General features: G+C 35.9%; 45 protein-coding genes and 3 pseudogenes (2 of these 48 running past the window's edge). 35 read left to right on the top strand and 13 right to left on the bottom strand.

Features of this window, described 5'->3' with window-relative positions; all coding sequences use genetic code 11:
* The 5 genes from NSQ61_RS12850 to NSQ61_RS12830 all read right to left on the bottom strand — a co-directional run.
* On the bottom strand, positions 1 to 822 hold the 5' portion of the coding sequence (locus NSQ61_RS12850; RefSeq protein WP_339194183.1) for a DUF1177 domain-containing protein. Its footprint begins 114 nt before the window's first position; only the first 822 of its 936 coding nucleotides appear in the window; it begins with the start codon at positions 820 to 822; its stop codon lies beyond the left edge, outside the window.
* Between the two features lie 12 nt (positions 823 to 834).
* Positions 835 to 1884 carry a DUF917 domain-containing protein gene (locus NSQ61_RS12845; protein WP_339194184.1) on the bottom strand — a complete coding sequence of 350 codons (1050 nt, stop codon included), beginning with the start codon at positions 1882 to 1884 and terminating at the stop codon, positions 835 to 837.
* A 12-nt stretch (positions 1885 to 1896) separates the two neighbouring features.
* Positions 1897 to 3462 carry an OPT/YSL family transporter gene (locus NSQ61_RS12840; RefSeq protein WP_339194185.1) on the bottom strand — a complete coding sequence of 522 codons (1566 nt, stop codon included), beginning with the start codon at positions 3460 to 3462 and terminating at the stop codon, positions 1897 to 1899.
* A 2-nt stretch (positions 3463 to 3464) separates the two neighbouring features.
* Positions 3465 to 4106 carry an aspartate/glutamate racemase family protein gene (locus tag NSQ61_RS12835; protein ID WP_339194187.1) on the bottom strand — a complete coding sequence of 214 codons (642 nt, stop codon included), beginning with the start codon at positions 4104 to 4106 and terminating at the stop codon, positions 3465 to 3467.
* Positions 4107 to 4440: 334 nt separating this feature from the next.
* On the bottom strand, positions 4441 to 5634 hold the full coding sequence (locus NSQ61_RS12830; protein WP_340807229.1) for an ISL3 family transposase: 1194 nt from the start codon (positions 5632 to 5634) through the stop codon (positions 4441 to 4443).
* A gap of 370 nt (positions 5635 to 6004) precedes the next feature.
* Between NSQ61_RS12830 and NSQ61_RS12825 the strand changes: the two genes are divergently transcribed.
* The 11 genes from NSQ61_RS12825 (at position 6005) to NSQ61_RS12770 (ending at position 15139) form a co-directional block, all read left to right on the top strand.
* Positions 6005 to 6976 carry a helix-turn-helix transcriptional regulator gene (locus tag NSQ61_RS12825; RefSeq protein WP_340732789.1) on the top strand — a complete coding sequence of 324 codons (972 nt, stop codon included), beginning with the start codon at positions 6005 to 6007 and terminating at the stop codon, positions 6974 to 6976.
* Positions 6977 to 7177: 201 nt separating this feature from the next.
* Positions 7178 to 8116, top strand: coding sequence for a hypothetical protein (locus NSQ61_RS12820; RefSeq protein WP_094245846.1), 939 nt, complete (start codon positions 7178 to 7180; stop codon positions 8114 to 8116).
* Complete coding sequence (locus tag NSQ61_RS12815) at positions 8106 to 9479, top strand: hypothetical protein (protein WP_094245847.1); 1374 nt, start codon at positions 8106 to 8108, stop codon at positions 9477 to 9479. The genes NSQ61_RS12820 and NSQ61_RS12815 overlap by 11 nt, the downstream gene beginning before the upstream one ends.
* A 209-nt stretch (positions 9480 to 9688) precedes the next feature.
* Positions 9689 to 10006, top strand: coding sequence for a transposase (locus tag NSQ61_RS12810; RefSeq protein WP_232515537.1), 318 nt, complete (start codon positions 9689 to 9691; stop codon positions 10004 to 10006).
* A 224-nt stretch (positions 10007 to 10230) separates the two neighbouring features.
* Positions 10231 to 10557, top strand: coding sequence for an IS66 family insertion sequence element accessory protein TnpA (tnpA, locus tag NSQ61_RS12805; protein WP_327848417.1), 327 nt, complete (start codon positions 10231 to 10233; stop codon positions 10555 to 10557).
* Positions 10551 to 10907 carry an IS66 family insertion sequence element accessory protein TnpB gene (gene tnpB / locus NSQ61_RS12800; RefSeq protein ID WP_048622526.1) on the top strand — a complete coding sequence of 119 codons (357 nt, stop codon included), beginning with the start codon at positions 10551 to 10553 and terminating at the stop codon, positions 10905 to 10907. Before tnpA ends, tnpB begins: the two co-directional genes overlap by 7 nt.
* 64 nt (positions 10908 to 10971) lie before the next feature.
* Entirely contained in the window at positions 10972 to 12549 is a 1578-nt protein-coding gene (gene tnpC, locus NSQ61_RS12795) for an IS66 family transposase (RefSeq protein WP_445659444.1), read from the top strand.
* Between the two features lie 153 nt (positions 12550 to 12702).
* Positions 12703 to 12993, top strand: coding sequence for a hypothetical protein (locus tag NSQ61_RS12790; RefSeq protein WP_339200065.1), 291 nt, complete (start codon positions 12703 to 12705; stop codon positions 12991 to 12993).
* A gap of 258 nt (positions 12994 to 13251) precedes the next feature.
* Positions 13252 to 13632 (top strand): GntR family transcriptional regulator, encoded by a 381-nt coding sequence (locus NSQ61_RS12780; protein WP_066251550.1) that lies wholly within the window; start codon positions 13252 to 13254, stop codon positions 13630 to 13632.
* Positions 13632 to 14486 carry an ABC transporter ATP-binding protein gene (locus NSQ61_RS12775; protein ID WP_066251558.1) on the top strand — a complete coding sequence of 285 codons (855 nt, stop codon included), beginning with the start codon at positions 13632 to 13634 and terminating at the stop codon, positions 14484 to 14486. The genes NSQ61_RS12780 and NSQ61_RS12775 overlap by 1 nt, the downstream gene beginning before the upstream one ends.
* A gap of 2 nt (positions 14487 to 14488) precedes the next feature.
* Positions 14489 to 15139: an ABC-2 transporter permease gene (locus NSQ61_RS12770; RefSeq protein WP_339192839.1), complete on the top strand. Its 651-nt coding sequence runs from the start codon at positions 14489 to 14491 to the stop codon at positions 15137 to 15139.
* 235 nt (positions 15140 to 15374) lie between these two features.
* On the opposite strand, the gene NSQ61_RS12765 is transcribed toward NSQ61_RS12770, so the two are convergent.
* From NSQ61_RS12765 to NSQ61_RS12750, 4 genes and pseudogenes are all read right to left on the bottom strand, one after another.
* Positions 15375 to 16568 carry an ISL3 family transposase gene (locus NSQ61_RS12765; protein ID WP_340807228.1) on the bottom strand — a complete coding sequence of 398 codons (1194 nt, stop codon included), beginning with the start codon at positions 16566 to 16568 and terminating at the stop codon, positions 15375 to 15377.
* Positions 16569 to 16705: 137 nt separating this feature from the next.
* Entirely contained in the window at positions 16706 to 18310 is a 1605-nt protein-coding gene (locus tag NSQ61_RS12760; RefSeq protein WP_340732797.1) for a PucR family transcriptional regulator, read from the bottom strand.
* 404 nt (positions 18311 to 18714) lie between these two features.
* Positions 18715 to 19308 (bottom strand): annotated as a pseudogene (locus tag NSQ61_RS12755) (beta-galactosidase trimerization domain-containing protein); the annotation flags it as partial.
* A 153-nt stretch (positions 19309 to 19461) separates the two neighbouring features.
* Positions 19462 to 19848, bottom strand: a pseudogene (locus NSQ61_RS12750) (IS1634 family transposase); the annotation flags it as partial.
* An 808-nt stretch (positions 19849 to 20656) separates the two neighbouring features.
* Between NSQ61_RS12750 and NSQ61_RS12745 the strand changes: the two are divergent.
* Positions 20657 to 21943 (top strand): dicarboxylate/amino acid:cation symporter, encoded by a 1287-nt coding sequence (locus NSQ61_RS12745; RefSeq protein WP_063386324.1) that lies wholly within the window; start codon positions 20657 to 20659, stop codon positions 21941 to 21943.
* Between the two features lie 185 nt (positions 21944 to 22128).
* A complete protein-coding gene (manA, locus tag NSQ61_RS12740) occupies positions 22129 to 23079 on the top strand; it encodes a mannose-6-phosphate isomerase, class I (RefSeq protein ID WP_340808116.1) in 951 nt (316 codons plus the stop codon).
* Positions 23080 to 23179: 100 nt separating this feature from the next.
* On the opposite strand, the gene NSQ61_RS12735 is transcribed toward manA, so the two are convergent.
* Entirely contained in the window at positions 23180 to 24040 is an 861-nt protein-coding gene (locus NSQ61_RS12735) for an alpha/beta hydrolase (protein ID WP_082829352.1), read from the bottom strand.
* A gap of 207 nt (positions 24041 to 24247) precedes the next feature.
* Here NSQ61_RS12735 and NSQ61_RS12730 point away from each other — a divergent pair, with 207 nt between their 5' ends.
* Positions 24248 to 24778, top strand: coding sequence for a competence protein ComK (locus tag NSQ61_RS12730; protein WP_340807227.1), 531 nt, complete (start codon positions 24248 to 24250; stop codon positions 24776 to 24778).
* A gap of 100 nt (positions 24779 to 24878) precedes the next feature.
* Here the strand turns inward: NSQ61_RS12730 and tagU are convergent, their stop codons facing one another.
* Positions 24879 to 25829, bottom strand: a complete 951-nt coding sequence (tagU, locus tag NSQ61_RS12725) for a polyisoprenyl-teichoic acid--peptidoglycan teichoic acid transferase TagU (RefSeq protein WP_144597217.1) — start codon at positions 25827 to 25829, stop codon at positions 24879 to 24881.
* 193 nt (positions 25830 to 26022) lie between these two features.
* Between tagU and NSQ61_RS12720 the strand changes: the two genes are divergently transcribed.
* From NSQ61_RS12720 to NSQ61_RS12640, 17 genes and pseudogenes are all read left to right on the top strand, one after another.
* Positions 26023 to 26811, top strand: a complete 789-nt coding sequence (locus tag NSQ61_RS12720) for an SGNH/GDSL hydrolase family protein (protein ID WP_339194199.1) — start codon at positions 26023 to 26025, stop codon at positions 26809 to 26811.
* A 749-nt stretch (positions 26812 to 27560) separates the two neighbouring features.
* Positions 27561 to 28688 carry a non-hydrolyzing UDP-N-acetylglucosamine 2-epimerase gene (gene wecB / locus NSQ61_RS12715; RefSeq protein WP_375338798.1) on the top strand — a complete coding sequence of 376 codons (1128 nt, stop codon included), beginning with the start codon at positions 27561 to 27563 and terminating at the stop codon, positions 28686 to 28688.
* Positions 28689 to 29017: 329 nt separating this feature from the next.
* Positions 29018 to 29413, top strand: coding sequence for a glycerol-3-phosphate cytidylyltransferase (tagD, locus tag NSQ61_RS12710; protein ID WP_066246898.1), 396 nt, complete (start codon positions 29018 to 29020; stop codon positions 29411 to 29413).
* On the top strand, positions 29406 to 30635 hold the full coding sequence (locus NSQ61_RS12705) for a CDP-glycerol glycerophosphotransferase family protein (RefSeq protein ID WP_340807226.1): 1230 nt from the start codon (positions 29406 to 29408) through the stop codon (positions 30633 to 30635). Before tagD ends, NSQ61_RS12705 begins: the two co-directional genes overlap by 8 nt.
* A pseudogene (locus tag NSQ61_RS12700) lies at positions 30622 to 31791 on the top strand (CDP-glycerol glycerophosphotransferase family protein); the annotation flags it as partial. The gene NSQ61_RS12705 and the pseudogene NSQ61_RS12700, both read left to right, overlap by 14 nt.
* A 202-nt stretch (positions 31792 to 31993) precedes the next feature.
* Positions 31994 to 32818 carry an ABC transporter permease gene (locus NSQ61_RS12695; protein ID WP_340807225.1) on the top strand — a complete coding sequence of 275 codons (825 nt, stop codon included), beginning with the start codon at positions 31994 to 31996 and terminating at the stop codon, positions 32816 to 32818.
* A gap of 14 nt (positions 32819 to 32832) precedes the next feature.
* Positions 32833 to 33630, top strand: coding sequence for a teichoic acids export ABC transporter ATP-binding subunit TagH (gene tagH, locus NSQ61_RS12690; protein WP_340807222.1), 798 nt, complete (start codon positions 32833 to 32835; stop codon positions 33628 to 33630).
* A gap of 418 nt (positions 33631 to 34048) precedes the next feature.
* Positions 34049 to 37306: an N-acetylglucosaminidase gene (locus NSQ61_RS12685; protein WP_340807220.1), complete on the top strand. Its 3258-nt coding sequence runs from the start codon at positions 34049 to 34051 to the stop codon at positions 37304 to 37306.
* A gap of 118 nt (positions 37307 to 37424) precedes the next feature.
* Positions 37425 to 39935 carry a GW dipeptide domain-containing protein gene (locus NSQ61_RS12680; protein ID WP_340807218.1) on the top strand — a complete coding sequence of 837 codons (2511 nt, stop codon included), beginning with the start codon at positions 37425 to 37427 and terminating at the stop codon, positions 39933 to 39935.
* A 192-nt stretch (positions 39936 to 40127) separates the two neighbouring features.
* The gene (locus NSQ61_RS12675) at positions 40128 to 42758 is read left to right on the top strand and encodes a CDP-glycerol glycerophosphotransferase family protein (RefSeq protein ID WP_340807216.1); all 2631 of its coding nucleotides are present in this window, start codon (positions 40128 to 40130) and stop codon (positions 42756 to 42758) included.
* Between the two features lie 496 nt (positions 42759 to 43254).
* Complete coding sequence (gene csaB, locus NSQ61_RS12670; protein WP_340807214.1) at positions 43255 to 44361, top strand: polysaccharide pyruvyl transferase CsaB; 1107 nt, start codon at positions 43255 to 43257, stop codon at positions 44359 to 44361.
* A gap of 26 nt (positions 44362 to 44387) precedes the next feature.
* Entirely contained in the window at positions 44388 to 45896 is a 1509-nt protein-coding gene (murJ, locus tag NSQ61_RS12665) for a murein biosynthesis integral membrane protein MurJ (protein ID WP_130158272.1), read from the top strand.
* A 156-nt stretch (positions 45897 to 46052) separates the two neighbouring features.
* Complete coding sequence (locus tag NSQ61_RS12660; RefSeq protein ID WP_186439257.1) at positions 46053 to 47462, top strand: O-antigen ligase family protein; 1410 nt, start codon at positions 46053 to 46055, stop codon at positions 47460 to 47462.
* 10 nt (positions 47463 to 47472) lie between these two features.
* Positions 47473 to 48636 carry a glycosyltransferase family 4 protein gene (locus NSQ61_RS12655; protein WP_340807210.1) on the top strand — a complete coding sequence of 388 codons (1164 nt, stop codon included), beginning with the start codon at positions 47473 to 47475 and terminating at the stop codon, positions 48634 to 48636.
* Positions 48637 to 48711: 75 nt separating this feature from the next.
* Positions 48712 to 49464: a WecB/TagA/CpsF family glycosyltransferase gene (locus NSQ61_RS12650; RefSeq protein ID WP_066246877.1), complete on the top strand. Its 753-nt coding sequence runs from the start codon at positions 48712 to 48714 to the stop codon at positions 49462 to 49464.
* Complete coding sequence (locus tag NSQ61_RS12645; protein ID WP_340807207.1) at positions 49461 to 50570, top strand: glycosyltransferase family 4 protein; 1110 nt, start codon at positions 49461 to 49463, stop codon at positions 50568 to 50570. Before NSQ61_RS12650 ends, NSQ61_RS12645 begins: the two co-directional genes overlap by 4 nt.
* Positions 50571 to 50710: 140 nt before the next feature.
* Positions 50711 to 51769, top strand: coding sequence for a glycosyltransferase family 4 protein (locus tag NSQ61_RS12640; RefSeq protein WP_066246873.1), 1059 nt, complete (start codon positions 50711 to 50713; stop codon positions 51767 to 51769).
* Positions 51770 to 51884: 115 nt separating this feature from the next.
* Here NSQ61_RS12640 and NSQ61_RS12635 read toward each other — a convergent pair whose 3' ends face one another.
* Together NSQ61_RS12635 and NSQ61_RS12630 are read right to left on the bottom strand one after the other, a co-directional pair.
* Entirely contained in the window at positions 51885 to 52862 is a 978-nt protein-coding gene (locus tag NSQ61_RS12635) for an LCP family protein (RefSeq protein WP_066246871.1), read from the bottom strand.
* Positions 52863 to 52885: 23 nt separating this feature from the next.
* Positions 52886 to 53524, bottom strand: coding sequence for a YigZ family protein (locus tag NSQ61_RS12630; protein ID WP_340807205.1), 639 nt, complete (start codon positions 53522 to 53524; stop codon positions 52886 to 52888).
* A gap of 171 nt (positions 53525 to 53695) precedes the next feature.
* On the opposite strand from NSQ61_RS12630, the gene NSQ61_RS12625 reads away from it, so the two are divergent.
* The 4 genes from NSQ61_RS12625 to NSQ61_RS12610 form a co-directional block, all read left to right on the top strand.
* Positions 53696 to 54853: a sensor histidine kinase gene (locus NSQ61_RS12625; protein WP_340807203.1), complete on the top strand. Its 1158-nt coding sequence runs from the start codon at positions 53696 to 53698 to the stop codon at positions 54851 to 54853.
* A 68-nt stretch (positions 54854 to 54921) separates the two neighbouring features.
* The gene (locus NSQ61_RS12620; protein ID WP_063386301.1) at positions 54922 to 55599 is read left to right on the top strand and encodes a response regulator; all 678 of its coding nucleotides are present in this window, start codon (positions 54922 to 54924) and stop codon (positions 55597 to 55599) included.
* Positions 55600 to 56301: 702 nt separating this feature from the next.
* Positions 56302 to 57141 carry a DegV family protein gene (locus NSQ61_RS12615; protein WP_340808112.1) on the top strand — a complete coding sequence of 280 codons (840 nt, stop codon included), beginning with the start codon at positions 56302 to 56304 and terminating at the stop codon, positions 57139 to 57141.
* 301 nt (positions 57142 to 57442) lie between these two features.
* A protein-coding gene (locus NSQ61_RS12610; RefSeq protein ID WP_340807201.1) for a DEAD/DEAH box helicase crosses the window boundary here: on the top strand, positions 57443 to 57671 show its start. It continues 1148 nt past the right edge of the window; 229 of the gene's 1377 nt are visible here — the first part of the coding sequence; the start codon lies at positions 57443 to 57445; the stop codon falls past the right edge of the window.

The following is a 57671-nucleotide window of genomic DNA, read 5'->3' as shown; positions in this document are numbered from 1 at the left end:
TTCAATGCAAAATCTTACAGCTTGGGCAATATCGACTTCATGGCTAGCACCAGTACCGCATCCCGGCACAGCTGTTTTGGCAGTGATAGCGACGCCGACAACCGGTGCATCTGTTGCAACGGCAGGCTGAAGAATGCTATTTAAGTGGTAGACGCCATTGCCGTATGGCGTAATATCTTGCGTTGTGACAGCAAACGTGACTGGTAAATCCCCCGTTGTCATTTCCATAATTCGCAGTAAATCATCATTGAATTTTAAAATATATCCTGATTTGACTGTTGGAGAAATCGCAATACCACGGTGGTTTATCACTTTATTTCCTTTCGTTGTATCAATCGATAAAACGGCGTCCATTTCCGGGACTACTTCATATCGATTCATTGTTAATATATCAACAGGAGAATCCATAAAATCTACAGGTTCATGCGGCCGTGTAGGCGCATCCGGACAAATATGTGTCGTTACATAAACATCACCGGGCAACCGGTCCCCTTTTTCGGACATGATTGCAAGTTTTAAAGCTATTGTTACAGCCGCGGCTGCTCCATCACCGTCGGAAACAAATCCAATCCGATTTGGACGTGCGCCCAAACCGCCAAGTCTTCCGACAACACCCAATGTCGGAGCATGTCCGCCGCTCGATTTCCCATTTGTCCCTTTAATTAATATTTTGACAAAATCTGTTGACCCATTTTCACCAGTTACTGTTGTGTAGCTTGCTTCCACATATTTTTTTCCTTCAAATAAGCGGACAACCGCTTCTCCATTAACTGAAGCATCATCTAGTAATTCCAAAACTTCCATTGTATATTTTAAAGACATCCTACTCTCTCCTTATACAATTTTTTTGTTAATAACAGGTTCAATGGTTTTTAACAAATTGTAGTTATACATGGTTGAGCTTAATTTCAAATTCTCTTTTGGAACGGAAATGACGGCTACTTTCAGTCCCTCTTTCACCTCAGCACTGACAACCGGCATTCCTGTTTCGGCATTGAAAGTCATAATTAAATCAGGAAATGTCCCTTTTCTCTGGCCATTGACTTCGACTGTCATGTACTCATTCCAAAATGTTAATTCCAAGTCATCAACTTTTACAAACCCTACATCAAAACCGCCTTTTTCTTCAAGCTCGCAATAACTAACCGTTCCGGAATGAATAACACGCCCTTTTAAATGGGACGCAACGGCTTCAATTCTTTCCGGTCCCTCCGGTGCTGACAAAAAGACTTCGCCGAGTTCAATTGCTTGAGTAATGCCGCCTACTGCTGCATTTTCTTTTACATAATCAACAGTTACCGGATTTCGGCAAACGGCAACCATTCCGCCCGCTTCTACTGAAATACTTCTGACAATTTTACCGGCTGATTCCAGGGATGATTTTACGACACCTTCCACTTGTCTTTTCCCTTTTCCGCCGGCAAATGACTGGATCGAAACATAACCGTCAACTTCAGACAAATTCATGGAGCCCATCGCCCCTGTTGGATGGGCGCGTCCGTTGCTTGGCGCATCAATAACCGGCAGCCCGGTTGCCGCTGCCTGCAGCCAGCCATTTATCGTTGTTGCTGCCCCATTTTCATTTGTCATAAGCGCTTTAATAGGATGGTGAAACTCCTTTAGCATCCGGTTTACAGTCTCAACAAACTGGTCGGAACTAACAGAAGCTTCCTTAGAAGATGGAGCCCCTACTAATGAAACATTGACTACATAATCGCCGCCCTGTAATTCATCAATTGAAACTAATTCCGGCTGGCCAATGGAAAAAGTAGACTCGGCTTTTTGGAGACCGTCATGAATCCAGCCTCCGCCTCCCCCGCCGAGAATACAGCCGCCGTAAACGGCTTTTTTCGCATCTTCCATCGTTAATGTTTTTCTAGCCATTCTATCACCTCATTATTTCGCTTTAAACACGGATGAGAAGAAACTATATAATGCATCGCCGGCAATAAATCCAGCTGCGGTCGTATACATCTTATTTTCAGCTTCAGATCCTATAAATTTGATAACAAGAACGCGAATTATTAAACCGACAATAACAGCCCATCCTGCTAAAGGATTCATAATAAGCAACCCAGTAGCCAGCATAATGCCCAATTGTCTTTCCGTACCGCCAATCAGCTGAATAATCACCCCGGGAATGGCCCATAAGAGCAACATAAGACCAACATTCCCGCTTAATCCAGACTTAATGGTGGATGCATATACATGATCAACCGGCGGAACTAAGCCTTGTCCAAAAAAGTTCTTGGAAAATAGGGCAACCATCACAATTGCGATAATGAACCCGATAAATGCACTTTTCAATTGTATTTTCCGTCCATATAATTCTTGTTCAACGGAAACGCCAGTCCGAATGATGTTGCCGGATTTCAAATCATATCCAAAATCTGCAAAAGCAGGTCCTGTTGCTGCTGTAAAACCGGTCAGCAATGCTAATGCAACTGGCGGGAAGCCGAGTATCATGCCGATTAACAATGAAATAAGTGTTACCGCAAATGCCGGGAACCAACCGGAGTGCATAGCCGCAATCCCGACTATAATTTCATGCACTAATGCAGCAAAAGCAGCAAATATAATGAAAAGAATCAATTGACCAAATGGCATTTCAGTAATGAGCCCGCCCATGACGGCAATTAGAATAGCGATTCCTAAGTAAAGCAGGAATCCAAAACCAAAACCTTTTTTAATATCGTCAGCACCGCGGGTATATTCGTATCCGCTTGTGTCTGTAACTTTTCCACCTTGTTTTCTCGTTTTCGTAAAAGTAATGATAAACTGAATAAGAGCAACGAGACCTGCGCCGATCATCATGCCATGTGGGATATAATAGTCTCCTAAATTCAAGCCAAACAACGGTTGCGAGTATCCGTTAAGTAATAAACCAATACCGAACATGCTCAAAGCCCAAAAATTCCCGATGAATGCAACACCAAAGGCCGACATGGAAATGCCGAAGTGGGATCCAACTAATCCGCCAAGAATCCCCAATCCAAGATATTTTGCCTTTTTGCCGCCTTCATCACCGGCTTTTAAAGCTTCGGCCGTGGCAACACCTGGAGGCCATACTTCGTTTGCCCCGAAAAGTTTCGTATCGAAAACTTTATAAAGGATAAGGGCATCGGTTAAAAGCGCCAATCCGGCTCCGATTAACATTGGGATAATAAGGTCCGGCAAGCCCATTACAAATGGAAGTCCAATTGGTATTAATAAACTATTGGCAGCCCCAAAAGTGGCAGCTGAAATGGATGTCTGAACTAAATTTTGATTTTCCAACGACTTAAATTGTTCAAAGATTTTAATTGGAATTCTCGCAAATAACATGGCGATTAATGCGCCAATAATGGATGTATTTGGCGTAATACCGAGCGTTGTAATTAGTTGCATCCCGATAATGGCGCCAAAAATAGAAATAAGAACAGAAAAAATAAAAAAGGTTAAATTGAATGTCCTATTTTGCATCTTTATGACCCCTTTTTAATTAATTGATAACCAATCCCTTGCGCCTCCACTAAATCGATAACAGGTACAGAAATTTTTCCGTTTAAATAATCTTTAAGTCCAATAGTGGAAAAACCTGTACAAGCAAACAGGATACAATCGGCGCCAGAGTTGATGACATCCTTTACTACTTCTAATAATTCATCTTTTGCCGTGGAAGCGAATAAATCGGTTGTTTTTCTAAGAGAAGGATGATAGGAGTAGGAATGGAATTTCCTTCCCAATTCCTCTTTCATTCGTGCTGGAGGTGCGTCGGTAATGCCAATGATGCCAATACGGTTTCCTACCATACTTGCAGCATGCGCCCCACAACCCCCAGCACCTAAAACCGGCAAATCAATTTCATTTCTTGCTTCATCCAAGCCTGGATCTGCAGCACAACTAATGGTAATGGCATCAATGTTCGGTTTTTCCGCCAATTCTTTAGCTAACTCAACGATTTTGGGTATGGCTTTTTTCTCCGATTCATCATCGTATATTCCATTAGGTTGCGATGGAATACAGCGTGTGACCGATTCTATGGAAAAATATTCTTTCAATTTCTTCCCGTGTTCATTTAAAATTTTTTCATCATCAGTTGTTAAAACACGAATAATCCCTAACAATTGAACCACCTCTATCGGATTTTTCACCATTATAAATTTTTCAACTATTTCTATAAATGCAAAAAGAGTGAAATCATTTTCTTTCTGAATTATCCATATTGTGCATTGTTGATCTTTACGCAAATGATCTATTTGATAAAAAAAGAGTCTCATCACCATATTCTGTGATGTTCACACAATTCCGGCAATAAGTTAGCAAGATTGATACTCAATCTAGAGTAGCTCCTTCGTCAGCTTGCAGACCACTAAGTGGGTAGAATGGAAGCGGTCAAGTGCTTTCCTTGACGGCTTCCATTCTACCAACTACAATGCGGAAAGCTGATGAAGGGCATGGTTAAGCAACCTGATTTTTATAAGTTTTACCTGTACATTCCAAAAATACACGTAGCCGAAATCTTTCAAGGTTTCTGAAGCCAAAAGCACGTCTTTTGATATTCTTACTCTTATGGTTTGTCCCTTCAATCCGGCCATTCGTAAAAGGGGTAAGAAAATATTGTAAAATTTGTGCCTTCCAATTTTCTATCGTCTTGGCTACTTGATGAAATGAAGGAAATGGGCTGCTCCATGCGAGTTGAATCCATTCTTCTAAGAGTGAATCAGCTGTATCATAGTCATTCACTTGGTATATTTTTCTAAAGAGTTCTTTTAGAAAATAGGCATATGACAATTCTGAATGCTCTTTGAGCATCTCGTCTAATTGTTGTTTTTCATTAGCCGTTAACTTTTCAGAACCTTTCAAGAGTTTAAACCGTCCCTTTTTTAGTCCAGGAGTTTTCTTTCTAACTTGGTCAAGTGCATGTGTCACCTTTTGCACCACATGATATTTATCAATGACGATACAGGCCTCTGGGAATATAGATTTAACAGCTTTATGGAAGGGATCCCACATATCCATAACAACGGTATGAACACATTTATTAGACAGAATCTTCTTGGCAAGTAAGATCTGAGTTGAATGATAACTCCGTTGATGTTCCATACCAAGCACACTCCCGGTTTGGGTATCCATAAGAACTGTTTCATATCGGTGACCCTTTCGGACAGCGATCTCATCAAGGCTAAGGATTAATGCATCGTTTTCTAAAACACTTTCAAGAGTTTCTAAATGCTCCTTCTCTTTTTCTTTAGCAACGGAATAAAATATTCTTTCAACGGTTGTATAAGGTATTTTTTCCTTTCGACTCACTTCTTGGATAGTAGAGCCAATGCACATTTCGTACAGATATTCTCTGTACCGATTGGTCTGATGCTTATTAGGACAGATAGATTCAAATGTTTGTGAAAATACCTCATTACAGTTGTGACAACGGTATCTATACACTCTGACAAACAAGAAAAGGGGCTTACCTAATACGGACAAGTCACGAACCTTTCTTGTCCGCCAGTCATGGGCATGACTAGAAAAAAAACCGCAGTAAGAACAGCGTTCTTCTGTAGTATTTTTCTCAACATGTAACAAACTGCAATCTTCAAGAAACACTTGTTTAACAACTTCAAATTCTGGCAAATCTAGTGATACGGAAAACACTTTAGAACCTCCTGTTATGTTAAGTCACGCTAACATTATTGCCAGGAATTCGTGAGTGTTTTCCTTATTTTTTGGGTTAAATCACAAAATGTGGTGATGAATCTTTTTTTCTTAAAGTACAAATACTGTCCATGTCTTGATGATAATGTAATAGTGTTATCACTCAATATTACTAAATTGAGGATGAAAAAATGACTAATCAGAAACCATTCCGAAGTAAAAGTTTTTATTTAAAGGATTTTTATTCCATTATTTCTGTACCCTAATTTTATGCATTGTACCTTATTACATCTTTTTTGTGTTTAATTCCATATAGTAACATATATTTAGTTTCTAAAATTGAAATTTTTTGTCGGAATGGAGGATTTTCATGGACGAGCAACAATCAAAATCGCTTCGAATTTTGTCATTATATGAACGTCTTTGCCAAGGAGATACGATTTCGAAAAAGGAAGAAGCGGTTCGTTTTGGTGTGAATGAAAAAACAATTCAGCGTGATATTGATGAATTGCGTACATACATCGCCAATAATTTTGAAGCATCAATGGTATTAGAATATGATCGGAAGAAAAATGGCTACGTATTAAGACGAAATGAAAACATTTGGTTAACGAATGAAGAAATACTCGTTTTAGCAAAAGTATTACTGGAAAGCAGGGCATTTCAAAAAGCAGAAATGGATCAGTTATTGGATAAACTCATTTTGCAATCACAGCCTGAAAATCGACGATTTATCCAAGAAGTGATTCGCAACGAGCGCTTTCATTATGTCCCGGTGCAACATAATCAATCGCTGATAAACATGATTTGGGATTTAAGTTATGCGGTACGAACGAAGCGAGTGACAATTATCGATTATCAAAAGGAAGGAAATGATTCTCCTGTTAAAAGAAAGCTCAAGCCTGTTGGAATCGTTTTCTCTGAATATTATTTTTATTTAGTAGCGTTTCTCATAGACTACGATTTTAGTTTTCCGACAATTTATCGAATGGATCGAATTGTCGATTACTGTATTACTGATGAGCGTTTTAAAGTTGACTATAAAAATCGATTTGAAGAAGGAGAATTTCGAAAGCGAGTCCAGTTTATGTATGCAGGTGAACTAATGAAAATTACGTTCCGTTTTTGGGGACCTTCCTTACAAGCTATTTTAGATCGATTACCGACTGCAAAGATTATTGCAAAAGATGAACAATCCGTCACAATTGAAGCAGAAGTTTACGGCCGTGGCATTAAAATGTGGCTTTTAAGCCAAGCGCAATATTTAGAAGTGTTAAAACCTGAAGAATTTCGGAATGAAATGAGAGAAACGATAGAAAAAATGTTGAAGAACTATAAATAAGAATAAATATACACATCGTTATTTAAAAGTAATTTTGTCGAAATTTATCGTTTTTTTGTAGATTTTATCCTAAAAAATTATAGTAAAATATACCTGCAAATTTTTAATTATCAAAAGCCTGTTTATAAATCTAAAAAACATCTGTATTTTCTACTCAATTCTTTAACTATGATTATAATTATTCGCTAGGAGGGCAACACAGTGACAAAAGAAAAAATAAAAACTCTAGAAGTGCTAGATGAAAAAACGAAAAAAGTATACACGCGCGTGTTAATAGCCTTCATAAAAGAACAGGGAGAATTACATCCAAAGCAACTTTCTGATTTATATTTATTTATGTCCCAAATTGGACTGAGTTCTGAATCACGGCATGACCTTCGTGCTTTTCTGAGCAATGATTCAAACGTATCTTTTGTTGATGTACTTCATTGTTTGATGAGTGAGATGCAAACGTTAAATAGTGAAGAACAAGAAGCAATGAAATTTTCAATTATTAAAGATTTAGCACGTTTAATAAAAGCAGCAAATTATAACCCTCGTTTGGATAACAATCTAATAATTACAGCTGAAAAGTTTTATCCTGAAAAGGCTGAAGAAATTCTAGCACTTGTTATTAAATCTATAGATAACGACGAAAAATTTCTTAAAGGTGAGATTTCCATAAGTGAATTTGAAAAGAGGACTAAAGATTTAGCTTCAAAAGCCGCAGCAGTAGGGGTTCCCATTGCAGCTGTATATTTTTCTGGAAGCGTTGTTGGATTAAGTGCAGCTGGCATTACTTCAGGCTTAGCGGCGCTTGGATTTGGTGGATTGTTAGGTCTCAGTTCAATGATTACTGGAATTGGGACAGTTGTCATTTTAGGAGTCATGGCTTACAAAGGAGTTCGTTGGATACTTGGCAAGAACGAACGTGAGTTACGGAACAAACGTGAAAAGCTAATCCAAGACATATTAAAAACACATCAAAAAGCAATAAATATACTTATAGAAGATATTAATGAACTTGCAAATAAATTGGAACAATACATGAGTCAATCCAATCGGAATGAAGAACTGCTTGAAAAATTGAAACGTGAGCTTGAGATATTTAAAGCTGCACTTAATTCTTTAGAAGAAAGGAAAGAGCAATTTGAAATTTAACAAATATGAGCGTATTGTAGCATACCAGAGACTTGAACTTCTTGATTTGAGACGGTTATTTTCCGAAGTTGAAGTCGATTTGCAAGATTATTTATCTCGTGAACAACGAATTAATATAGAAGCAAATATAATTCAAGATGAATTATCTAGTATAAGACAACGCCTAGAAGCATTAGGTGTCGATTTCAATAAATTCGAAACGTCTACATCACCTAGTGTGAAAAGTATACATATCCCTGTAAAAACGTACCGAAAAATTGAATCTACGGATTTTAATAATGATTTCAATCGTTTATTACAACTGGCTGATCAACGGTTGAGTGATGCCGGCATCGATTTAAAACGAGATCCTTTATTACAAATTATCAGCCAAAATGAATTAAAACAGAGTCAAGATGATTACTTAAAAAATTTCGGAAATATCGAATGGACAAAATCTGACTACCTTATTGTTTTGATTGCTGGGCTTGTTGCAACCCTTCTTGATATTTTTTTAGTGAAAATTCCAACTGATACTAACTTTTTAGGTAATATGCAAGAAGGTTCTCCAATCACAAAGTGGATTAAGGAGAAATCTTCAGAAATTCACAAATCATTTTTTGAGGATTTGGAAAAGAAAGCGAAAGTGGTCTTTGATGCTTCAACTGACGTTTCTCTTGATCAAGAAGTTGCCGGTTTAAATCCACATTTTCATCGACTTATGAGTTTTGGGCACGATCCCATTCTTGGTTTTATTTTTGGAGTTATTGATGTTATGAAAGGAACCGGGACATTTGTAGATAAGTATGGAAATCTTATTGTTGCTAAAAATAATGGATACTCACCGGAAAGTAATTTTTTCATCGCAATCATTAAAGTATTTCTTCATTTACTTTCTGATATTTTTACAAAGGCAGGGATTCAACCGCCGTTTTTCACACTTGTTCAGCTTATTAAAGCTAAATCTCCATTTGTACTTGGTCCTTCTGGTGAAAAGGTTAGTTGGACCGATGTTGCTCGCTATATGTACAAGCATGGATATGATTTTCGTCATTTTTTAACTACGGGCATTGTACCAGCATCAGTTGATATTATTATCCGTTTATACTGGTACGCTTCAAAAATGTTTTCTGATGATCCAGAAACCCACTTTCCAAAAGCAAAGCTAGCATCTTTGTTAATGCTGGGTCACTCTATTGCTTTATCTGGAAATTTTATAAAAACAGGGTTGATTTACCATATGAATCCCCTTGCACTTAATTGGTCACAAATTCTTCGCATGGTTCCAATCGTTATTTCTTATATAAAAGAAAAAATTGAGAGAGATAAGAAGATACGTAAATCTATAGATAAGGAATGGATATTATTGTATAAGGGGATCTAGGCTATGGTTATTCAATGACAAGGAAATGTTTTAAAAATAAAAAACGAAAAAGCAATTGTAAGAAATATCCAAATAGCGAAATCGTGATAGAAAATGTCAATAATATCACCAAAAACATCTAAAGTTACATTCTCATTAGCCCCCTAATGAATTTGGACACTCGATAAGGTGTTTTTTATAATCGAAGTGACCAATGAAGGGGACTTTTGATGTACATGAAACGAAGAAAACATTCGAAGGAATTTAAGCTACAAGTAGTGAAAGAAGCATTAGAAGTTGGAAATAAAGCATTGGTAGCTAGAAGATACGAGCTTAGCCCGAATCTCGTGCAAAGATGGGTGAAGGCATACGAAGAAGGACAGCTAGGACAAGAAACAGTTACCCATTCCTCTTCAGCTGAAATCAAAAGGCTGGAGGAAGAAAATGAACAGCTCAAGAAGCTATTAGGGGAAAAAGATTTAGAAATCGCGATTTTGCGTGATTTGATAAAAAAGAAGAACCCTCACTTACTGAAAAATTGGAAGTAGCCGAGCAGTGGAGCGAGAAAGGATATCCGATTACAAAAGTATTGGAGATTCTAGAAATGAATCGCTCAACCTACTATTTTTACGGAAATGAAAGAGTTTTATAAAAATATTTTTAAAGTAGAACCACATAATGCATAATGAAGGTAAGCGTCAAATAAAACCCACATTCCGATCATAGGTCATCCGTGTGATAATCTTCTTAGAATGATTCGGGAGGTTTTGCCATGACCCTAAAAGAAAAAAGAATAGAATGGAAAGCACGATATGATGCCTGGAAAGAGAGTGGACAGAGTATAGCGGAGTGGTGCCGGGATCAAGGAATCAAAACTCACCAAATGTACTATTGGGTGAGGCAGTTCTCCCGCGGTGGCAGTTGCACTGAAACGCCTGTCCAGACGCAGTGGCTGGCTGTTCAGGTAGAAGAATCCTTGCCCTCTTCAGGTCAAGGTCCGATCTTTTTACACGTTGATGCGATCTCCGTTGAAGTACGGCCCGGTGCCAATCTGGATCTATTAACCGATGTGATTCGGGTGCTGCAACACCAATGTTGATGAATTCCCCGTTTGAACGTGTCTATCTGGCGCGTGGCAGTACGGATCTTCGCAAATCGATTGACGGACTGGCCGCTATTGTACAGGAATGCTTTGAACTCGATCCCTTCTCTCCGTGCTTATTCGTGTTTTGTAACCGGAAACGGGACAAGTTAAAGATTCTTCAATGGGAACATAACGGCTTCTGGCTTCATTATCGCCGTCTGGAAAAAGGGACGTTCCACTGGCCGTCGGAGAATGATACAGCGCCCATGTCTATCAGTTCACGCCAGCTGCGCTGGCTGCTGGACGGCTTGCCAATCGAACAAAAACAAGCGCATCAGGAAGTGAAGGCACGCATCCTTCTATAAAACAAATAAATAAAAAAAGAATTCGATACTAGGCAAGTTGGATTCTTTTCCGTATACTGGACATATGGAAAAATCAGCGCAGACTTCAAAAGGCACAATTGAATATTACAAAGCGCTCAACGAAAAGCTCCAAATGGAAAAGGAAGAGTTGGAAGCGAAATTAAAATGGTATGAGGAACAATTCCGCCTCAGCCAGCAACGCCGATTCGGAGCTTCCAGCGAGAAGACCCATCCGGACCAGCTCTCCCTTTTCAACGAAGCCGAGTCCACGGCTGATCCAGCTATGGAAGAGCCTACCGTTGAGACGATGACATATAGACGCAAGAAACAACACGGCCAACGCAAACGCATGCTTGAAAACCTGCCTACAGAGACGATCGAATACCGTTTGTCTGATGAGGAACAGGTCTGTTCGTGCTGTGGCGGTGCCATGCATGAAATGAGCACAGAAGTACGCAAGGAATTGAAAGTCATTCCTGCCCAAGTGAAAGTAGTCGAACATGTGCGTCATGTATATAGCTGCCGTCACTGTGAGCGTCATGAACTGAACACACCTATTGTGACAGCGAAGATGCCGGAACCTGTTTTCCCTGGAAGCCTAGCGTCTCCGTCGTCAATGGCTTATACCATGACACAAAAATACATAGAAGGTATGCCCCTGTATCGCCAGGAGAAACAACTGGAACGCTTTGGCGTGTCCATACCTCGGCAAACGCTGGCCAATTGGACAATTTATGGGGCTCAAACTTGGCTTAGCCTCATTTACGATGAGATGCATGAGCACCTCCTACAGAAGGATCGTCTGCATGCGGATGAGACAACCTTGCAGGTCCTGTCTGAACCGGACCGGCCAGCGACATCGACTTCCTACATATGGCTTTATCGTACCGGTCGCGGGGATACACCAATCGTCTTATACGATTACCAGCAAACCCGTGCAGGCAAGCACCCACGCCGTTTTTTGGACGGCTTCCGGGGATATTTGCATGTGGACGGGTATGCGGGTTATAACGTCCTCCCCGATGTGAAATTGGTCGGGTGCTGGGCCCATGCCCGCCGCAAATTCACAGAAGCCCTGCAGGCACTGCCTGAATCGGCGAGCACTTCCACCGTCAAAGCAAAGGAAGGTCTGGCCTATTGCAATAAACTTTTTGAAATTGAGCGCAAGCTTAAAGATGCAAGTCCAGAGGAGCGCTATCAAGCACGGCTGGAGCACAGCAAACCCGTGCTTGAGGCTTTTTTGTCATGGCTTAAAGAGCAAATGCCGCGCGTACTGCCAAAAAGCGCACTTGGCAAAGCGATCAAGTATTGTCGTAACCAATGGGAGCGGTTGGAGGCATTTTTAGAGGACGGCCGTTTGGAGATCGATAATAATCGCGGGGAACGGTCAATTAAACCTTTTGTGATCGGTCGCAAAAACTGGCTCTTCAGTAATACATCAAAAGGAGCAAGGTCTAGTGCGATCATCTATAGTGTTGTGGAGACAGCCAAGGAAAACGAGTTGGATCCATTCAACTACCTTAGCTATCTGTTTCAAGAGCTTCCCAATATAGATACGACAGATAAAACAAAATTAGCTGAATTCCTGCCATGGTCACCGACGCTTCCGCAGGAATGCTGTGTTCCTAAAAAATCTAAATAAAGCATACATGAAATCCCCATCTGAATACAGGTGGGGATTACTTTACGCTTACTAATGAAGGAATATTTTCATCTAATTTCAAGATATATCGTTAATTTCTTTGTTTCATTACTAAATATATCCTCTCCTATCTTTTGATAGGGGAGCTTTGTTTTGCGTGCTTATGGTTTTAATTTCCAAGGACTTTTTATTGTTTTTCGTATCATTGAGGTATTTCCTTTAAAAATTAAACAACTATTTTTTAACACTGATATCTATCCCGCTCCTATTATTTTTACCAAAGGGAGCGGGATTTTTTGTTCTATCACTATTGTTATATTTTTGATAGGAAAGAAAAGGAGAGGGAGAAGTTTAAATCCATTCTTTGCAGAAAAGCCATCAAATCAAAAATCACTTCCTGCAGCAAGAACTACCCCTAACCCCAAAAAAGTAAAAAACGCGTAAGGTTCGCTCCGATAAAACTCACGAATAGAGAACAGAACGCGTACTGTTGCGTAAAGATAAACAAATATAACTGTTGTAATGCCGGCAATTGTTCCAACTGATATAACTCCTGCAACAAAATTTTGTCCGACTGCATGAAACGTAAATTTGTAAATACCTTGATATTTCAAAAATTTTTAATTAAAATTTAATTGTAAATATTGTATATTATGTATATGGTGTATATGTAATACATATACAGTTAAAAGAGGTTTTTCTATGAAAATAATACTTAAAAACAGTTCCGAACAACCTTTATACCAACAAATAAAAGATCAAATTAAGGGTGCCATTCTCCGTCAAGAATTAAAAGAAGGAGAAAAACTACCTTCCATTCGTTCACTAGCAAATGATTTGCATGTTAGTGTTCTTACAACGAAAAGAGTATATGAAGAGTTAGAGAAAGAAGGCTTTATTATAACTATTGTAGGAAAGGGGTCATTTGTAGCGTCTGAAAACATGGAAATGTTATTGGAATCTAAAAGGCATCTGGTGGAAAAAAAGCTCTCAGAAGTGTGGCAAATGGCTAGAACTCTTGGAATAAATAAAGAAGAACTTTACTCAATGATGGATATCATTTTTGAAGAGGATGATGAATGATGAAAGCCGTTTTAGAGGTAAATAACTTAAAAAAAGAGTTAGGTAGTTTCAGCTTAGAACAATTAACTTTTTCACTAAAGGAAGGCTGCATAACAGGATTCATCGGTGTAAATGGTTCTGGGAAAACAACAACAATTAAAACCATTCTTGGACTTTATCCCAAAGATGACGGTAGCATTAAATTTTTTGGTAAAGATATGGAAAAAAATGAATGCGAAATAAAAAATCGCATTGGTGTAGTTTTAGACGAAGGCTATTTTTATGAAGAGATGACATTGAAAGAAATGAAGAGTATTATTGCCCCAGCATATACGAATTGGGATGAATCTGTTTTCTTAAACTACATAAATCGTTTCAATTTAAAATTAAACCAGAAAATTGCCACTTTATCGAAAGGTATGCGTATGAAATTTGCTATTACTTTAGCTCTATCTCACCATGCGGATTTATTAATAATGGATGAACCAACAAGTGGGCTTGATCCATTAATTCGTAATGAGTTAATGGAAATACTTTTAGATTTCATGGAGGAAGAGGGGAAAAGTGTTTTCTTTTCTACTCATATTACGTCTGATTTAGAGAAAGTAGCTGATATGCTTATTTTAATCGACAATGGCAAAATCGTATTCAATGAAAGTAAAGACGAACTATTAGAAAGACACGCTTTGATAAAAGGGGATAATCGTTTAATAAATGAACACTCGACTAAATTATTTTTAAGATTACGTCAAACACCATTTGGATTCGAAGGAATTACCAATAAAGTAGATCAAGTATGTGAGCAAATGAAAGATATTATTATAGAAAGACCCTCCATTGAAGATGTAATGTTGGCTTATGTAAAGGAGAGATAAAATTGTTGCTTCATCTCGTTAAAAAAGATTTAATTTTAGCAAAAAAGTATCTATTGGTTATGCTTATTTTTGCAATTGTAGCACCTATATTTAACAATTCAAAATTAGGATTAAGTAACGGCAGCTTTATAAGTTTTCTTACTACTGTTTTATTTGTGGAATATATTTTGTTTAATATGATTTCGTTTCAAGAGGATAAATATAAAGGGGCAGCCCTTCTTTGTACAACTCCATATACTCGAAATGGTGTTATTAAAGCAAAATACGTATTTATTCTCGTCATTTTTATTGCGTGCTTTCTTTTATATAATCTTGCTGCAGCAATTGGTGCATCATATGGGTTAACACGGTTAAGTATTTATAGTGTAGGAGTAGCTCTTCTTATTATTTCTATTTTTTTCGGTTTATTAATTCCTGTTCAAACTAAATTTGGGTATGAAAAAACAAAATATATCTTTTTTATTACGGTCTTTTTAACTCCATTTATACTGCCAACTATTATTGAATGGTATCAATCTATTGATATTAATATCAATTTTAACTTACCAATACCTCAATCTATAAAGGATTGGATACCTTTTGCTATAGCTGTTTTAATGGGATTAATTTCAATGATTATATCAATCCGAATCTATTCAAGGAAAAACTTATAATCATTTTTTGAGGTGAATATGAATGAAAATAATCATATTTTTATTTCGTCTCATCACCATATTCTGTGATGTTCACACAATTCCGGCAATAAGTTAGCGAGATTGATACTCAATCTAGAGTAGCTCCTTCGTCAGCTTGCAGACCACTAAGTGGGTAGAATGGAAGCGGTCAAGTGCTTTCCTTGACGGATTCCATTCTACCAACTACAATGCGGAAAGCTGATGAAGGGCATGGTTAAGCAACCTGATTTTTATAAGTTTTACCTGTACATTCCAAAAATACACGTAGCCGAAATCTTTCAAGGTTTCTGAAGCCAAAAGCACGTCTTTTGATATTCTTACTCTTATGGTTTGTCCCTTCAATCCGGCCATTCGTAAAAGGGGTAAGAAAATATTGTAAAATTTGTGCCTTCCAATTTTCTATCGTCTTGGCTACTTGATGAAATGAAGGAAATGGGCTGCTCCATGCGAGTTGAATCCATTCTTCTAAGAGTGAATCAGCTGTATCATAGTCATTCACTTGGTATATTTCTCTAAAGAGTTCTTTTAGAAAATAGGCATATGACAATTCTGAATGCTCTTTGAGCATCTCGTCTAATTGTTGTTTTTCATTAGCCGTTAACTTTTCAGAACCTTTCAAGAGTTTAAACCGTCCCTTTTTTAGTCCAGGAGTTTTCTTTCTAACTTGGTCAAGTGCATGTGTCACCTTTTGCACCACATGATATTTATCAATGACGATACAGGCCTCTGGGAATATAGATTTAACAGCTTTATGGAAGGGATCCCACATATCCATAACAACGGTATGAACGCATTTATCAGACAGAATCTTCTTGGCAAGTAAGATCTGAGTTGAACGATAACTCCGTTGATGTTCCATACCAAGCACACTCCCGGATTGGGTATCCATAAGAACTGTTTCATATCGGTGACCCTTTCGGACAGCGATCTCATCAAGGCTAAGGATTAATTCATTGTCTTCTAAAACACTTTCAAGAGTTTCTAAATGCTCCTTCTCTTTTTCTTTAGCAACGGAATAAAATATTCTCTCAACGGTTGTATAAGGTATTTTTTCCTTTCGACTCACTTCTTGGATAGTAGAGCCAATGCACATTTCGTACAGATATTCTCTGTACCGATTGGTCTGATGCTTATTAGGACGGATACATTCAAATGTTTGTGAAAATCCCTCATTACAGTTGTGACAACGGTATCTATACACTCTGACAAACAAGAAAAGGGGCTTACCTAATACGGACAAGTCACGAACCTTTCTTGTCCGCCAGTCATGGGCATGACTAGAAAAAAAACCGCAGTAAGAACAGCGTTCTTCTGTAGTATTTTTCTCAACATGTAACAAACTGCAATCTTCAAGAAACACTTGTTTAACAACTTCAAATTCTGGCAAATCTAGTGATACGGAAAACACTTTAGAACCTCCTGTTATGTTAAGTGACGCTAACATTATTGCCAGGAATTCGTGAGTGTTTTCCTTATTTTTTGGGTTAAATCACAAAATGTGGTGATGAATCAAAAAAGAGAGACGAACCATTTATTTCGCCTCTCTTAAGCTATTTTCATGATTTTTAAGCAAAATATTAAAATAAAACGATTTTCCGAATTGTTTAAATCTATATTTAGTAATTGTTCAATTTTTTTCAATCGATAGGTCATCGTACGCCGATGAATAAACAGAATTTCTGCCGACTTTGAAACATTGCCATTTTCCTGTAAATAAACTTCCAATGTTTTTAATAAATCATTCTTTTTATCTTCCAGCAATGGCGCCAAAAAGTTCAGTGCGTATTGTTTCGCAAACGGGTCATCAATTAAATTTAGTAAAAACTGATAAATTCCCATTTCATTATATGTGTAAACATATTCTCCCTTTTTTACATTCGAACCGACTTCGATGATTTTTGTAACAGATTGCACGACCGTATCGAGGTTGGCTCCTTTTCCAAAATAAGGACTAATCGAGACATATAATCCCCTTAAAGGATCCAATTTATTGTACGCCTCTATTTGGTTTTTCCACCGTTGGACCATTTCACTATAATTCTCTTCAATACCTGTTAGGAGCGCATAAAATTTTCTGTTTTTCATAAAGATAAACACTTGACTTTTATGAATTTGCAATTGCTCAATGAAATCCATTAACTTATTTCGAATTAAACCTTCATAGTCAATCAAAGACGGATTGGAATACGGGATGTTTAAACTGTCCGAATAAAAGTGAATAATGACATTATTCTTTTCGTTTGCCTGATCCAAATGGTCAAAACCCTTCAGAAACCCATTCATTTGTTCATAATCGTTTAGACGTTTTCTCTGATTATACAACTGTTCTTTCAATAATACATCTTTTAGCTTGTTCCCCACTTCTTCTAAATGATTTTGAAAGACAGGATCCGTGATTAAAGAATTGATACAGTGAATGTGGACAACGGCAAATACGCGGTTTTTATAAGTAAGCGGGATAATCATTTGCTTTCGATATCCTTCTATACTAAATAAAATATTTTTCGTGTGTGAAAATTTAGTTGTCCACTCCTCCAACATTTCATCATACCGCTGATAGGTTGGCAGTGAAAAAAGTGCCGTTGACTTTCTCCATCCATCGGATGTAAAGTTTTTTGCAGAATATAGAAGTCTTCCTTCGTTATCTTCTATATAAACGGATCCATTTAACATCTTTGATAGCACATCAAGCGCTTCTTGAACCGAATCGATTTCCATTGCTCCAAATTTTGACAAAGGATTTTCCGAACGACCCTGTCCAAAATACTTCTCTTTATATAAACATTCATAAAGTGGTGTTAACACGTTTATATAGGAAATGTTTTTAGGCAAAGAGATGATGGGAAAGTCATGTTGATTGGTAATGGCAATCATTTCTTCCGGAAGCGTATCAATAAATCTTCCGACTTTTATAACTAAACCAGCCGCCCCAATCGATATCAAATCCTTTACAACTTGAATTTGTTTATCCGGATCGTCTTTTATTGAATAAAAGGTTGTTAATACTAACATACCGGGAGTTGCCCAATTCAATACTTCCGGTACTTCCATGACTTCAACGGTTTCTATTTTCCGGAAAATCCCCTTTTCACCAGCAACGATCTTTCCTGAAGCTAATTCGCCAATTTTTAATGCATCTTTTACTTTCATCCCTTCATCGCCTCGAAAAAAAATTTGAAAAGGAAATATTTTTTGAACATTATATCACCAATTGAAAAAGATAGTAATACAAAATTGTTGAGAGTAAAGGAAATAGTTCGTATTTTCGTAAAAATTTTATAGTTAATGAGGTTGATTGTTCGTTTTATAGATTTGGAAATATAGGGCATATCTATAGGTCAACCCGTTATTCTCCTGAAAAAACCAATTACTCTATTCAAGTTTCTAAAGGATTGTCATTAACCGAATACGATAGCTTGTGAAACCGCTTTCAATAAACTGAACTTTAAAACTTTCATTATTATATAAAAAAGACATTGATTGTTGCCAACAGATTATAAAACTCTCATAAGCAGGAGGTTTTTCTCCCGCTCATGAGATTGTGTGCAAAACAGCTAATTCGTTCTCGTTTTTTCTACAATTTTTACCTCATATTTTTCTAAGGTCACTTCACCTATTAATTCCTTGCCGGTTATCATATCCTTGACCGTTGAATGAAACGTAACGGATTGTGCTTCCTCCGTAAAATTCATTACAAAGATATAGTCATTTTCATTGTCATGCCTTACTTGGACAGATACACCTTTGCCATGCTGAACAGGACAGGCGGGTTTTAGCGACAATTCCTCCATTAAATTATTATAAAAATCAGTCTGAAATTGTCGTTCTAATCTCGCACCTATGAAATAAGCTTTACCAGCTTGATATTGATGGCTGGTTATTGCGGGTGTATTGGCATAAAAATCTTGCAAATAAATTCCTTCACTCTTTGCAGTATATAATTCCAGGACTGTGGCATAATCCCTCAACTCATACTTTTTATCATGGTATAAAACGTAATTCCGGTCCTTTGGATAGAGGCTGTCTGTTTCAATCGGTTTCATCCCAAAAATTTCTTGTAAATTTTTAGGCCATCCACCTAAATAAAATGTCTCATCACCATATTCTGTGATGTTCACACAATTCCGGCAATAAGTTAGCGAGATTGATACTCAATCTAGAGTAGCTCCTTCGTCAGCTTGCAGACCACTAAGTGGGTAGAATGGAAGAGGTCAAGCGCTTTCCTTGACGGCTTCCATTCTAGCCACTACAATGCGGAAAGCTGATGAAGGGCATGGTTAAGCAACCTGATTTTTATAAGTTTTACCTAACACCATGGCAAAAATGGCTTCGTCATACTGAGAAGCAGCCTCGGAATCATCCATGATTTTACGTAATAGCCGACCAAGCCCTAACTTTTCCCATACCTTTCGGAACAGATAAACCGGCCCAAACTCTTTTGTCCAAAGCACGGAGACAGAAGAGGAAGAGCCTTGCCCGTGAATTCGGTCAAAGTAACGCTCTGAAAATTTGGCTAATCCCTCGATTATGTTATCGACAGAGCCATTCTCTAATAAATGTTCTAACCTCCCTAGATTACAAAGCGTTTGTTGCCGAACTTTATTGTCTACACGAAATGTACGACATATTTGTAGATATTGACGAACAGAACCATTTTTATTTTTTTGCTTATTAATTCGAATATACATAGCACTAATAGTATAACATATATTACATATTATTGAATATACAAAAGTTATCCACATAACACTACATAATGATTATATTTTCGATAAAAAAAGTGGATAACTATTGGTATAATCACCTTTAGTTATCCACATGTAGTGAAATGGTGTCAAACTTGAGTTATGGAATTTGAGAGAAAAAAAAGAGGTGTTATATTCGCCGCTCTCATCCATTTTTACGCATGATACACCACAAGAAATAGTCCAACGAGCATTCGGTGGAAAGATGTAAGATAAAGTACATGGACATCACAGCGGCTGAACTTTCTTTACAGGAATGGCTGAAATAAAACCTTTCAGCTTATCGGCAGTAACTATTTGAAACGAATGAATGATTCTAAGAAACTCGATCTCATGGTTTATCGCCCGTTGTGTTTTGATTTTTTTTTGGGTTACAAATGGACAATCGGTTATGAAAATGGTCATCGTTGGAGTTACGACTGAAGCGTGAGAGTCGTTGGGCAGTAGTTAACCAGCTCTGTTAAGGAAGGAGAACAAGCCGTTTACGTTTCTTTGGAGTGACAAGCTCGTTAGACTTTAAGCGGGAGTAGTTGAAAAGCAAAAATGAATCTATTAAGAGTTTCTGCTTCTGTTTCCCAGAATGACTAGGGAGGTGCTGATCCTTTCTCATTTTTGGCCATTCAAATTAATTTTGAGACCAAAAAGAACAAAAAGATTAATAAAACCATAATATTAAAACTTTTTGAACATTCTATTAACATAAATGTACGGACGTTTGAAAACGTTATCAAAGGGGAAAGGAGAGAGATAGATGCGAATAAACTTTAAAAACCTGACTGTACAAGTTATTATCGGTATCATTTTAGGGATTACAGTTGGATTTTTATTCCCTGAGTTCGGGGCGAAATTAAAGATTTTGGCAGATATTTTTATTAAACTAGTGAAAATGGTGATTGCACCAATTGTATTTTTCACCGTTGTCATCGGCATCGGATCGATGGGTGATCTGAAAAAAGTAGGCAGGATCGGCGGGAAAGCTCTGATCTATTTTGAAATTGTTACGACGATTGCTCTTGCTATCGGGATCTTTGTTGTAAACATTATGAAGCCAGGTGAGGGCTTTAACACCGATAGTGTGCAAGGAAGCGATATTTCTCAATATACGAAACAAGCAGAGGAAACAAGTCACGGTGCTTTAGACTTTATCATGAGCATTGTGCCAGAAAATGCAGTGGGAGCGCTCGCAAACGGAGAACTCTTGCCGATTTTATTCTTCGCAGTCCTTTTCGGATTAGCAGCGGCAAGACTAGGGGAAAAAGCAAAACCTGTTATGAATTTGTTTGAACAATTGACAAATATCTTTTTTGGCATCGTAAATATGGTTATGAAAATTTCACCGATTGCAGCTTTTGGTGCAATGGCCTATACAATCGGAAATTTCGGTCTGGGATCGCTTGTGTCTTTAGGAAAATTAATGGCCTCTGTCTACATGACGATGTTCTTATTTATCGTGATCGTTTTGGGACTGATCACAAAATTTTACGGGTTCAGCATTTTAAAATTTATCGCATATATAAAGGAAGAAATATTGCTTGTGTTAGGAACTTCCTCCTCTGAATCCGCATTGCCAAAATTGATGGAAAAGCTTGAGAAGTACGGATGTTCTAAGTCTGTTGTTGGTCTTGTTGTTCCGACTGGGTATTCTTTTAACCTAGATGGAACGTCGATTTATTTGTCAATGGCGGCTATCTTTATTGCACAGGCATATGGGATAGATTTAACCATTTGGCAAGAACTGACTCTACTTGGAATTTTAATGCTGACTTCAAAGGGCGCTGCTGGTGTGACTGGATCCGGATTTATTACATTAGCCGCTACTTTGGCTGCATTTCCAATGGTTCCGGTTGAAGGAATTGCACTTCTCATCGGTGTTGACCGATTTATGTCAGAAGCCCGTGCGATTACGAATTTAATTGGAAACGGTGTCGCAACAGTTGTTGTGTCAAAAATGGAAGGAGAGTTTCATCCGGAAAAAGCTTCTCAAGAAGAGCAGGTTTCCAGTCAGGCGACTGGCACTGTATATGCTAACGAACAGTGATCCGAAAATTTGATAACAAATCAAAAAGAAAAGGATGTTGAAAGAATTCGGCATCCTTTTCTGTTTTGATATTGAAGGTTTCTCTTCAGCGAACTCTGTATAAAAAATGAAAAAAGGTGAAAAAATTTCAAGAACTGCTTAATATAAATAATGGGGAAATTATTGCAGAAAGGGAGTGGAACAAGGTGGTGCAGTCTCCAATTTTTTTAAAGCCTGTTTTTAAAAATCGAATTTGGGGTGGAACAAACCTTCGCACTCATTTTCATTACAAAATTCCAACGGAGACAACAGGAGAATGCTGGGCGATTTCTGCCCATCCGCATGGTCAAAGCATTGTAGCAGAAGGAAAGTTTAAAGGAAAAACATTGGGTGAATTATGGGACAACCATCGAGAATTGTTCGGCGGAATAAAAGGGGATCGATTTCCTCTCTTAACGAAAATTCTTGATGCAAACAACGATTTGTCCGTACAAGTGCATCCAGATGATGAATATGCAAAAAAGCACGAAAATGGCGAATTAGGAAAAACGGAGTGCTGGTATATCATTGACTGCTCAGAAAATGCGGAAATCATTTACGGTCATCATGCCAAAACGAAAGAAGAGCTCGTATCCATGATTCAAAGCGGAAAATGGGATCAATTGCTGAGAAGAGTAAAAATAAAACCGGGCGACTTCTTTTATGTTCCGAGCGGCACCATCCACGCCATCTGCAAAGGAACGCTCATCCTTGAAACGCAGCAAAGTTCTGATACGACTTACAGAGTGTATGATTACGACCGTGTAGATGCAAACGGAAATAAAAGAGAATTGCATTTGAAACAAGCGATAGAGGTGGCGACTGTTCCTCATAAAGATTACACGATTGAACGTTCTGTGGAAGTAAAGGAAGGAGCAACGATTACCACATTTATCAAAAACGAATTTTTTTCAGTTTACAAATGGGAGATTGACGGCGAAGGGAAGTTTGTTCAAAATCATCCGTTCCTTCTTGCAAGCGTGATTGAGGGAGACGGGGAGCTTACTCATGATGGCCGTTCATACACACTAAAAAAAGGGGCTCATTTTATTTTGCCGAACCAAACGGGCGATTTCGCAATAAAAGGAAAATGTGTTCTCATTGTATCTCATGTATAAAACATTTATCCCGACTCTTCTTTCTCCTTTTAAAGGAGGGAGAAGAATCGGGGTTTTTATTGAAAAAAGGTCATTCGGTTGAAGAAATACTTTCCCCAACTCAATTGTACCCCCATAGAAATTCGCCGATATACTTGTCCACTTTCGGATGCTCATGAAGACCGCTGTGTGTGGCAAGTTTATCTTTAACAATGATTTCATGATAATTTTCTAACGGAACAATATTTCTAGCGCTGAGAGCGCTCTGGATGGAGACAACTCCATCACTGTCTTTATACTCGGGATTGATCCCTGCGATATTGAGAACTTTCGTTTTTTTAGAAAATTGATCCCGGTTGTTCAATATTTCTAGTAAAGCATGAGAATCTGGCTTTAAATCAATGATTGCTTTACCTGTATTCAGCTTATGGTAAGATTCCTGTTCTATTCCTTGAAACGGGCTGCCTATGACCACCATTTTGCGGACAATCGGGTAATCCTTCAAGTTGTTCGTGTCCTCGATATATTTTGTCGAAACGAGTCCTCCCATCGAATGAGCCACAATGTATAGCTCGTCTACCGAATAGTTTTCTTTTAATAAGCGCATTGCCTTTTTCAGAGAATTTGCCGTTTCCTCAATACTTGTGCGGTTTTCCTCAAAAACAATTTGTATAAAAGGATTTTTTAAGTTTTGTGGGATTGTTCCGGAAATATGGACAATGCCCATGCGATCAACTCGAATGACCATTGATTTTGTTCCCCAGCGGTAATCATATTCAAAACGATGCAGCATATGTTGGAACGAGCGCATTGTTCCTTTATAGCCATGGACAAAGATGGTCGGAATTTGAGGTTCAATGCTTGCAAAAGAGTCGTTTGAATCGACATGCTTCGAGCGCCACGTAATAAAAAAAACGCTTAAAAGAAAAAACGTAAATAAAAAAATAGATGCCATTCGCCCCATCGTCGATTTTTTTCTCACGATAAGTTCACCTCGTAATGATAATATTATACTAATTTTTTGGTTTTATCATGGAATTTTTTTCTTTTTTTTTTTTTTTTTTACAAAAAAGTTTAGAAATTTACCAAATTTTCTTGAAATTCGTGTATAATATACATCGAAAGAACTAGTAAAAAAGTCTAATGTCATGCAAGGATTGTCAAATAGTGAAGAAAAAGGGGTGAAAGAGTGGAGCAGGTCAAAAATTATATTGTAACTTGTGACACGTTAGCATTGCTTCCTTTTTTTAATACGTATGGGGAATGTTGGACAATTGTTATTGAAAAGTATGAAAAGTATCTTGTGAAAAAGAAGCCGAAGGATCTTTTGGCGGAGAGCTGCAACTATTATGGTGTGTCTCTTAACGGTATCATTGAGGCAGCTAAGAAAATCCTGCCGCGCCAGCGCATGCTTCCTGTATGCATTCCTGCCCTTGATCTTTGTTTTTTCCCTACTAAATCAATGGAGCATTTAGACTGCCAATGGATTGCGCATTCGGCTATTCGACATGTCGTTTCAAAAGGAAAGCATTCAACAATCGTTTTAATCAATCATGAGAAAGTCGTTGTGGAGAAGCATATGAGTATCATTTACAACAAAATGAAAAGTGCGTCTCATATCAATGATACATATAAGAGAAGGATCAATGAGGGGAAGGAATACCATTCCTTTATTTTATATGAGAAGCCATCTTGTTATGATTGTAAACGAAAATCATAATGCTGCTGAATGATTCTAGGCTTGCGGGGATTTTTTATTATAGGGAATGGCGGCAGTTCTTATAAAAATGCGATCGAATGGTGAACTGCCGCACTATTTTTTATTTTTCAGCGGTTTCCTTCTTTAATTCCAAATGTTTTTTCAGCTCGTTGGAAAGGGAAAGACGTTCATCTTCAGGCACAATATAGTAGTAAATGCCGTTAATTTTTTTTCCGCTCCCTTTTATTTGATGCTGAATGACATTTTTTCGGGCATCTTTGTAATTTTCTTGAATTGCCCACATTTCATCAAATGTAAGATTTGTTTTTACATTGTTTTCAATGACTTTAAACATTTCTCCAAATTTTGTAATGGATGTAATGCTTGCTCCCTTTTCAATAACCGCCTCAATAATTTGCCGCTGTCTTTCCTGGCGGCCGAAATCGCCCCTTGGATCATCATATCGCATTCTTGAATACGCAAGAGCTTTTTTGCCATCCAAGTGAATGGTTCCTTTTTCAAAATGGTAGCCCTCGTAAGTGAAATCTAAATCATTTTCAACCGTCACACCGCCGACTGCATCGACAATATCGCGAAAGCTTTCCATATTCACTTTGACAAAATAATCAACCGGCACATCTAAGAAATTTTCAACCGTTTTAATAGCCATTTCTGTTCCGCCGAAAGCGTAGGCGTGGTTAATTTTGTCTTGAATGCCTTTTCCGACAATTTCTGTTCTTGTATCGCGGGGAATGCTGACCATTTCCATTGACTGTTCTTTTGGATTGACTGTCATCAAAATGAGCGAATCAGACCGTCCTCGGTCTCCTTTTCTTTCATCAACACCCATCAGCAATATGGAAATAGGATCGCGATTTTTAAAGTTGACTTGCTGATCGCGTTTGTCTGATTTATCCCGCCCGATGTTTTCTTGAATGTTGGCAATGGTCGATTGTGCTTTGTTCCAAATGTAAAAGGCATAGGATCCCGTGGCAATAATGAAAACTCCAATGACTGATAACAAAATCCAGAGCCATTTCTTTCTCTTTTTTCTCTGTCTATCTGATCTCATAATTCCATCCCTCATTACTAAATTTATCTAATCTGATTATAAGTTTCCAATTCTATTAAGACAATATATTTGTGAGGAAAATATTTTCGTATACACTTGTCAGCACCGCTTGAAAAAATGAATTGACAGCATGGAACGGCAGGGCATTTTCCGCTATAATAAAGTGAGAAATTTGTCGTTTGGAGGATTATCTGTGAAAAAAAGGATTATTGTTAGTAATGTTGTCGTTTTATGTATAGCGTCAATTATTGTCGGCCATTTTTATTGGAAACAGAAAATTTCAAAACCGACAGCTGCTTCTGTGGAATCATCTGCAGAAAATATAAAGGAAGACAATAGTAAACAAAATGATACACGAGAGGACTACGCCAAAAATTTACCGGAGGATGTTCAGAAAAAAATCAAAACAGCATTAAAAGAAGAGAAACAATTGAACTTTGTAATTTGGGGATCTGAATCAGTTCCTTCCGATCAAAATGGGTGGCCGGAAAAGCTGAAAAAGGAGCTTCTTTCTGCATATGGAGATGAGCTCTTTAACATCTCGATTGTTTCCGATGCCGAGGAGACAACGCATAGTGTATTGAATAAAAAATTATATAAAAAAATTGCAGACAAAAAGCCTGACATCCTCCTTTTCGAGCCGTTTATTTTGAATGATAACGGCGTTGTCGGCATTGACAATACTCTAAGCAACATTACGGACATCTTGCGGAAAATTCAAGAAGCAAATCCTGACGTATCGATTATGCTGCAGCCTGCACACCCGCTCTTTGGTGCAAAATTTTATCCTAAGGAAGTAGATGCGCTCAAACAATATGCCGAAGAAAACCATTTTACATATTTAAACCATTGGGAAAATTGGCCGGATAAGGAAGACGAGCAATTGAAGCAATACGTTACAGAAGACCGATCCAAACCGAGCGAAAAAGGAAATCAGGTATGGGGAGAGTATTTAATTAAATATTTTGTCGCTGCGGATTAATGATAAATTTTTTCGGAAGGAAGTATATAATATAACATTTTCCGGGAAATAGTGATTTTGTCGATTTTTTTGTTGAGAATGGTAGCTTAGACAAAGATCAACGTCAAGGCAAAACGCTGTCATTTTTTAGTTGTTGTTTCCATAGTGTTGCTAGCTGTCGGTTCATAATATATGAAACAATAGTGAGGATTGTGCTAAATAAAAAAAGCTTCATCCCTGTCTACTGTCGATTTAGGCACATTTTTTTTGCGGCAACTAAGACATAGTCAAAAGAAATACTGCGAATTGCGATTGTTGACAAGCATTCCATAGGAAGCTGGCTGCCTTTGAATTCTTATCGGCATATGCAGAGAAAAACGAGAGGTTGGAGAACGTTTTTAAATTTGTATAGAAAAGTATAGGATTTGCTCCAAATTGTGCGACAGATCCTAAGCTTCGCCAATGAGTCGAAAGGGTCAACTTTATGAATCAAATTTATGAATCAAAACATTTATCGGCAGCGAGATGTTCGCTATTCTGCTAGAGCATCACCGACTAACTTGGTTACCCTGAGGCAATTGTATCCTTTATTCTAAGCCGAGATGAACTAAAGGAGGACTTTTTGGAATATTCGATTAGAAAACGGAAATATTAGGTAAAAAATAAGGGGAATCTCAAGAAATTTACAAATCAGTTTTATTAAAAATGTTAAGATATATTATGTTCGAAAAAAATTTGTGAAGGTGATGTTCTTGAAAAAAATTAAAGTAATGACGATTTTTGGAACTAGACCTGAAGCAATAAAAATGTCTCCGTTAGTGCTGGAACTCAAAAAACATACAGACAAAATCGAGTCATTTGTAACCGTTACGGCACAACATCGCCAAATGCTTGATCAAGTATTGGATGTTTTCGGTATCGTTCCGGATTATGATTTGAATATTATGAGGAATCGGCAAACGTTAGTTGATATTACGACAAGAGGATTAGAAGGCTTAGATGGCATAATGAAAAAAGTAAAGCCTGACATTGTTCTTGTTCATGGAGATACCACGACAACATTTATTGCTAGTTTAGCTGCGTTTTATAACCAGATTGCCGTTGGTCATGTGGAGGCGGGGCTTCGCACTAATAATAAATTTTCTCCATTTCCAGAGGAAATGAACCGCCAATTAACAGGAATTTTGGCGGATTTGCATTTTGCTCCCACTAAGAAAGCATTTGAAAATTTAATAAAAGAGAATAAGCCGGAAGATTCGATTTTTATAACAGGCAATACGGCAATAGATGCTTTAAAAACAACAGTAACAGATGATTATCACCACGAAATTTTTGATGAAATTGGAAATGACCGAATGATACTGCTTACTGCACACCGACGCGAAAACTTAGGGCATCCGATGAGAAGTATGTTCCGGGCCATTAAAAGATTAGTAAAAGAATTTGCTGATATCCAGGTTGTTTACCCTGTTCACCTTAATCCGGCTGTTCGCGAGGTAGCAGTTGAAATTCTCGGAAATGACAGCAGGATTCATTTAATTGAACCACTGGGAGTTTTGGACTTTCACAATTTTGCCGCCCGTTCCCATATTATCCTGACAGACTCCGGCGGCGTGCAGGAAGAGGCTCCGTCTTTAGGCGTACCTGTTTTAGTTCTCCGCGATACAACTGAACGACCTGAAGGAATTGAAGCAGGAACCTTGAAGCTTGCCGGTACTGATGAAGAACAAATATATCAATTAGCTAAACAACTGCTTACAGACGAAAAGGTATACCAGAAAATGTCGCAAGCATCCAATCCTTACGGAGACGGCAAGGCATCAGAACGAATTGTAAAGGGGATTCTGTATTATTTTGGTTTTGAAGATATAAAGCCGAATTCATTTGAGATTATTTAACAACAAATTTTTCAAAAAGGGTAAATTCCTGCAGGAAGACTTTTTTCAATGGATAGCATCTCGTCTATGTTAAAATATTAGTTTGAAATTAAATTTGTTAAGGCTTATAATGGATGATGTGCAAAAAAATGAAAGGCCTTTTATTTTGATTTGACAGTTCATTTGTAATGTAAAAATTAAATTTGATAAATGTTGTATTAAAAAGTTATAATAATGTAAATTAAATGTAAATCCTTTGTGGATTTTTTTGTTTATTATGATAATATAACAGAATTATATAAATATGAATGGTTCTTTGGATACTTTCCTTAAAATTAGGAGGGATAAGGGTGAAGAAAGTTATTACTTATGGAACATTTGATTTGCTGCATTGGGGTCATATCAATCTATTAAAAAGAGCGAAAGAACTTGGGGATTATTTAATTGTCGGTCTTTCAACAGATGAGTTTAATGAGCAAAAAATGAAAAAATCTTATCATTCATATGAAAATAGAAAATTAATCCTTGAGTCAATTCGATATGTCGATGAAGTTATTCCTGAAGAATCTTGGGATCAAAAAGTTCGTGACATCCAAGAACATGATGTGGATATTTTTGTAATGGGCGATGACTGGGAAGGACATTTTGATTTTTTGAAAGATTACTGCCAAGTAATATATTTACCAAGAACAATTGGCATTTCGACAACAAAAATTAAAAAGGACTTAATGATAAAAAATGGTTAGGGAATTAGCTATATGGCTTTACTTGATTATTTTTAAAACATTTTTTCAAATTTTTAGCCTTTTCCCGCTGAAAGATAAAGCGGTATTTGTTGTTTCGTTTGGCGATAATTCTTTATATGTTTATAGGGCTTTACGGAAACAAAATGTGAATATAGAAGTAATCTTTTTAGCAAAACAAAAAACTGATTTTTTAAAAGAAGTCGATGAACCTGTTTTATCTTTTGAAACGGCGAATGTCATAGACATGATTCAATCGATTTACCATCTCGCTACTTCAAAATATATATTTATTGACAACTACTACGGTTTCCTATCGGCTGTTTCGTTTAAAAAAGAAGTTCAATGCATCCAACTATGGCATGCTGTAGGAGCCTTAAAACAGTTCGGTTTAAAAGATTTATCTATTAAAAAGCGATCAAAAAGGGCTCAAAAAAGATTTTTAAAAGTGTATGAAAAATTTCATAAAGTTGTTGTCGGTTCGAATGAGATGGCCAAAATATTTATGGAGTCGTTTAATCTCACCTCTGATCGGATTTTAAAAACAGGGGTTCCGCGTACCGACCTTTTTTTTGACTTAAAAAGCAAAAAAAAGATTCGAGACCATTGGTTTTCTCGTTTTCCGATAATGAAAAATAAAAAAGTAATCTTATATGCTCCGACATATCGAGATAACTTAATAGAAAATTTTCGGATTCAGTTAGATTTCAAAAAAATGTACGATGCTTTATGCGATGAATATATTATCATCATAAAATTGCATCCTGCAGTTCGCGAGCAGGCAAAAAATTTAGAATCAACCTATAACGGTTTTGTCTATGATTTGTCTGAATATGACAATATCAATGAATTGCTAATTATTACGGATATATTAATTACTGATTATTCTTCGGTGCCTTTTGAATTTTCATTACTGCAGAGGCCTATGCTGTTCTTTGTTTATGATTTTGATCAATATAGCCATACAAGGGGGATTATAGAAAATTATCAAAAAGAAGTTCCGGGGCCGATAGTCTATAACACGGATGAAATTATTCATCATATTAAGAAAGGTGACTATAATATTGAAAGCATTGTTGAATTTTCGAAAAAATGGAATCAATATTCGGACGGAAAATCTAGTGAAAGGTTAGTTAGGGAACTGTTTCAATCGGATTATTTTATGTATAAGGGTGTAAGTTATGAATCAAAAATTCATGGGATTGGTAAAGAAATTCAAGGTTAAGTCATTGGTGGTAAAGCTGTACAAATTGATCTTTATGATCCTTTCCCAACTTCCCGTAAAAAAAAATCTCATTGTTTTTGAAAGCTACTTAGGAAAACAATATAGCTGCAATCCCAGGGCGATCTATGAGTATTTGCAGAAGCATCATCCGGAATTCAAAATGGTTTGGAGTGTACAGAAAGGGTATACAGATGTTTTTGTAGAAAAAAAAGTGCCTTATCTTAAACGTTTTTCTCTAAAATGGTTGATTGCCATGGCAAGGGCGGAATATTGGGTTATTAACACCAGGCTTCCGCTTTGGATTCCGAAGCCCAAGCATACGATATACTTACAAACTTGGCATGGCACACCGTTGAAAAAGCTGGCAAATGATATGGAGGAAGTCCATATGCCAGGAACGAATACTGAAAAATATAAGCGAAATTTCACCAATGCAGCAAAAAGATGGGATTACTTAATTTCACCTAATCAATATTCAACCGAAATATTTGCACGGGCTTTTAAATTTGAAAAAACAATTTTAGAAACAGGATATCCAAGGAATGATTTTTTGTATACACATAACACAAAGCAAATAATTGATCAATTAAAGAAAAAACTGGATATTCCAGTAAAGAAAAAAGTGATTCTTTATGCCCCTACATGGCGGGACGATCAGTTTTATCAAGTAGGAAAATATAAATTTGATTTAGCCCTTGATTTAGGAAAACTAAAAGAACGATTAAAAGATGATTATGTCATTCTGTTAAGAATGCATTATTTAATTGTAGAAAACCTTGATTTAAGTAATTTTGAAGGTTTTGCTTATAATGTATCAGATTATGAAGATATTCGCGATTTGTATTTAATTTCGGATCTTCTCATCACAGATTATTCCTCCGTATTCTTTGATTATGCTAATTTAAAACGGCCGATCATCTTTTTTGTATATGATATCGACAGTTATCGGGATAAACTTCGCGGGTTCTATTTTGATATTGAAAAAGAAGCACCTGGACCGTTGACATATACAACAGATGAGGTACTGCAGCAAATTTATTATTTTGAACGCAATAATTTTCAAGTTCCGAATTCTTTTGAAATGTTCTATAATAAATTTTGTTATTTGGAAGACGGTGAAGCTTCCAAAAGGGTTGTGGAAAGTGTGTTTTTTTAATGATTTAAAACCTTGTGAAAGGATAACTACTATAAAATAAAACGGCCGATCATTTTTTGATAATGAATAGAAAGTAGTAAAATTAAAACAGTATCAAGGTGAGGGTTATTTTAGCCTTGATTGTTTTTCATCTTTATATTGAGTATAATTCTAACAGTAGTCAAAAAGTTGAATACTTATAGCTATTGAAAGGAATTTCTTCATGAAATCTGCTATAACCGTTATAAAAGAGCAAATAAATCATTTTTATTTAATTAGAAGACTTTCGTTATATGAATTAAAAAGCAAAAACAAAAATAATTACTTAGGAATGGCATGGGAAGTCATTAATCCATTAATTCAAATATTAATTTATTGGTTTGTATTTGGTAGCATCCAAAAAAGAGCTGATATTCAAGTAATACCTGGGATGGATGTTCCTTTTATTGCATGGTTAATGGGTGGATTTATTCTTTGGACCTTCTTTTATCAATCGACAATACAAGGTTCAAAATCGATTTACACTCGATTAGCCATGTTATCTAAAATGAACTTTCCGATGAGTGCAATCCCTAGTTTTGTTATATTTTCTCAATTCTATGTCCATTTATTCATGTTAATAATAGTTTTAATATTGCTCCAATTCATGGGATACTTTATAAATGTTTATTATTTACAGCTCATTTATTTTATGTTTGCTACTATTTGTTTATTATTTGCTGTATCTTTAATTATGTCTACATTATCAACTATCATTCGGGACGTTCATATGTTCTTAAATGCGACATTACGAATGTTTCTCTATTTGTCGCCAGTTTTATGGCCAATTTCAGCTGTTTTAGATAATGCTACAATCATAACAATTTTGAAATTAAATCCTTTATACTATTTAATTGAAGGATATCGTTCTGCTTTCTTTGGAACTGAGTGGTATTTCATAACGAATTGGCCATATACCCTTTATTTTTGGGGACTGGTCATTGTATTGTTCTTATTTGGTTCAATGCTACACATGAAATTTAGAAGACATTTTATCGATTACTTATAAAGGCTTGTGGTATGATGGAGAAGGCAATAATAGTTAAAAACGTAACAAAAAAATATAAATTATATAACGGAATGAAAGAAAGAATTTTAGACCTAATTACACCTAAATCCTATGGTGAGGACTTTTATGCTTTGAGAAATGTAAGTTTTGAAGTTGAAAAAGGGGATGTTGTTGGGTTTCTAGGAATAAATGGTTCGGGAAAATCGACTTTATCAAATATCATTGCAGGCATTGTTCCTGAAACATCCGGTATTGTTCAAGTCAATGGCGATGCTGCTTTGATTGCTGTGTCAGCTGGTTTAAAAGGTGAGTTAACAGGAAGAGATAATATTGAACTAAAGTGTTTAATGCTTGGATTTAGCAAAGAAGAGATCAAGCGAATGGAACCGGATATAATCGAATTTTCTGAGCTAGGAAAATTTATTGATCAACCGGTAAAATCTTATTCAAGTGGAATGAAGTCACGTTTGGGTTTTGCTATCTCTGTCAATATAAATCCGGACATATTAATTATAGATGAAGCGTTATCTGTCGGAGACAAGGCGTTTGCTGAAAAAAGTTTTGAAAAAATGAAAGAATTTAAAAAACAAGGGAAAACGATGATTTTTGTCAGCCATTCGATCGGACAAATGAAACAGTTCTGTGATAAGATTTTATGGCTTGAATTCGGAATGGTAAAAGACTTTGGCGAGGTGAACGAGGTTATCCCTAAATACGAAGATTTCATAAAGAAATGGAAGAAAATGTCTAACAAAGAAAGAGAACATTACAAAAATGAAGCATATAAAAAACAACAAAAATGTGCAAATTAATTTAAAAACGGGGAGTGATGATTTATAAACACTTCCCGTTTTTTTATCAGTTCAAAATATTACATTACAGTTTAACTCCTTTATTCTCTAGCATTCACACTAATTTCGTTTCTGAAAACTTATTGCAATTGTATATTTAAGAGAATAAAGTGAACAATTGAATACATTCCGATTTTAGTAAATTTATAGAGAGTTGCAACGTCATATATATGCCTTGTCAATATGTTTTGTTTTATTTTAGAAGAAGGCATAATTCTCAACGACACACACATTTTTCTGTAAAAGAAATAACATGTATGGTTATGTTTTACTTTAATTATTAAATTTAGTAAAAATTCAATTTAAATCATAAGATATTATGTTATAATAATAAAGGCCTTTAGCGCAATGTTGCTATTTTGATGGAAGGGAGGAAACAATGAGAAAGTTATCAATTTCATGTATTGTTTTATTGATTTTGTCTAGCTTTTCTTCGGCAGTTTTCGCGGATCAAAGCTTAGCAAATCAAAATAATGCTCCCATTAATAATGAAAGTGAGCAAGATGTAAATTCCATTGAACAGGAAGCGATTAATGAAGGGGAACAGGATTTAAAACCTCCAGATCAGGATATAAATTCTGAAAACGAATCAGCTTCAAAGAATGAAAGTATTCTAGATGAAAGTCAACAAAACATAAGATCAGAACAAACAAATAATATTGACGAAAATATTGTTGAAAAATCTAATAACATTGATAGTCATGCTGTGAAAAATGAGGAAAATAAAGAGCAGCAAGAAAAAGATGAGATAGTGAAAGAGACAGTAGAAAACAAATCATCTATTAAAATGGGTTCCTTTTCTATTAGTCAAACTGCAGATTCAAATGTTGTAAATGAAACTGCAACTAGCAAACTAGGACACATAAAAACAAGATCAGTAAAAATTTATAAGAATTTAAATGATTTTACTCAATCATTTGAAGCAGGGGAAGAGTATACAAATCGGGTTTACTACATAAAAAAACAAGCCTCTGTTAATGGAGAACAATTTTATTTGCTAAGTTTAAATGCTAGTAGTACCATTGGTGTTGTTGGTTGGGCAAAAGCAAGTGATATATCATCCCATGATCATAAGACAATAGACAGCAGAAGCAAATTGCTTTATATCAAAGGAACAGGCAGTGCTTATAGCAAGGCTTGGGGTGGAAAGAAAGATTTAGTTTATGAGGATCTTTCACAATTTAAAAATCAGAAGTTTCAAGTAGACCTAACTGAAACAGTTGGCAACAATGTATGGTATAGAGGATGGCTAAATGGGAAAAAGGTATTTATACATTCAAGCTATGTGAGTTTGGAATCGGTAAAAGAGAGTGCAACAAGCAAGCTAGGGCATATACGGACACGAGAAGTAAAAATTTACAAAACATTAGGAGACCCATCGACAGCTTTTACATCCGGTGCGGAATATACCAACCGAGTATACTATATTAAAAAACAAGCAACGATGAATGGTGAACTGTATTATTTACTTAGCCTCCAACCAAGTAGTACATCAGGTTTAGTGGGCTGGGTGAATGAAAAGGATATGTCAGTTCATCCTCATACATCAGTTGATAAAAAATCAAAAGTATTTTTCATCAAAGGAACAGGCAGTGCTTATAGCAAGGCCTGGGGAGGAAAGAAAGATTTAGTTTATGAGAATCTTTCACAATTTAAAAATCAGAAGTTTCAAGTAGACCTAACTGAAACAGTTGGCAACAATGTATGGTATAGAGGATGGCTAAATGGGAAAAAGGTATTTATACATTCAAGCTATGTGAGTTTGGAATCGGTAAAAGAGAGTGCAACAAGCAAGCTAGGGCATATACGGACACGAGAAGTAAAAATTTACAAAACATTAGGAGACCCATCGACAGCTTTTACATCCGGTGCGGAATATACCAACCGAGTATACTATATTAAAAAACAAGCAACGATGAATGGTGAACTGTATTATTTACTTAGCCTCCAACCAAGTAGTACATCAGGTTTAGTGGGCTGGGTGAATGAAAAGGATATGTCAGTTCATCCTCATACATCAGTTGATAAAAAATCAAAAGTATTTTTCATCAAAGGAACAGGCAGTGCTTATAGCAAGGCCTGGGGTGGAAAGAAAGATTTAGTTTATGAAAATCTTTCCCAATATAAAAATCAGATCTTCCGCGTTCACTTGACGGAAAATGTAGGAAAAAATGTTTGGTACCGCGGGACATTAAACGGAAAAACAGTATTTATCCATTCAAGCTATGTGACAAATGCTCAAGAAACTGCCACCAGCAAGCTAGGACATATTCGGACACGAGAAGTAAAAATTTACAAAACATTAGGAGACCCATCGACAGCTTTTACATCCGGTGCGGAGTATACCAATCAAGTGTATTATATTAAAAAACAAGCGACGGTGAATGGCCAACTCTATTATTTGCTCAGCCTTCAACCAAGCAGTACATCAGGGTTAGTTGGATGGGTTAAAGAAGAGGATATGTCAGTGCGTACGCACAATACAGTTGATAAAAAATCAAAAGTATTTTTTGTGAAAGGGACTGGAAGCGCCTATAATAAAGCCTGGGGCGGAAAGAAAAATTTAGTCTATGAAGATTTATCTCAGTATGAAACAAATCTTTTTAGAGTTCATTTGACTGAAAAGGTAGGCAATAACACTTGGTATAGAGGAACGCTAGATGGAAAAACCGTTTGGATCCATAGTTCTTTTTTATATACAACGTTGTATAAAAATTACAATATTACCCTCGATGAGATGGTTAATATTCAAATGAAGGCCAATCCAGTAACAGATAAGTACGGTATAACTTATAAACTGTGGATTAGAGAAGATGCCTTTGAAAAAATTTATACGAAAAACGGTCAAAAATATGGACTTGTTAAAGCAGATGCAAATTGGAAAATTAGAAGAGGTCCAAGTACGAGTTATCCTGAATACGAGCAAGTAAGAAATGTAGAGCTTCCTATTTATGGTAGCGCTAAAAGTGAGGATAATGACGGAAAGATTTGGTACCATGTGAAAAACACTAGATGGGGACTTGCCAGCAAAGCTGATGTAAAATATTATTTGGATCCGAACAATTTCACAAACGATCTTCGGGGATTGTTGCAGTTTTTGAAACTGTCTGCTAGTGCTAATCTGAATGCGGCAGAGATTAATAATAAAATTTTATATAATAAAGGGATTTTAAAAGGCAAAGCAAGTTCTTTTATAGAAGCTGGCCAAAAATACGGAATAAATGAAATTTATTTAATCTCCCACGCACTGCTGGAGACAGGAAATGGGACATCTGCTCTTGCAAATGGTATAAAATACAACGGAAAAACTGTGTATAATATGTATGGAATAGGTGCTTATGATAATTGCGCAGTAGAATGCGGTGTTAAAAGAGCATATGATGAAGGATGGTTTACACCTGAACAAGCTATTATTGGCGGTGCGAAGTTTATTGCTGAGAAGTATGTTTACGATGGGCGGGACACTTTATATAAAATGCGATGGGATCCTGATTTTGCTGATGTAAACAAAAGATACGGAAAGCAATATGCTACAGATATCGGTTGGGCATATAAACAAACAGCTAGTATGTATAATATGTACAAATTACTAGATTCGTATACTTTGGTTCTTGAAATACCGGAGTATAAAAAATAAGTGATAAAAAAAGCTATTCAAAAGTATTTCCTTTTGAATAGCTTTTTTTAGTTCTTTATTTTTGGGAAAATTGGCCGATAAGATAATATAGAGTAAAAGTTGGGAAGTAGGAGGTAATATGAAGAATTTTGTTATAGCATTCTTTTCAATTTTTGTTGTAATTATTTTTAGTTTTATAACTCCATCTTATGCAGAGGCTAAAAGCTATCCAGACGTCAATAGTTACATTAATTCTAAAAAATTACCTGTAGCTAGAACAGAATATAATCATATCATGATATTTCCTAAAATGAATTATCGTTATGGCTTTGGTCGAGTAGAAGGCGTAGTGGCTCATGAAACGGCAAATGATAATTCGTCAATAACAAATGAAATTAATTATATGGTAAGACACTATAATAATGCATTTGTCCATGCTTTTGTTGACCATTCCAGAATTATTGAAATTCATCCAACTGACTTAAAGGCTTGGGGTGCAGGAAAATATGCCAATCCTCGCTTTGTTCACGTAGAATTAGTAAGAGTTAAGACCTTTGATCAGTTTGCTAGATCTATTAATAACTATGCTAGCTACATTGCAAATATCTTATATAGATATAATTTAGGTGTTTCAAGTGCTGAAACCGCTGGCCAGGGAACATTATGGTCACACAGAGCAGTCAGCATCCATTTAGGCGGTACGGATCATGTTGATCCCCATGGATATTTTCAACAGTGGGGATATAATTGGAATCAATTTGTAACACTTGTTAAACAAAAGTATAATGAGCTAACTGCAAAGAAAAAGCAATATACTAGCAAACTAGGACATATTCGATCACGAAACGTGCGTATCTACCCTAATCCACTTAATCCAGCAAATTATATGGTTGCCGGAGAAAAATATACAAATCAAGTTTACTATATTAAACAAGAAAGCAGCTTAAATGGAATAAAATATTACTTATTGAGTTTAAAACCAAGTAATCGAGAAGGATTAGTGGGTTGGGTCAAGGCACAAGATCTAACTGTTCAAGAACATGTGGGCATTAAAAATAATAAACAGAAGTTTGTAGTTACAGGTGCAGGCAAAGCTTATAATAAAGCTTGGGGAGGCCAAAAAAATATCATATATAATACGTTATCTGCATTTGAAGGGAAACAATTTGTCGTCAATTTAACAGAAAAAGTGGGAAACACGATTTGGTTCAGAGGAAGTTTAAATGGTAAACAAATATGGATCCAATCAAATTATTTATCTAAACAATATGCAACAAGCCTGCTCGGACATATCCGCAATAGTAATGTGCAAATTCACAAAAAAATAGGGGATAGTACATCAAGCTTTAAAGCTGGATCACAATATACAAACCAAGTGTATTATATTAAAAAGCAAGCAATTGTCACTGGTCAAAAATACTATTTGATAAGTTTAAACCCAAGCAGTACATCAGGAGTAGTTGGCTGGGTAAGGGCAGAAAACATGGTGGTTAACAGTCATAAAACAGTTGATAAACAGGGAAAAACCTATTATCTCAAAGGAACCGGCAGCGCTTATCGGAAAGCTTGGGGAGGAAAGAAAGATTTAGTCTATGAAAATCTTTCCCAATTTACAGATCAGGTTTTCCGTGTCCATTTGACGGAAAATGTAGGGAAAAACGTTTGGTACCGCGGAACATTAAACGGCAAAACGGTATTTATTCATTCAAGTTATGTGACAAAAGCCCAAGAAACAGCCACCAGCAAGCTAGGGCATATTCGGACACGACAAGTGAAAATTTATAAAACATTAGGTGATCCATCGACAGCCATTGCATCAGGTGCAGAATATACTAATCAAGTGTACTATATTAAAAAACAGGCGTCTGTGAATGGCCAAGTGTACTATTTGCTTAGTCTAAAACCGAGCAGCACCAATGGTGTAGTCGGATGGGTAAAAGCAGAAAATGTTTCCATAAATACCCACAAAACGGTGGACAAACAAGCAAAATTGTTTACAATCATAGGGAATGATAGTGCTTATAATAAAGCTTGGGGTGGAAAGAAAAATATTGTTTATACAGACTTATCAGATTATAAGGGAAAAGAATTCAAAGTTGACCTTACAGAAAAAGTTGGTAACAACACTTGGTACAGAGGTCTTTTAGATAATAAAAAAGTATGGATTCACTCAGTCAACCTAGCTGATACAAGAACTACAAGCAAGTTGGGGCATATTCGGACACGACAAGTGAAAATTTACAAAACATTAGGTGATCCATCGACAGCCATTACATCAGGCGTAGAGTATACCAACCGAGTATACTATATTAAAAAACAAGCGACCTTTAATGGAGATTTGTATTATTTAATTAGTTTAGAGCCAAGCAGTATAAATGGTGTAGTCGGATGGGTACAAGCAAAAAATATGTCTGTAAATACCCACAAAGCAGTAGACAAACAAGCAAAATTGTTTACGATCAAAGGAACCGGTAGTGCCTATAGCAAGGCTTGGGGTGGAAAAAAAGATGTAGTTTATGAAAATCTTTCCCCATATAAAGGGAAGGCTTTCGAAGTACATTTGACTGAAACTGTTGGGAAAAACACATGGTATCGCGGAAGGTTAGATGGAAAAATAGTTTGGGTACATGAATCTTTCATAGAAAGGTAAATGGCTCAACCTACAGAATTTATGTTGATTCTGTAGGTTTTCCCTTTTTTATTCTCAATTAACCCGTTATAAATATATCTTTTAATGAATAGACATGAACCATTTACTTTTAAATAGTTAACAATTATAATAATTTAGGTAAGTCTATCTGAAACTTTCTTTGCTAACATCTAGGCAGAAAGGTAGTAAAATATGATTACTGAAAAATTAAAAAAGAAAATTAAAAATTTTAATAGAAACAAATATTTATATTATTACCAAAAATATTATAAAAAGCTAAAAATTCAACAAAACTGCGTTCTAATTGAGTCTACTCATGGGGCAAATATTTCTGGTCATATGTTTTACATTTTGCAAGAACTGGAAAAAAATTATAATCATTTAAATTTATTTGTTGCGGCAAAAAATATTGAGTCAATACAAAAATTTTTAAACGATCAAAATATAAAACGTGCAAAGGTTGTTAAGCACCTTTCTAAGGAATATTGCAGGTTGCTTGCAAGTGCCAAATATCTGTTCAATGATACTACTTTTTATCCTTTTTTCAATAAGAAAGAAGGACAAATTTATATTAATATATGGCATGGCACCCCATTAAAAAAACTTGGGAAGGATTTAGAAAATGTTACTGAAGTTGGCAATGTGCAAAAAAACTTTTATATGACAGATAAAATTATAGTGAATAATGAATATACAAGAAATATTATTGAACATGCTTTTAATATTTCTGGTGTGTATCAGGGGAAAATGGTTGTTGGTCCCTCTCCTAGAAACTCTGTAATGTTTGATGAAAAAATACGCCAAAAAATTCGTTCTGAACTAGGAGTAACGAACGAAAAAATATATTTCTATATGCCCACTTGGAGAGGAAGTGTCGGGCGTGTTAATCATGACCACAGCAAAATCCTCTCTGATTTAGAAGAAATTTCCGGAAAACTCCAAAAAAATGAAATATTTTTTGTGAAATTACATCCTTTTCAAGCGAATATTGATCTTTCTGAATTTGAAAACATATATTCAATGCCTGAAAAATATGAAGTCTACCAATTTTTAACTGCGGTTGATGTTTTGATTACTGATTATTCATCAGTAATGTATGATTTTCTTGTTACAGGGCGAAAAATTGTGCTTTACACATATGATAAAGAAGATTATTTTAGTACACGTGGTGTATATGAAGATATTGACGATTATCCATTTGTTCAAGCAAAAACAGTTGACGAATTATTAATTGCTTTAAGAGATAATAAAACTTTTTCATACAAAGAAATGCAAGAAAAATTTTGCCCATTTGACAATATTGAAGGCACTAAAATTTTATGTGATTATTTGTTTAATGATACAACTTACGATTGTATTACAGAAACGGATATCTATAACGGCAAAAAAACAACAGCTATTTTTTGTGGTGGTTTATGGGATAATGGAATAACGTCTGCCTTGTTAAACACGTTAAATAATATTGATACTTCTCAAAGAAACTACATCTTATTTTTTGAACGTAAACGACTAAAAAAAGAACATTTTTATAAAGTGCGGGATCTACCAGAGGGAGTTTTGTACTATCCAATCCCAGGCGGACTAAATGGTACTTTTATTGAGCGTATATTTTATAAATTTTATTTTAAATATGAGTGGTTTAAAGGGCCAGTTGTACAACATTTTGTCAAAAACATGTTTTTGCCTGAGCAGAGGCGTTTTTTTGGTGATTTAAAAATAGATGATTACATTCATTATACTGGCTTTGATCGGAAATTTGCGGAATTACTTTCGCACTTAGATGAAAATATCAACAAAATTATTTTTGTCCACACCGATATGTTTAAGGAGTATGAAGCAAAGAAAAGTTATAGTAAAAAAATTATTTTCGGAGCGTACAAGAAAGCGGATAAGATCGCTATTGTAAATGGATCGTTAAAGGATGATTTGGAAAATAATTTGCCCTTTACAAAAGGAAAGATTTTCACAGTAAATAACTTTTTTGGTGAAAAACGCGTGCGTGAACTTGCAAAAGAAAATATTTTTGCAACGATCCTTCCAACTTCTGTTACGTATGCTTATGTTCCGACAGAAAAAATGAATTTCCAACATTTGAATAAAAATATTAATCTTTTTTTACAGAGCCATGAAAGATTTCAAGAATATAATAATCTAAACATACGGGATGATTTGGATCAACTAATGAAAGAAAACCATGTTAAAATTGCAAAAAGAATCGAGGAAAAAATAAATTTAGCAAATGAAATCATAATAGAAAAAACTATTGGCAAAAGTAAATCTCGATTGCTAAATGAATTATTTGACGAAAATATTAAATTCTTCATTAACATTGGGCGTTTTGCGTATGAAAAAGGGCATGAACGGCTAATTGAAGCTTTTGAAAAAGTTAATAAAGAAAATCCAAATACAAGATTAATTATTATTGCTCCTCATGGTCCATTAAAGAATAAAACTGTTCGGCAAGTAAGAAACAGTTCAGCAAAATCGTCTATTTATATTCTTGGAAGAATGAGCAATCCGTACGCCTTACTAAAATTATGTGATGCCTTTGTATTATCTTCTTATTATGAAGCATTAGGTCTGGTAGTATTTGAATCTCTCGCCGTTGGAACGGCTGTCATTACAGTAGATTTAGAAGGAACAGTAAAATATTTACAAAATAATGAGGCTATTATTGTAGAAAATAGTACGGAAGGGCTTTATCAAGGAATGCGTAAGTTTTTATTGAACCCTTATAATTTCAATTCGTTCAATTTTGAAAAATATACAAAACAATCTATAGAACAATTTAATTCTTTATTAAATCATTCCCTTATTAGGTAGTAATTCTCCTAATAAGGGGATTTTTTATTATATAATTTCTATTTTTTGGGGTCGATGATAGTAAGCGCCAAATCTAAACATCTTTTAACCTACATTATAATGAATGGAAGATAAAGTTGGAAGAAACATAAAAAGCAGCGTGACAGAGTGGTGCACCGCAAATGAAGTGAAAAATCACCTTTTTTTAACTGGATTTAGAAGGTAGTCTCATCGTTTGAGGAAATGAAAAGGTTCTTATAAAACTTGCGAAAAAAACTATTGGATTTAATCAAGTCATTTAAGAAAATCACAAATAACTCTTAAAATACAACAATTGAGCATTTATTTATAAAAAGGATTACCATTTCTTTTGAAAGGCAATAATGAATCATAATTAATTTGCGTTTACATTAAGTTCATGTAAAAAATGTTAAAACCCCATATTTTGAGCGTTCTTCATTGTAAAATAATAATATCATATCGGCATCTCTATTCATTCTTGGGGGAGGTTTATGAAGTGAAAGTCGTGATATCAGGGTTTTTCGGTGCGGGGAATACGGGAGATGAAGCTATATTGGAATCAATGATCGATAATTTAAGGGAGGAAATTGATCCGATTAATATAACTGTTTTTTCACTGTGCCCTGAAGAGACCTCACGGAAGCATCAAGTAAAAAGTATATATAGAGGCTGGCGTCGTGATTTTCTAAAAAAGATTCAGGCACTTCGCGAGGCTGATCTATTGTTAAGTGGAGGCGGAGGGCTTTTGCAGGATACATATTCGACAAAATTTTTATTTGGACCATTGCCATATTATTTATTAATTGTGTTTTTAGCGAAGCTGTGTGGAACGAAGGTAATGTTTTTTTCCCAAGGTATCGGGCCGATTGAAACCCGATGGGCAAAAATTTTAATGAAAATATTTGCAAATATGGCAGACTTTATAACAGTAAGGGATGAGTTTTCAAAGGATTTGCTTATAAAATTGGGGATAAATAAGCCGAAAACAGTCGTAACGGCGGATATTGTGTTTGCTTTTAAAATAAAGCAGGATGATGCCTGTTATAAAAGTTTACCGTTAACAGGTAAAGAAAAAATTATTGCTGTCTCAGTTCGTCCATGGTTTCGTCATCATCAGGCATTTCAAGTTTTAGCGGACGCGCTTGATGAATTAATTGAAAAGGATCAATTCACGCCCGTCTTTGTTCCAATGGAGGGAGAACATGACAGGATACAGTCTGAAAAAGTGATGGGTTTAATGAAGAACCGTGATAAGTGCTATATTTTGAACACTGACTTTAAACCGCATCAATATTTATATTTTTTTAGGCATGCCAAAATTGCGATTGGTATGCGGCTTCATTTCCTTATCTTTGCCGCCAAAATGGGGACACCGCATATTGGAATAAGTTATGATCCGAAGGTAAAAAACTTTCTGGAAAGAACCGGATTGTGGTGTTATTCTTTTTCAATGGAAAATCTTGAAAAGCAGCGCTTACTGGAAAACTTCCGGGCAATATTGATGGAGAAACAAAACGTTAAAATGAAATTAACAAAAAGTATTCAAGATTTGCAGCAGGAAGCAAAAAGGAATATTTATCTCATGAAAGAAAACTTTTTGTAAATGTTTATGGTAAAGAAGGTGTCATGATGTCAACACTCAAAAAAGCGGCGATTTGGTCAACGATCTTGGCTATTGTTTTGAAGCTCTCCGGTTTTTTAAGAGAAAGTATCATGGCCAAGGAGTTTGGAGCAAATGAATATACGGATGGCTATTTAATAGCTTTTTCTTTCATAACATTAGTCGTAGCAATGATTTCTAGCGGATTTAATCATGCCTTTTTACCAATATATATAAAAGAGAAGAACAAAAATAGCCAATTAGCAGATCAAAATGCAAATGCTGTATTAAATTATACAGTTTTCCTTTTTTTATGCTTATCGATTGTTGTATTTCCTTTCTATCCAATCATTTTGAAAACTTTATTTCCAGCTATGAATGCAGTAACAGAACATGTAGCTGTAAAAATAACCGCGATTTTCCTGCCTTTTATAAGTTTAATTGTATTAAGCGGAATTTTGGATACGTATTTGCAAAGCAAAAGAAGTTTTATTCCTGCTCATGTATCAAAATTGCTGCCAACGTTGTTTGCTGCAATATTTGCATTGACATTATCGGAAGTATTAGAAATTTACAGCTTAATTTACGGGTTTATTATCGGTACCCTTTTGGGTGTGTTCATTCAATTTTTTTATTTAAAAAAAAATGGCTATCATTGGGCATTTACTTTTAATATAGAGAGGCAATTTCGAAAAAGCATCATTGTATTATTTCTCCCTTCAGTCGCCAATTCGGTAGTCGGTCAAATTAATATGTTCGTTGACAAAATGTTTGCTACAAGTACAATTAGCGGAGCTGTCACATATTTAAACAATGCTTCATTAATTGTAAGCATTCCCTTCACTATTTTCAGCACAACGATTGCGGCCATTATATTTACGATTTTGTCTGAAAAGGTAGAGGACGATCGAAGCTTTGAGAGAACCGTATTTCTTGGCGTTGAATCATCCGTGCTATTATTATTGCCTGTAACAATCGGTGTAATGTTGTTGGGGGATTTAGCCATTTCATTTGTATATGAAAGAGGAGAATTTACCAGTGCGGATACGAAAAAAACGTTTGCCGCCTTAATTTATTATGCACCATTAATTTTGTTACAGGGTACACAATCGGTAGTTTCTAAAGCGATCTATGTAAAAGAAAAGACAGTATTTCTGTTTATAGTTAGTGTAAGTACAATAGTGCTCAATGTTATTTTAAATTATTTTTTTGCAATAAAACTTGGATATATTGGTTTAGCTTTATCGAGCTCCATTGTTTCATTATACTATCTTGTTTTGACAGTCATTTACGTTTATCGCCAATTTCACGTTAGCGAGCAAAAAAAACTTTTGCAGCTTTTAGTAAGGATTGTAGTTCCATGTGTAATGATGGCTGCCGTTATTATTTTGATAAGAAGAGCGGCATTTTTACAAAATGTTTATTCATTATTTCAGCTGCTGGTCATTTCTATAGTTGCAGCTATTGTCTATGCAATTGGCATATATTTTTTCTACCGAGACGGATATAACCGTTTTAAAAAGCTGCTAATGAAATAATAATGGTGAAATCTTTACGATATTTTAATACTCTGTTTGCAAAAATCAATAATTTCTTAAAAATGGTTTGTTATGATTACTGGTATTAAAACATAATAAATTAGAAAAGATGATGATTGGGTGATAATGATGGAACGGTTAAGGAACTCGTCGTTCATGATTTCGCTAATATTATTGGTAGCAGCTTTATTTACCTCTAATCAATATATTGGCTATTTCATTTCCTTGCTCATTATTGCATTAATTTCGGTAAATTGGAAATCTGCCATTTTTGTTTTGATCATCTATTTCCCTATTCGCCCATTTTTAATTGAAATGAACCCGGGATTGAAATATTTAGGGGACGGAATCATTTGTGTGTTATTTTTCCTTATTGTCATACAAAAAGTTATCATACATAAAGAACGGTTTGGACGCACTTTTTTATTTTCAGTCTTTTTTCTTCTCTTTTGTTTAATTGGTGTTGTTTCAGCATTCATAACAGGAGTGGAGATAACTTCCATTATTTTTCAAATCAGGGCATTCGTACTTACTTTTTTATGTATGTTCATTATTAGTGAATTGAAAATTACTGAAAAAGACATTGCCCAATTTTTTCTTGTGACTGTCTGTTTAGCAACTGTTTTATCTGTTCATGGCTTAATTGAAAAGCTATCATTACGCACATTGCTTCTTCCAGAAGCGTGGGTTCAAATGGATTTGGCAGAAACAAACCGAATTCGCATTTATGGACTTGCTGGAAATCCGAATATTTTAGCGACTTATTTAATGATATCATTTTTTTCGATTTTTTATTTAATCAAAAAGTTTGATCGTTTTAAACCACTTTTATATGTGATCGCAACGCTAATTTTTGGCGTTGTATTATTGACCTATTCAAGAGGTACGATTCTTTCATTCGCAATTGCTTATCTTGTTTTTATTGCTGCAACACGTCAGTGGAAATTAGTGAAATCACAAACCATTGTGATTGCGGCTGCATTATTTATCATATTTTTGCCGACTGCTTATACTGCTGAATATATAGAAAATCATTTTAATGACAAGCAGCTGGCAGAGCAATCTCAGAAAAAGATACATAAAGAGAATCGTTATTTTGACATGTTTTCAGATGATACCATTTCAAAAAGCACAGAAGGTGGCAGAATTTTTATTATTAAAAAGGGAATAGAAATTTTTAAAGAACATCCGCTGATTGGAACCGGCTTTGGAACTTACGGCGATTCAGCCTCATGGGCGTTTGGTTCTCCGATTTTAAAGGCTTATGGAATTCAAAATCCAATCTACTCCGATAATCAATATATACAAATTTTAGTTCAATCAGGTGTAGTTGGCGCTTTGTTTTTCTTTCTTTTTTTTGTAATGGTAATCATAACGATTATTCGCAGTAATCGCGAAAAAATGGAAAAATGGATAGTATTAGCATTTCTAATTGTTGGTGCAACAGCCGCAGTATTTTACAATATTTTGGAAGATAAAACATTTACACTTTATTTTTATATTGTCTTGGGCTTCTTATTAAACAAACACAGGAAATTTTCGCTTCCATTCAATCAAAAAATGTAGGGGATGAGTTATGAATATCTTAATGACAACAATTTTTGACATTCCACATGAGGGTGGTTTATCAACACATGTTCTAACTTTAAAAAATGGATTAGAAGAGCTTGGGCATAACGTCGATATATTGTCATTTTCTAGTATGAATCCCATTTTGAAAAAAATTTATGCACAAGCGCCAGGATATTTACTTAATAAGATTCAAAAAGGAAAAGGACAGGTGATCAATGATGGCCAACGGAAAAAAATGTTGAAATCGATATTGAAAAAAACAAAAAAGCGTTATGACGTCATCCATTGCCATGATGTGTACGCTGCCCTTGCAGCTGTTGAAACAAACATGCCAACGGTTGCGACTGTACATGGATATTTTTCATATGAAGCGATCAGCAGGGGAGCAATTTTGAAGGATAGTAAAGAAGATCAATATATTCAGCTGATTGAAAAGGAAGCATATGAAAAAGCGGACCATTTAATAGCAGTTGACACAAGAATTCAACAATATATTTTTGATAAAACGAATAAAAAAGCGACCGTTATAAAAAATTTTATCAATACAAATGAATTTAAGCCGCAATTATATCATAAACAAGAAGTTCGAAAACGTTTGGGCCTTCCAGAAAACAGGAAGATCTTATTTGTACCACGAAGATTGACGGAGAAAAACGGGGTCATTTATCCAACACTCGCACTCCCTAATGTATTAGAAATATTTCCAGAAACGTTATTAGTTTATGCTGGCACAGGAGAGCAAATGGAAAATATTTCAGCAAAAGTGCAACAATTACAATTAGAACATCATGTTCAGCTACTAGGCTCTGTTCCTCATGACCAAATGATGCAGCTTTATTCCGCGGCTGATGTTGTGCTAATACCCAGCGTTCACTCCTATGGAGTAGAAGAGGCGACATCGATTTCGGCCTTGGAAGCGATGGGATCTGGTTCTCCCGTCATAGCTTCAGCTGTCGGTGGATTGAAGGAAATAATTAATGATCAGAACGATGGTCTATTAGTAGAAGAAAAAAATCCAGAGGAGCTTTCGGCAGCAATTATAAAATTGCTCAAAGATCCGCAATTAAGCCAAAATCTTGCTAAACATGCAAGGGAAAAAATTGAACGAGAATATTCGCATATTGAAGCAGCCAAGAAAGTTTCTGAAATATATAATCAAGTACAATGAAAGAGATTTGTTAAAAAAGAATAAAATGATTCCTATACTTTCCTAAGAAGGGGTTATGAGAATTTGGGGATGACTATGAAAGAAAAAGTAAACATTTTAGGAATACCTTTTATAAAAACTAAAAGAGAAGAATTAACAAAATTGCTTATTGATAAAATGGATTATCAAGAAAAATGCTTTGTTGTGACGGCCAATCCGGAAATTGTTATGCATGCCCAAAAAGATGCTGAATATCAAAAAACTGTTCTTTCAGCAGATTATATCATACCGGATGGAATTGGAATAATTATTGCTTCACGGATAATGCGGGATCATTTGCCGGAGAGGGTGGCTGGCTTTGATTTGATGATGGATTTGTTAAGTGAAATTAACAAACGGAAGAAAAAAATTTTTTTACTTGGGGCAGAAGTTGCAGTTGTAAAAAAGGCGGCTCAAAAAATTTCTGAAAGGTTTCCGCAAATTCAAATAGTCGGTTATCATCATGGATATTTTCAATTGGACGATCTAGAAATAGCACAAAAAGTTCTTCATTCGGATGCAGATTTAATTTTGGTTGCATTAGGTTTTCCAAGACAAGAAATGTGGATTTCTAAATATTATCAAATGTTTACTAAAGGCGTTTTTATTGGTGTTGGCGGCAGTTTCGATGTTTTGGCTGAAAAAGTAAAAAGAGCACCTGTTTTATGGCAAAAATTAAATATTGAATGGCTTTATCGGCTCATTCAACAACCTTCCCGTTGGAAGCGAATGATAGTATTGCCGCAGTTTCTTATCAAAATTATATGGTTAAAATTCAAAAAAAATGTGAGGATGAGGTTAAATTTATGAAAGTCCTGCATTTAAATGCTGGAAATGAAACAGGCGGAGGCATGGTTCATATTTTGTCATTATTGAAAGAATTCAATAGGGATGAATTCATTCTAGGCGTTTTTGAAGAAGGAAAGCTTCTTGAGAAAGCAAATGAATTGGGGATAAAGACAGTTTTATTTCCACAAAAAACGAAATGTGATATTACTATCGTAAAAAATATCGTACAATTTATCCGTGAGCATCACATCGATATGTATCATACCCACGGTCCGAGAGCAAATGTAATAGGGGCACTAGTACGCTTATTCACTCCCTGTAAATGGATTGTGACTGTTCATAGTGACCCAAGACAAGATTTTATTGCCAAGGGATTTATCGGAAAAATGCTTTCAAATTTAAATATATTCTCCATTCGCAGAGCTGATCATATTTTCGCGATTTCCGAACGTTTTAAAAAAATATTAATTGATTTACAAATCGAAGAAAGAAAAATAACAACGATCTTCAATGGAATAGATTTTTCGAAAACGCTGGAACCACCCTATAAGCGGGAGGAGTTTAATTTAAGCAAAGATGCTTTTGTGATTGTGATGGTTGCCCGGCTGGAAAAAATAAAGGGGCACCTTATAGCATTTAAAGCATTTAAACAGGTGCTTCAAAGCTGTCCGTCAAGCCATCTGCTATTGATAGGAAGCGGTTCGTTAGAAAATGAGTTGAAACGAAAAGTTGTGAAAGAGGGGTTGCAAAACCGGGTCCATTTTCTTGGTTATAGAGAAGATGTAGAGAGAATTTTGCCAATTGCAGATGTACTATTGCTTTCATCGTTTAGCGAAAGTTTTCCGCTTGTCATTTTAGAAGCGGCTAGAGCCAAAATACCTGTCATAACAACGAATGTCGGCGGCGTTCACCATTTAATTTCCGATAAAAGCTTAGGCTGGATTGTCCCGATCGGCGATCATGAAAAATTAAAAAGATCTATAATGGAAGCTTCTGCATTAAAAAAACGGGGAAAATTGAAAGAATTTGGTGAAAGGCTTTATTTAAAAGCTTCTAAAAATTATTCGATTCAAAAATTTTCCGAAAGCATTTACAGTACCTATAAAAAAATATTAGATATTATGTGAAAAGGTGCAAAGGGTTGCGCTGATCGTCTGCTACTTGTGGTATAATCTAAAATGGTGTTGTGGAATTTTTTTGCTAGGGTTCCTAAAGCGTATGGAGATTTGAGATGTGGTTACATTAAGGGTTGAGGAGGAAAATTTTAATGATATATATATCCTTGATCATTTGTTTTGTCGTTTCTGTTCTCATAACACCAATTATAAAAAAATTTGCTTTTAAAATCGGAGCTGTTGATAAACCTAATAATCGAAAAGTACATAGCAAGTTAATGCCAAGAATTGGCGGATTAGGAATATTTGTGTCGTTTTTGGTCGGATTTTTACTTTTAAGGCCGGAAAACCAATACAGCATCCCGATTTTAATTGGAAGCTTCATTATTGTGATTACCGGCATAATTGATGATATTTATGAAATATCTCCAAAATTTAAATTATTAGGACAAGTATTAGCTGCATCCATTGTCATTTATCATGGTTTAGATGTTGAATTTATTAATTTGCCTTTTGGAGGCCAGATCGAATTTGGAATTTTTACGATACCGATTACTTTATTATGGATTGTCGGGATTACAAATGCGATCAACCTTATTGATGGCTTAGATGGATTGGCAGCAGGAGTGTCATCCATTGCGATCATTACCATTTTTGTGATGGCAATTATTATGGGGGATTTTTTCGTTGCCGGCATGTGTTTAATTTTGTTAGGGAGTACGTTAGGATTTCTTGTCTATAATTTTTATCCCGCCAAAATTTTCATGGGGGATACTGGAGCATTATTTTTAGGATATATGATTGCTGTACTTTCATTGTTGGGATTCAAAAATGTCACCTTTATATCATTTATTGTACCAATTATTATTCTAGGAGTGCCAATCTCTGACACGTTTTTTGCTATTATTCGCCGTATCGTGAGGAAAAAACCATTGTCTTCTCCTGATAAATCACATCTGCATCATTGTTTGTTAAATTTAGGTTTTGGACATAGGGAAACTGTTTTAATCATTTATACAATGAGTGCAATTTTTGGAGGAGTAGCCATCATTTTTTCGCAAGCGACAATGTGGGTTTCATTAATTGTCATTTCGATTTTATTGATTGCCATTGAATTGGTGGTTGAGATAACAGGATTAATTGGTTCAAATTACAAACCGATATTAAAGCTGTTTAGAGAAATAAAAGTTGAAAATATGAAAAACCGATAAATAAGCAGAAGAGATTGTAATGAATTTTTGTTCCATTACGAATCTCTTTTTTTGTTTGCACATGATCATTTACAGGAATAAAAAAATCAGGCTTCCCGCCTGATTCATACAGAAATCATTGATCTAGGTTTGATGACAGCATGGCGTTGTACTCCAAATGCTCTCTCAACTCCGTTGAAACTTTTTCCAAAGAATCCTCTTCCAGTTGGTAATAGTAAGTTCCATTTATCGGATTATCGTGCCCGTCAATTGTTAAAGATTCAATGCTGCTGATGGAACCAGAATATTTTTGCAGCGCTAAGACATTACCAATGCTGAAATTTGTCGTTAAGTTTTTCCCTAAAGAGTCGATAATATCATCGTATTTCGTGATAGCAGATAAGGATGAACTCTTTTTAATTATTGCCTTTATAACCTCTTGTTGCCGCTTGCCTCTTCCGATATCGCCTAATGGATCTTTTTTGCGCATTCGGACATATGCTAAAGCTTCCTCGCCATTTAACGTTTGTACACCTTTCTTAATATGAATGGCGTTCTTTCTCCCTTTGCTATCTTGCTCAGTAAATTCTCTGTCGCTGTTCACTTCAACGCCGCCAAGGGCATCAACAATATTAATAAAGGCGTTAAAATTTAATTCTACATAATAATCGACGGGAATATTCAACAAGTTTTCAACTGTCTGAACCGTTAAATCTTTTCCACCAAAGGCATGGGCGTGTGTAATTTTATCCAGATTATGTCCTGGGATTTCCACCCTTGAATCTCTAGGGATGCTGACCATTTTAATCGATTTTTCATCTTTATTAAATGATGCCAGGATTAAGGCGTCAGATCGGCTTTTCTTTTCACCTGGCCGCGCATCGACTCCAATGAACAACACCGAAAAATTATCTTTTTTCGGATCAACTGGTTGTTCCCTTAATTCAGATTTCCTTCCTCTCTCCAGATCTTCTTGTGCTAGAAAAGAAGCATTAGCTAATTTGATCGATAGATAAACGGCGTAACCGCCAGCAATTAAAAACAGGATTAAAAATAAACAGCCAAAGACCCTTAATTTTTTTTTCTTTTTCTTTTTTCTCGTTCTTCTATTCATGTCTAACTCCTTATTTTTTAAATTTAGTTTTTAACCTTCTCCTCCAAATATACTAATTCGCCTTCTTTGATCACACATTTCCCATTGGTGAGATCGGTCATCCAGTCTTTGAAGCTTTGAACCTGGCCTTCCTCTACATATGTTTCAACTTCCACATGATCGGTATAATAGATGTCTTTCAGCTTATAGATAGACGAGCGCAATTCGTTTTCGATTTTGCCGAGAAAGCTGTAATCAAACGCAGTGCGAATAATTTTCATTAGCTTGCGTTCGATGATGCCAACGTGGTCAATGGCTTCTGAAACAGCTTTTCCGTATGCACGGATCAGCCCGCCGGTGCCGAGTTTAATCCCGCCGAAGTAACGGGTGACAACAACGACAGTGTCTTTTAGTTGTTTCTTTTTCAACACTTCAAGCATCGGCACTCCTGCTGTTCCGCTTGGCTCTCCGTCGTCGTTCGCTTTTTGAATTTGGTCATGCTCTCCAATTAAATATGCGGAGCAGTTATGTGTGGCATCCCAATGTTTTTTTTTGATTGTATCAATAAACTCTTGAGCTTCTTTCTCAGTTTTGGCACGATTAATATAGCAGATAAATCGTGATTTTTGAATCACGATTTCATGCTCTCCAAAGCCAGCTACGGTATAATAGGAGGAAAGCATTGTGTATCACCTCCGCAGAAGAAACAAAACGGCATAACTTTTTTTGACAAAAATCGACTTTTTTTATAAAAAAACACTCACATTAGAATATTATAAAACGACAAAATTTTTACTTCAATTATGAACTGATAAAGTTTTTGTAACAACTTTTTTAAAATGGAGGAAAAGGCTGTGAACTCCAAAAAAATAGATTCTGCTGTAATAGACGATATTTTAAATAAAATGATCGAAACCGTCCAATCAAGCAAAGATCAAATTTTTGAAATCGGTGAAAAATCCCGCACAGAGTATGAGAAAATAGTAGAAGAATTGGAAGAAGTGAAAGAGCAAGTAAGTGAGGTGATAGAGCAAACCGATAAGCTGACGATTCAATCGAAAATCGCACGGCAGCGCCTCGTGGAAGTCAGCCGCAACTTCAACAAGTTTTCAGAACAAGATATTTTGAATGCCTATGAAAAAGCGCAAAATATTCAAATTGAACTGGCCATGCTCCAAGAAAAAGAAAAACAATTAAGAAAACGGCGGGATGAATTGGACCGCCGGCTTTTATCATTAAAAGAAATGATTGAACGAGCAGAGGTCATAGTAGGTCAAATTACTGTTGTGCTGCAATATTTAAACCAAGATTTGCGGCAGGTTGGCGATTTGCTGGAAGATGCAAAGAAAAAACAAGCCTTTGGCTTAAGAATTATAGAAGCGCAGGAAGAAGAACGGAAACGGGTGTCACGTGAAATACATGACGGACCAGCTCAAATGCTTGCAAATGTTTTGATGCGCTCTGATCTGATTGAACGAGTTTTTCGGGAAAAAGGGACTGCAGAAGGGTTTCAGGAAGTTCAAAATTTGAAAATAATGGTGAGAAATGCGTTATCTGAGGTTCGGCGCATTATATACGACTTAAGACCTATGGCTTTGGATGATTTAGGTCTCATTCCAACACTTAGAAAGTACCTTTATACTATTCAAGAATATGAAAAAGACATAAAAATCAATTTTCAAAACATCAGTGATGTGGAAGAAAAACGGCTTCCGGCGAAATTTGAAGTGGCCTTGTTCCGGTTAGTTCAAGAATCTGTAACGAACGCTTTGAAGCATGCGGAAGCAAAGCAAATTGACGTTAAATTTGAAGTCCGTCCAAACCAAGTAAATGTTGCAATAAAAGACGACGGCAAAGGCTTTGATGTAAAGAAAGTGTTTAAAGAAAAAAAGGAGTCATTCGGTTTAATGGGAATGAAAGAACGAGTGGAGCTGTTGAATGGGAAAATGGCAGTCCATTCTGCACCCGGAAAAGGAACGTTCATTATTATTCAATTGCCTACTAATCTATGAAATAGAGAAATGGTCTGATTGACTTCATGCATACATCACTGAAAAAATAATAATGGGGAGGATTGTAAATGAATAATCAAGTTAAAATTGTCATAATAGATGACCATGCGCTGTTTCGGGAAGGTATAAAACGTATTCTTGATTTTGAGCCTAATTTTGAAGTGGTTGCGGAAGCTTATGACGGCAGTGAAGCTTTAACAGTTGTTGAAAGCTATATGCCGGATGTTGTCATTATGGATATTAATATGCCTGGTGTAAATGGCGTTGAAGCTACTAAGCAGCTGGTTAATTCATATCCGGATACGAAGGTTATTATATTATCGATCCACGATGATGAAAATTATGTGATACATGCTTTGAAGACCGGAGCGAGAGGATATTTATTGAAGGAAATGGATGCTGACACTTTAGTAGAAGCAGTTAAAATCGTGGCAGAGGGAGGAAGCTATTTACATCCAAAAGTAACTCACAATCTAGTCAATGAGTTCCGCCGTCTGTCATCAGCCAATAATGGACAAATTCCAGCTACAGTCCGGCGCCCTCTTCATATTTTAACACGACGTGAGTGTGAAGTTTTGCAAATGCTTGCTGATGGAAAAAGCAATAGAAGAATCGGTGAAACGCTGTTCATTAGCGAAAAAACGGTGAAAAACCATGTCAGCAACATTTTGCAAAAATTAAATTGCAACGATCGAACACAAGCTGTAGTTCTTGCCATTAAAAACGGCTGGGTGGAAGTTAAGTAAAGTTACATATTTTCCATGGCGATTAATTTTGAACGATTTGAATCGTCAAACCGTGAAAGTGAGATTGATTTCTAAATACCAATTTTGCTCGGTGTATCTATATTGTTTTTTCCGACTTGGCTGATTGTCCAGCGATGATAAATGAATTCAATTGCATTTCTTCATTACGGCTGGAAACATAATATCATTTGGCAACTTGTCAATCTATTCGGATCCTGACCAGAGAAATGTTTTGATCAGAAGCTACGAGAATGAATCATAGGAAGCATTACATTCAACGTTCCGGTTTTGCAGAATCAACTTAGGTGAAAATGTATCAACAGGAAGCATAACGGCCTCTTCAAATAACTACAGGCGCTGGGAAGAGGCCGGTTTGCTCAGAAACAAGAAAAAATGCAGCAAAATTGGTAACCGCAATTGGAATCCACATAAAAGCTCCGTTTAAGCTGCTCAAAAATCCTTTAAACTTTAAAAAGGTGTAGACCTCATAAGAATAACCTCAACGAAAATCGTAATGAGCCGATCGACAAAACGAAATCCGCATAAATGGCAGTATAAAGACTTTGAAACAGCTAAAAAATATTTTTCATCCTCTTGCAGTTTCATGGAAATCCGGCAAAGTTAATGATAAAAGCTTGCATTTTTTATAAAATAGTCTTATAAAGGAGAGAATGAAATTATTAAAAGGAAAGGAAAAACATGATGCAAATTGCGATTGTAACAGATAGTACTGCTTACATTCCTGAAGAAGTTCGAAAGAGGCATGGCATACATATGATTCCTCTTAGCGTTATTTTTGGAGACGAGTCTTATCGTGAAGAGATAGATATGACAGCAGAGAGTTTTTGGGAAGAAATAAAGCGCCAGAAAGAGCTGCCTACAACTTCTCAGCCGCCAGTTGGTGAATTTGTCGAGTTGTTTGAAAGCTTATCGAAAGAATATGATGCAGTCATCAGCATTCATCTTTCAAGCGGTATCAGCGGCACTTACAATGGTGCTGTCACAGCAGGTCAAATGGTAGACAGCATTAAGGTATATCCTTACGATTCGGAAATAAGCTGTATGGCTCAGGGATTCTATGCAATTGAAGCAGCGAAAATGGCAAAGGAAGGGAAAAAACCGGAAGAGATCATCGCTCGCCTTGATGAAATTAAAAAATCAATGGATGCTTATTTTATGGTGGACGATCTTTCTCATCTTCAGCGCGGCGGACGATTAACCGGAGCTCAAGCTTTAATAGGGAACCTGCTGCAACTGAAGCCTCTTCTTCATTTTGTTGATAAAGTGATCGTGCCGTATGAAAAAATTCGTACGCGCAAAAAAGCAATCCAACGTATCTATCAATTATTTGACGAAGCTGCAAACAAACATCCGGTGCGGGCGGCTGTCATTCATGCCAACAGACCGGAGGATGCCAAAAAAATGAAAGAGGAGCTCGAAAGTAAATATCCAAATTCTGAATTTATTATCAGCTATTTTGGCGCTGTCATTGGAACTCATCTAGGAGAGGGAGCTATGGGTCTCTGCTGGTATAAAAAGTAATTGCAAGAAAACGTTAAACCCATTGTGAAAAATGGCTGTATCCATCCTCTTAAAAGAACTTCCCCTTCAAAACGAGAAAAGGTGCGATTCACCAAAAAATGGAACGGTGTCTGACCATCTGAAGGTGCAAAAAGCACCTTTTATTTTTTACAGAAATGAAGGATATAAATGATTCATCTAGCATCTTTCATTCGGACGAAAAACAATAAGAGCAATTGATTCAATATATTGATTTTTCAGAAAATATAAGGTAAAAAATAATAGTAAGAAACAATATGGTATGTACAAACGGAGGTTTTATATGCATGATCATGATCTCCAAAAACATCTTCTCGGAAGACATCTCCTTTCAAATGAGCTCCCGATTTCAATGGATGCCGTTCAAAATGCCCCCTTCGTTGAAATAGAACAAGGTGTTGTGAAAAAATCCGGTTTTTTTTATTGCAATCGATGTGGAAATGATCAGCCCTTTTTATTTGCAGGCTTTGACTGTGCAAAGTGCGGAAAGTTTTGTCATTATTGCCGGAACT

Origin of the sequence: Aeribacillus sp. FSL K6-1121 (genome assembly GCF_038003725.1) — a bacterium.
GTDB classification, from domain to species: Bacteria; Bacillota; Bacilli; order Bacillales; family Aeribacillaceae; genus Aeribacillus; species Aeribacillus composti.
Note: the sequence above shows the minus strand (reverse complement) of the source record. Positions and strands in the feature narration are given on the sequence as shown.

What these genes read in the sequence shown, in the direction of transcription:
- NSQ61_RS12845 (WP_339194184.1), bottom strand. Translation starts at nt 1,884, where the DNA reads ATGGCTAGAAAAACATTAACGATGGAAGATGCGAAAAAAGCCGTTTAC.
- NSQ61_RS12840 (WP_339194185.1), bottom strand. Translation starts at nt 3,462, where the DNA reads ATGCAAAATAGGACATTCAATTTAACCTTTTTTATTTTTTCTGTTCTT.
- NSQ61_RS12825 (WP_340732789.1), top strand. Translation starts at nt 6,005, where the DNA reads ATGGACGAGCAACAATCAAAATCGCTTCGAATTTTGTCATTATATGAA.
- NSQ61_RS12810 (WP_232515537.1), top strand. Translation starts at nt 9,689, where the DNA reads ATGTACATGAAACGAAGAAAACATTCGAAGGAATTTAAGCTACAAGTA.
- tnpA (WP_327848417.1), top strand. Translation starts at nt 10,231, where the DNA reads ATGACCCTAAAAGAAAAAAGAATAGAATGGAAAGCACGATATGATGCC.
- tnpB (WP_048622526.1), top strand. Translation starts at nt 10,551, where the DNA reads ATGTTGATGAATTCCCCGTTTGAACGTGTCTATCTGGCGCGTGGCAGT.
- tnpC (WP_445659444.1), top strand. Translation starts at nt 10,972, where the DNA reads ATGGAAAAATCAGCGCAGACTTCAAAAGGCACAATTGAATATTACAAA.
- NSQ61_RS12780 (WP_066251550.1), top strand. Translation starts at nt 13,252, where the DNA reads ATGAAAATAATACTTAAAAACAGTTCCGAACAACCTTTATACCAACAA.
- NSQ61_RS12775 (WP_066251558.1), top strand. Translation starts at nt 13,632, where the DNA reads ATGAAAGCCGTTTTAGAGGTAAATAACTTAAAAAAAGAGTTAGGTAGT.
- NSQ61_RS12760 (WP_340732797.1), bottom strand. Translation starts at nt 18,310, where the DNA reads ATGAAAGTAAAAGATGCATTAAAAATTGGCGAATTAGCTTCAGGAAAG.
- NSQ61_RS12745 (WP_063386324.1), top strand. Translation starts at nt 20,657, where the DNA reads ATGCGAATAAACTTTAAAAACCTGACTGTACAAGTTATTATCGGTATC.
- tagU (WP_144597217.1), bottom strand. Translation starts at nt 25,829, where the DNA reads ATGAGATCAGATAGACAGAGAAAAAAGAGAAAGAAATGGCTCTGGATT.
- wecB (WP_375338798.1), top strand. Translation starts at nt 27,561, where the DNA reads ATGACGATTTTTGGAACTAGACCTGAAGCAATAAAAATGTCTCCGTTA.
- NSQ61_RS12705 (WP_340807226.1), top strand. Translation starts at nt 29,406, where the DNA reads ATGGTTAGGGAATTAGCTATATGGCTTTACTTGATTATTTTTAAAACA.
- NSQ61_RS12695 (WP_340807225.1), top strand. Translation starts at nt 31,994, where the DNA reads ATGAAATCTGCTATAACCGTTATAAAAGAGCAAATAAATCATTTTTAT.
- tagH (WP_340807222.1), top strand. Translation starts at nt 32,833, where the DNA reads ATGGAGAAGGCAATAATAGTTAAAAACGTAACAAAAAAATATAAATTA.
- NSQ61_RS12685 (WP_340807220.1), top strand. Translation starts at nt 34,049, where the DNA reads ATGAGAAAGTTATCAATTTCATGTATTGTTTTATTGATTTTGTCTAGC.
- NSQ61_RS12680 (WP_340807218.1), top strand. Translation starts at nt 37,425, where the DNA reads ATGAAGAATTTTGTTATAGCATTCTTTTCAATTTTTGTTGTAATTATT.
- NSQ61_RS12675 (WP_340807216.1), top strand. Translation starts at nt 40,128, where the DNA reads ATGATTACTGAAAAATTAAAAAAGAAAATTAAAAATTTTAATAGAAAC.
- murJ (WP_130158272.1), top strand. Translation starts at nt 44,388, where the DNA reads ATGTCAACACTCAAAAAAGCGGCGATTTGGTCAACGATCTTGGCTATT.
- NSQ61_RS12660 (WP_186439257.1), top strand. Translation starts at nt 46,053, where the DNA reads ATGATTTCGCTAATATTATTGGTAGCAGCTTTATTTACCTCTAATCAA.
- NSQ61_RS12655 (WP_340807210.1), top strand. Translation starts at nt 47,473, where the DNA reads ATGAATATCTTAATGACAACAATTTTTGACATTCCACATGAGGGTGGT.
- NSQ61_RS12650 (WP_066246877.1), top strand. Translation starts at nt 48,712, where the DNA reads ATGAAAGAAAAAGTAAACATTTTAGGAATACCTTTTATAAAAACTAAA.
- NSQ61_RS12645 (WP_340807207.1), top strand. Translation starts at nt 49,461, where the DNA reads ATGAAAGTCCTGCATTTAAATGCTGGAAATGAAACAGGCGGAGGCATG.
- NSQ61_RS12640 (WP_066246873.1), top strand. Translation starts at nt 50,711, where the DNA reads ATGATATATATATCCTTGATCATTTGTTTTGTCGTTTCTGTTCTCATA.
- NSQ61_RS12635 (WP_066246871.1), bottom strand. Translation starts at nt 52,862, where the DNA reads ATGAATAGAAGAACGAGAAAAAAGAAAAAGAAAAAAAAATTAAGGGTC.
- NSQ61_RS12630 (WP_340807205.1), bottom strand. Translation starts at nt 53,524, where the DNA reads ATGCTTTCCTCCTATTATACCGTAGCTGGCTTTGGAGAGCATGAAATC.
- NSQ61_RS12620 (WP_063386301.1), top strand. Translation starts at nt 54,922, where the DNA reads ATGAATAATCAAGTTAAAATTGTCATAATAGATGACCATGCGCTGTTT.
- NSQ61_RS12615 (WP_340808112.1), top strand. Translation starts at nt 56,302, where the DNA reads ATGCAAATTGCGATTGTAACAGATAGTACTGCTTACATTCCTGAAGAA.